The sequence below is a fragment of the Bacillus cereus group sp. BfR-BA-01350 genome, from assembly GCF_022663775.1.
GTDB lineage: Bacteria > Bacillota > Bacilli > Bacillales > Bacillaceae_G > Bacillus_A > Bacillus_A paranthracis.
Genome location: NZ_JAKUGD010000004.1, coordinates 1 through 57,671 on the forward strand (window position 1 = coordinate 1; position 57,671 = coordinate 57,671).

Genomic DNA, 57,671 nt, shown 5'->3' on the forward strand with positions numbered 1-57,671 from the left:
TCATAAAAGAATTAAGGCAAAATTAAAGGGTATGAGCCCAGTACAATACCGGGCTCATACCCTAGAGGCTGCCTAATGAAACGACCTGTCTAACTTTCGGGGGTCACTTCAAATTTGAAGGAGCTTTTTAATATATAGAAATTAGCTTAAAGCAAAGATAACATCTCTTGAAGGGGGCATTTTTTATTATTCATGTTTATTGAGGAGCCTTCGTTTGAAGCAACTTTAACCCCATCCCAATAAAAATCAGTCCTGTTACTTTATTTAGAATCATTCCTACCTTTTGATTTCCTCTTAATTTTTTGGTGACATAGGAAGAGAAATAAGCAACAAATAAACACCACAATAGTCCAGTTACTGTAAAAGTAATTCCTAAAATGATAAAAGGTATAGGACCTGAAGCCTTTGTATCTATAAACTGCGGCAGAAACGCAATAAAGAATAAAGAGACTTTTGGATTCGTAAGACTTGTTAAGAGTCCTTGTAAATATATCTTTCTTTTGATTTACAACCGATAAAACTGATGGGGTGTACCATTCGTATCACGGAGCCAAAACTCACTATTGAATAAATAAAACCCCAGAAATCCAAAGGTCTCTGGGGCTTCCTTATATATTTAGCTCTTTTTGCTTTTTGTTTTGTTTATGTCTATACAGTAATTTTCGACTTATGAGAGAAATCAGTAATAAGATCAATATTAGTACGAAAAGTTGCATAAATGACAAATCAAAATATTTAGCACCAGTAACGATTAAAAGTGTAGAAATTGTGCCTTTTACAACGAAAAAAATAATAACCCATAATCCGCCTTTTTTCCAGTTCATTTTATATTGCCCTTTCCTACGTTTAAATTATTGAAAAATTTAGTGATAGTTTTTGAATGTGATACCTTAATAGAAATCTATTATATGAATATAAGAAATAGACTTTTTCATAAAATTCATGTCCAATTACATACGACGATTCCATAATAAATGAAAATGATATTCAGTGTCAATTTTATTGATTATTTGTACACCTAGTTTTCCATCTCAATCTCTTCCCACTTTGTTTCTTATAAACAATGAACTCTTGCCTTCAAATAAAAACACCTCCATTGCATTTGCACACTTTGTATGCGAATGCAAGAGGTGTTTTTTCATGTACCATCAGGTGCTTTATTTATTCGTTTAAGTTCTTAATACGTACCTATTTTCTAGTACACGATAACTGGATCATACGTGTTCAAACTATCATATACAGTTTTTGCAACGTTAGGGAGAAGATTTACACAACCGCCTGATCCTCCTGTTAAATAAGCATTACTTCCCCAGTCTTTTCGCCAGCCGGCATCGTGGAATCCTTGACCGCTATTTGTGAATGGAACCCAGTAATCTACTTTCACTGCATAATCAGCTTTCCCTACTGCGCTACCTCTTAGCGTATATGGTGTTCGTTTGTATAGAACGTACCACACACCTGGTGATGTATCTTCGCCTGTGCTATGTTTACCCGTTACTACATTTGTTGTGAGGACTAATTTACCATCTTTGTAAATCCAAATTTGTTGATCTGCAATTGAAACTTCTGCATATGTGTCTCCGATACCATTATTCGATGTTGTTTTATAACCGATCCCTTCCTTCTCCCAACCATTTCCGTAAATATTAGAAGCAGAAAGTGATTTTTCGCCTTTCTCAAAGGCTTGCCCAACTTGTTTTGTCTCTTTTTCCACATCTAGTGCCCAGCCGTATCCTTGTCCTTTTACTGATATGACCGAACCAGAATGTGTTTTAAAAGCGAAGTCTTTATGTAATGTAGATTTAGCCTTATTAATTTCAGCAACCTTATTCTTAATATCGCTCGCATCGATTGTCACTTTCATATCCTTTGACATAGAGGCATTTTGAATTAAATCTTTTGCTTTTAATGAATACACTTCATTTTGCACTTTATAATCAACAGACTGCGTAAGAAGATTCTGTAATGCTTTCTCTTCTTTTTTAATAATCGGATCGTTTTCTTTAATAGGCTGTATGTATGCAGACTTTAAATGAATTTCGCTTTTATGCTTCTGCTTATCGTAATCTTTTAGTAAACTCGTAACGTCGTACTGTTTTCCATCAACGCTCTTCGAAATAACAATTTTTCCTTGTTCAAGCTTTGCCATAGCGTCTTGAGGCGCCTTTAATTTTTCATTCATAGACACGAGCTTTTCTTCTACAAGTTTTTTCATCGTTTCACTACGATACTGATCCGCTTCTTTCGATAACAATGAATACTCTTTTTCCTTTGAAGAAGGGAAAAATGTCCACTGACTTTTTAATAGTTTCTTAACTTGCGGCAAATCTTTTTCCGTCAGTTCCGTCTTTGTCTCTTTTTCATCTAAAATTTGTTGTTGATCAATATAAACTTTGTTTGCTAGTCCAGATGTTTTTAATTTCTGTATTGCCTCATCAGCGCTCATACCACCGACTTTTGTATCATTAATCGTAACATTTGAATTGAAGTGAGTTGCCTGATAATAGCTCATTCCTCCAAGGAGAAGTGCAAGTACACCTCCACCTGCTGCGATAAGCTTCCAATTTGTAAAACGTTTTTTGGATCTTACCCGTTTTTTCTCAACTTCTTCAACAGATTCATTTACTGTATTGTTGTTCATCAATCTTTCCCCCGTATACATTAACGTCAATTGATTTTAAACCAAAACCATTGAATAGTGTACCTTATTTTTCCTGAAATTTCATTGTTTTTAACTAGGTTTTATCTCATTTAATCGTTAAAAGTTAGATTTTTTATAGAAAGATATATAAATATGGTAGATAAAGTGAAAAAGGAACCACATCAATCGAGCTATTAAAGGCCCCTAGCATGCCCCGAATTTTGAAGAGTGGTACTCTCCATGAACTTTAACTTAGTGAAATAAATGTTAGAAGGTTCAAGTTAGAGAACAGCACCTTAGAATGTCTTCTACTTATGAAAAATACCCATAAAAAAGGGTCTATATGTAGCCTCCTTTTTGTGAACATTTTAATATCGTACTTTTATAAACATAGCATTCCCCTATGCTTTTCGCTTTTCATTAAGGTTCACAACCTCTACTATCAGGCTAACTCATTTCACCTTATGACCTTTTATCATCAATAATTTAAAAATTCTTTAAACTATTATATATGTTTGTACCACGCTTTATTGATACGTTCAACCTTTACAGGTGTTGAAGTTTTTGACTCATTCTTTGTTATAACCCTATCATTAGAACATCCTGCAATAGTAAGGCAGCATGTAACCAATAAAACCAATAATATAAATTTATTCAAATAGCCACTCCTATATAAGCAAAATATTATATTGAGAAAATTAAACATACCATCGAATCTTTGTAAAAACAATATATTTACTAGTTTTATTTTCATTGGCGGATTAATAGACTCCTTAAGGTACTTTTTTTGCATTTAAAAGGGTAAAACTTCACGTTCATCAAGTCAAGTTTCAATTTCTGTTTAATTCGCTCTCAGAGTTTATTCCCATATAAAAGGTGGCTATTTTTTTCTTACAAACTAAGTATCTCCCAAAATAAAAAACTGTAGACTCCATATATATTTAATCAACTAACTTCTCCCCTGTAACAATCTGAAACAAAGTGTCTGCATTTTTCCCTTCTAATTGAACGTACTGGCTATTCCCCGCTATGATTTCTATTTTATCCTTATTAGGAATTACCCAAATTTGATACAACGTAGCTTTCGCCTCTATTTTCGGATTTTTAAATTGAAAAACAAAATGATAATCAGCTGGACGAGACATTTCCACTTTTTTATTTTCAAAAGTAGTATCCTTTAATATTTTCTTTACTTGCATCACTTCATTATTATCTGTCACTACCTTAAAATCTTCATATTCATTATCACCAATATTTTTTTGCACTTCGATTCTTTGCTCTTCATTTCCTAGTATATTTGAACAGCCAGTTACTATTAATATACAGATAATAATAAAAACTAAAGACACATTTCTATCCTTCATATTCATCTACCTCATTTCATAACAATCCAGATTATTGTAAAATAAAGGTAATTAATTTATGGTTAAAAATATAAATAATATAAGGAAAGGAGTATGATCCATGCAGTTAAAAACATACACTTGGAAAAGTTATACGTTTCTCATTGTAAGCATATTCGTTACGATTAATCTTTTTCTTTTCACACCTATTTTAGACAGAGTTGGGATAGAATAGGTTGTGCCTTTCGCTTACTTCATATTAGCTTCCGCTGTTATAGCAATCCTATTAGCAGTAATATCTTTTTGTAGTCGAAATGAAAGGAAAATTTTAACGATTATCGGTTTATGTTTTACTCTATTTAATACAGCAATTATTTTATTCTTCCTTTGGTTCGGTTACCATTTCACTTAAGTGAAATATAAATAAACTCCATAAGCTACAAATAAAATTAATAAAATAAAAATACCGAGTATCGTGTATATCATCCATTTTAAGTTTGAACTCATATACTCCCCCTTCTGGCCTCCTAACAATTCCAGTATATAACAAAAAGCATTGGATACCCAATGCTTTTTCACACTTACGCGAATAAAGATGTATTCGCATATAAAGCTGGTGAACCACCTGAATGTACGAATAAAATGTTGTCTTCTTTATTAAATGTACCTTTTCTAATTAAGTCGATTAATCCCGCTACTGCTTTACCTGTATACACTGGATCAAGTAAAATACCTTCAGTTTTTGCTAACAGCTGCACTGCTTCCACCATTTCTGGCGTTGGTAACGCGTAACCTGGTCCTACATATTCATCAAAGCATGTAACAGCTTCGCGCGGGATAAAGTTTGGAATACCAACGTGAGCTGAAGTTTCATCTACAAGTTTTGCTACTTTCTCTTCTTGCTCTGCTTTTCCTCTACTTACGTTAATTCCGATTACTGGGATGTGACTTTGTGTTCCAGCAAAACCTGTAATTAAACCAGCGTGCATGCCGCCGCTACCGCTTACGCAAACGACTGAACTGAAATCAATTCCTTGGTCAAATGATTGCGCCATAATTTCTTGCGCACAAGCAACGTATCCCATTGCGCCAGTAGGATTTGATCCACCAACTGGAATGACATATGGTGTATTCCCTTTTTCACTAACTTCTTTCGCTACTTTATGCATCTCTTCCATAAGATCTGCTCCATTTCGTACAACAATTACATTTTCAGCACCTAATAAATGATATAAGAAATAGTTTCCGTTAAAATCTGGCTTCTCTTCTGGCTCAAGCCCTTCTTCTAATACAAGGATACATTTCATTTTTTCTTTTACCGCAGCTGCCAGTGTCAGGCGGCAATGATTGGACTGAATACCACCAGCTGTAATTAACGTATCTGCACCCTTTGCCTGTGCATCCGCAACTAGAAACTCTAACTTTCTCGTCTTATTACCACCAGCTGTTAAACCAAGTAAATCATCTCGTTTAAAATAAATAGTCGGCCCACCAAGTGCTTCAGAAAAATTGTTTAATTTTTCAATTGGTGTATATGACTCTGTATATTTTTTTCTCGGGAATTTAGCTAAATTCATGAATAACGCTCCTTTGTACTTCTTTCACAATGTATGTAACGTTACTATTATTGCATGTAAAAATGATGAAGTCATCTTTCTGGGAGAAAAATGTATTGGACTTCGGTTTTGGTGAATGGAATTGCATTAAAGGTTTTATCTTCAATACGGTACATGAAATTATAATAATGATTTTAACCATATTACGGTACATGAAATTTATATCGACGATTTTTTAATATATCGTTCATAACTTGAAATATATCAACGATTTTTTTAATATATCGACGATTCGACATAAGATATCGACTTACCGACAAAACCTGACAACACAAAAGAACCCACTCGATAAAAAGTAGGCCCTCTTCCAATCATTTATTTGCAGAAAAACGAAGTAGCTGTGTTAATCCTGGTTCTAAATTCATTTCGCCTTTATGGCGTACGTATACGATTTTGTCCCCGTCAAATTTGGGTGGGTTTCCTGGATTATAAGTATGCCACTCGTCCGTTCCTTCTATAGAGTACTTCATGTATTCTGTTGCACCGACGATTACGTTTTTACTATCATCTGCCGTTACATTTGGTGCCATTTGTGCAATTTTCGAATCACTAATTAATAATTTCTTTATTTCCTTATCACGTTTGTAATCGTAAGCTGTCACCATTACATCGCTACCATATGCTTTCACTTGCAACCCTTGTTTGAATGAATAACCATCAGGAGCAGTCTTCTCTCCTCTATTTGGTCCAGCCGACATCCAGCCCGTTTCAATACCACCTGTATTTACAACTGTAAATCCTTTTTTATCTCCGCCTGCAATTTTCTTTTTACCAGCCCAGTCTGGCAAGTTTAAATCCCAGTGCGTGTGACTCGTAAAGAAAACAACTTGTGGATAGTCTTTTAATATATCATACAACTTATCGACATTTAAATAATCTTGTAAGTATGGTGATTGTCTTGATCCAGACACAGTATCAGGTAAAACGTGATGAGAGAAAATGAAAATTGGTTTATTTTTATCTTTTTGGCTGTACTCTTCTAAATTTTGTTTTAACCAACCTAATTGCTCATCACTCATATATACTTCATCCCACATTTTTGAATCGTGGTATTTCATATATTTTTCAGTTCCTAAAAATAGAAGCGGATAACCATCTAATTCTTTTTTATGATATACCTTTTCTTGTCCGCTAAATTTCAGATAGCGGTTAAATAGCGTTTCTTCTGTTACACCATTTGGCCATGTACTTTGAGAGAGCTTCCCATCAGCTGTCCATTTACCAGCATAAAACTCATGATTCCCAACAGCTGACCATACATTCTCGGGATGCTTATTTTTGTTTAACACACGCTTCACATCATCATATTGTGACTGTTGTCCAGTTGGCGTTATATCCCCATTCATAATAAGTGCTCTAGAAAGTGGCGTTACTTTATTCATATCTTTTAATACATGATCAAAATCTCCTAAATCACCTTGAATGTCACTAATAACGTTAAAAGTTGTAGCTGATTTTCGAACTTGCTCTTTCCCTTCCGCATGTGCTGAAAATGTCGGTAATAATGCCGCCATAACTGCTAACGAAGCAACTGTCTTTTTCATACAAATTCTCCCCCTAATAATAGAATGTACAAACTGACATGTTCTGCTTTCTCTTAGGTGCTTGTCCAATTCACATTATAAGGAGGGATTGTAAAGATAGATGGAGTAAAAAATTAAGTGTTTTTTAAAAGATTTTGTTGTTTTTTGCACTCCACAATTAGTGATTCACGCCAATCTAGCTTTCTAGCCTTTAACATTACATACATGTAAATTTTGATGTTAATTTTTTTCGTTTCATACGTTGTTTTTTATTACTTTTAATTTTCGGGAAAAACCCACTAATTAATAGCGTTATAATCCATGCCATTATTAGAATGAAATTTATTGTATTACCGGAATTCAAACTAAAAACTCTCCACAAATAAGCAGCACAAAAAATGAGAACAGCAGTAACAACAAGTAAAAATGTCCTAACTACTAATCCGATGTAAGATTTCTTCTCTTGCTTAAAAATGAAAGTTCTTCTACCTTTGTACAATCTAATCACAAATAGTAGCAAATATATACTAAGTGTGGCGCCAATAACAATTGATGTAATGAAGTTAGTTTTTCTCTGCTCTGCTAGAAAAAAGTAACTTTCAGGTAATTTTCCCGTTTCATATTCAATCCATGCGTGGTAAATATCCTGTCTTAAGTCTATACCACCTTCACCATTTGTAAGGATTACCAATCCATCCTTTGTATTAGGAATAAAACCATAAAAAGAATGCCAGCCTTGATTGTCACCAGAATGATAAAGTAATTTCCATTGATTAGATAGTTTTTTTTCAAATATACCTAAACCGTTCTCCCCTAATACTGGCTTTTGCATTTCCTCAACACGTTCACTTTTGATGACACCATTCCCTTTATTATTTGCATCCATGCTTGCAAGTATCAATGTCATCATATCGGTAACATTTGTCTTAAGACCTGCAGCAGCCCGTTCGGTAAATTGGTAACTAGGGAGCTCCTCTCCAAAATATCCATAAGCTTTTGAAAGGTTATGGTTTTCAGGACGTTGTAAAAATGAACTAGATTTCATTCCTAAAGGTTTCATAATTTGTTCTTCCATATAACGATCAAACGGTATTCCGGTAACTTCTTCAATTACAAGTTGTAAAATTGTATATCCGCCACCAGAGTAAATTGTTTCTGAACCTGGTTTATTGGTAACCTCCACCGGTTCATTAAGCCATCCTTTTCCAGACAGAGACTCCTCAATAGAGTCAAGATGTTTCCCTGGTGCAATCCCGAGGTATCCTTTATGTGCAGATAGCCCTGCAGTATGACTTAACAATCTTCTTATGGTTACTTCATTATTATTAAACTCTGAATTAGGTAATTTCCATTTGGTCAGATATTTTCCAACGGGATCATCTAGTAATAAACGTCCTTCATCTACAAGATGCAAGATTCCCCATGCTGTAAGACTTTTAGATATGGAACCAGCCTGAAACAAAGTATCATCACTCACCGCTTTTTTTGTCTTTTTATCTACATAACCGTAGTTAAGTGTATAAGCAATACGTCCCTCATGCACAATTCCCATTGCAACCCCTGGTACCGCATAATTTTCCTGCCATTTTGGTACCTGTTCATCCAGCTTTTTTTTGAAATCCTCTATACTCCTATCAGTCAGCATGCCCGATTCTGCCCTCGCTACTTTCATAAACCACACTTCATTTGTAATTAGCATACAAATAATTAAACATAAAATACCTTTACATATTATCGACGCTTTTTGTCTATTCTTCATTTGTCCTACCCCCTTTTTCAGAATATTCTTTCCGTCACTCAGAATATCCCATTCATTTATCTAGTTCTATCGATTTTTATTACTTAACCTTACAAAATTGTAATAAAAAGCAAAGAACTAAGGTTTTACTGTTTTTTATTGAATTTAATACGAAAAAAAGACACAGAGATTCCTCCCCATGCCTACTAATTCCTTACTTCTTCACCGCATGCACATAATGCACCGTCTCAAAAGCTTCTAAATAATCATTTCGTCCTTCAAAATATAATTTATTTATGTCCTCTGGTGATAAGTGCTCATAAATGAGTAAGCCCGCCTTCGCTAACAGTGCTTCCATTTCGCGATAAGAATAACACGATTTCATCGGTTCTCCGCCTACTGCAGCCATTTTCACCATGTTTTCCACTCGATTAGACAATCCCTTTTCCGTAAATAAGTTTTCATCTGGATAATCAAAAATGATAGAACTCCCTTCTGGAACCATTTCAAATAGACATTCTATTAAACTAGAAAGTTCCTCTTTCGTTAAATAATACGTAACACCTAATAGGCTAAAGAAGGTCTTTTTATTTTCAAATCCTTCATTCTGTAACTGTTCATAGGAAAATCCTTTGGTAAAATCCATTGAAACAAAATGAAGGTGATTTGGAACTTCAAGTTCTGCTTCTTTTATTCTTTCCTTCTTAAACTGCTGCGTAGAAGGATGATCCACTTCAAATACTTCTATTTTATTTTCTAGTTCTCGGTGTCTAAAGCTGAATGTATCCAATCCCGCACCGAGTATCACGTATTGTTTCGCTCCCAGCGTAATCTCGTGTAGTAATACTCTTTCACAATATGCCGCACGCGCTAAAGGTGTTGGTGATAATTGAACTTGTGTAATCCATTTTAATATTTCTTGTGGATTATCTTGAAACTGCTTTGCAATGTCTGTATTGAAAAAATGTATTCCTTGAACCATGTTCATTTCAATGTCGTTACGTTCTTTTTGAGAAATGAACTCTTTAGCTACATAATCATCAAAGATTTTCGGATTATCAAATTTACTATGATATGCCCTTCCGAAAGCTGATACTAACGACGTTATACTTGCTTCACCTTTTTTCACGCACATACACTCCTTCATTTTCACAACAAAAATAGGGTTCCCCTGGCCAGGAGAACCCTATTATACACTTTATTTTTATATTGGTAAATTATAGCATAAATAAGTTTTTTTGTCAAGTTTCCAGCCTACTATCACTCCGACACTTTGTATATTCTCTAGCAGGAAAATTGTCGATTCACACAGAATATTCCAGACTATAACAATACACATGGAGGCCAATATGAAACGATTCGTCATTATTACAGTAGGAAAAACACACAGCGGAAAAACTACATTTGCAAGAGCATTAGAAAAAGAGTTACCCCACTCTTTCGTTATGGATCAAGATAACCAAGCAGAATTTATTAACACTCATTATGAAAAATTACAACCAGCTGAAGGCCCTAATATATTTAAGCACGGCCTTTCGAAATTCATTGTTGATTATGCAAAAGAACATACAAATTTACACCTTATTATTAGTAACTCCAATCGCAGTAAAAACGGAAGGTTATATTTACTAAACGAATTATTTCCACAAAATGAATATGTACGCATACTCGTTCATTTTGACATTCCAGATGATGTACTTTACGAAAGAGTGGCTCGAAGCACACGTAGTACGAATATTTTTAGAGGTGGTTATTCTAGTTTTAAAGAAGTGCTAGATCGACAACAGGCTGAATCACTTCACAATGATGTGATAGATCCTGTAGAAAACGAGGCTGATTATTTGTTTGTTATTCGCAATAGTAAAGATGTAAGCTTTACTATTGAAGAAATTGTTCATCTTGCTAAAGATTTGTCCCCTACCCCAAAATAAAAGAATTTAAAAATTACATAATGATAGATTATTATGCAAATCCTTCCTCTAAGCGCCTAACATAGTATATAATGATAAGATAATCTACTTCTATATGCTCATTTTTACACAAAACAGTTCATGCATATGAAAGAAAAGAGGTACAAAAATATGAAAACAAAACAAACAATCGCTGCGTCTACACTAGCTTTAGCAATGATTGCTGGCGCAAACTCTGCTCATGCGGAAGTAACTGATGCTACTCCTCAGCAAAGTACGGGAGATCGATTAGCTGAAATTAAGCAACATAAACAAGAGTTAGATGCGAAATTGCAGCAACACAAAGAAAACGTAGATCAAACATTGAATGAACTTAACAAAGTTAAGGAAAATGTTGATACGAAGGTGAATGAACTACACGAGCGTAAACAAGTTGCCGATGAAAAAATTAACGAAATTAAGCAACGTAAAGAAGAGTTCGATGCAAAACTTCAGCAAGACAAGCAAATCGCCGCAGATAAAATCGCTGAAATAAAAGAGCATAAAAAACAAGTAGAAGATAAAGTTGCTGAAGTGAAAGAACATAAGCAAAATATCGATAATAAGGTTAATGAGATTAAAGAACATAAACAAACTGTCGATGAAAAAGTGAATGAAATGAAACAACATAAAGAGAACATCGATCAAAAGGTTAATGAACTTAAGGAAGTTAAAAAACAAGTCGATGAAAAGTTAGCTGAGTTAAAGAAAGCGAAACAAACTGCTGAGGACAAACTTGCTGAGCTAAAAGAAAACAAACCGAATACTGGTAACACGTTAGAGGAACTTAAGAAAATTAAAGGCAATTTAGATAGCCTTTCCGCTAACTTAGAACTAGCGAAACAAGATGTAAAAAACAAACTAGCTGCATTACAAGAAGCTAGACAAGATTTAATCAATAAAATTAACGAAATGAAACAATCGAAACAAACTGTTTCAGACGATTTATCAAAGAAAAAACAAGACTTAGATATTAAAATCAACGACTTTAAACATACTGAGAAAAAAATTGATGACAAATTAGCTGAGATACATACAACGAAGCAAAATGTAGATAACAAGATCAATGAAGTATCTCAATCGAAACAAACAGAAACAAAGACTGGTACTACAAATGCAAACAATAATGCTAGAGAACTTCCTAACGCTGGTAGTGAGCAATCAAATAATATGGCTTTAGGTATGTTATCTGTATTAGGCGGGATTTTATTAGTGACACGAAATAAAATTAAAACGTTATTCTCAAAATAAAGCCATTATACTTATTAGAAATAATTATACAAAGGCCAACCGCATGTACGGTTGGCCCTATTTCTTTATATTAATTGTCCATCTCTTAGCGTCAATATCCGATCACATACATCAAGCATTCTTTCATCATGTGTAATCATAATTGCTGCTTTTTGGCTCTCCTTCACTTCACGTTTCATCATTTCAACAACTTCACGTGCGCGTTTTGAGTCTAAGCTTGCCGTTGGCTCATCCGCTAATATTAAATCTGGGTTATTCATGAACGCACGAGCAATTGCTACCCTTTGTTTTTCCCCACCAGATAGTTGATTTGGATAATGATTTTTTCTTTCTCCTAATCCAAATGCTGCTAATAAATGATCCGCACGCTTTTCTGATTCTTGTTTACTTTCTTTTTTCAGCTTAGCAATGTAAAGTAACTGTTCCTTCACATTTAAATATGGAACAAGGTTTGCAAACTGGAAAATGAAGCCGATTTTTTTCAAACGAATGTCTGTCATTTCCTTTTCTGATAACTTCGTAATATTTTGCTCACGAATGTAAATATCCCCTTTTGACGGTGATAATAGTGCACCCGCGATTGATAATAACGTACTTTTCCCTGATCCAGAAGGACCGACGATTCCGATAAATTCTCCAGCTTTTACATCAAGCGATATCGGATGAAGGGCTGTTACTTCCGTATTCCCTTCCCCATACACTTTACTTACTTTGTCTAGTTTTAATAATGAAGTCATTACATCCCGCCTCCAATTGCTTCTAGCGCATCAACTTTTAATACTTGGTATAACGAAATAAGTGTTCCTAAAATACTAATGACGATAAAGATTGCTGCATATTGTGCAATCATCGATGTTGTTAATAAGAACGGCATACCTGCTGGTAAAATTTGTTCTAATCCTTGTACAAGAACGATACTGATTACCATCGCAACGACTGATAAGAATAACGCCTGCACGACTAAGCTATTTGCTAAATACGAGTTCTTCGTACCGATTGCTTTTAATACACCTAATTGCTGTGTTTTTTGCAGTGTAATGACGTAGAAGAATACACCGATTAATAAAGCAGCGATTACAAGTAAGAATGCAATGATCATCGTTAATGTTCCTTGCTCTTCTTTAAATCCTGGAATACTTTGTAGCACTTCTTTTTTGTCAATTACGTGTGCATTTTTAATCTCTTTATCTGTGTTAAGTGCAATTGCACTATAATCTTTTTGGTTTGGTTGCGAAATAGCGCCCCATACGTCTTCATTTACATAAACGACTGGTGTATGGCTAAACATTTGATCTTTCGTAAATCCAACGATTGTAAATTCTTTCTTTGAAACAGGATCAATAATTGTATCCCCAATATCGATTCCTTTTTCTTTAATTGATTCGTCAGCAACCATTTCGTTATTTGCTGTACTTAATTTCTCACCTTTTACAATGTTCGGTTCTAAAAATGTATCGCGTTCACTTGAGAAAATAGCGATATCAACCTTTTTTGAACTATCTTTCTTTTCATACGTTGAAACTTTCACACGAAACGGAACGGCCTCTTTCTCGCCTACTTGATTGACTACGTTATCTACATCGTCTTTCTTAATTTGTGAACGAAGTAATTTATTTTCCGCATCATCTGCTAAAACGAACTTATTTGCCTCCATATTTTGAATCGATGAAGCATTATCATATGATAATCCATTTGCTAATCCTGAAATCACAAGGACTAAAAATGATAATAAAACCATGATAAGTCCGATTAATCCGTATCTTAATTTTGATTGTTTCAATTCACGCAGAGCTAAAAACATTTCGCTCGCTCCTTCCTCTTTCTTTCTATGCACTTATCATAAAAAAGAAATATGAACGGAATATGAACAGAAGATTACAGAGGAAAGATTAAATTTTCAGAAAGTATTGAAAATAAATAGAATCCTTGATACAATTCAGTCAAATAATATTGACCGAGTAATTTTATTAAAGGAGTTGATCATATTGAAGCCCATGTTCACACTAACTACTTATAGCCAACTAAAAGCAATGAGCGATCCACTACGTGTCGAAATGATGATGCGTCTATGCGAACGTCCTTATACAGGACAACTACTATCTGAGAAATTCGGCATTTCAAGGGCGAAAATTCATTATCATTTAAAAGAATTAGAGAAAAATGGTTTTATAGAAATCGTATATACAGAAGAAAAAAATGGCATCGTTCAAAAGTTTTATCAATCTGTCGCTAGAGGCTTTACCCCTGCTGCCGAACTATTACCTCATTTAGAAATAGTAAGTGAATCAGGTCGCCAAATCTTTTTACAAATGATAGAAAGAACGAAAAGTCATATTCTTGCTGCACCCGAAGAAGCTTTTACATTAAGAAAAGAAAGTGAAGACCCGGCTGAGTGGAATTACGTTTCATCTTGCTGGGAGTTTGATGCTACGCCAGAACAATTTCAAGTGTGGGTGAAAAAATTTCATCAATTGATGGCTGAATTAAATGAAATCGCAAAAGACGCGGATAAAGATCCAAATAGTAAATCTTATTACATTTCTACTACTGCACTTCAAATCGCAGAGAGAACAATGCAGCAATTTGTTAAAGAAGAAGAAAAATCGTAATACGATTTTTTTTACATAAACGGTCAAATTTATTTTACCGAATAAATTTATCCGACATTAACGGGCAGTAAAATTCCAACCTCAAAATTCAACTAAAAAAAGAAGTTAGGTGGGAGATTAACTGCCCGTAAACGTCCGATTGGTGGGGGCTAATAATCAGTGGGGATGAACCTCCCACTGATTAAAGTTTCACTTTATTATAAAGGAGTAGATAAAATGGACATATTAAAAAATCGGAATTTCCTCTTATTATTTTTAGGAAGAATTTTCACCAACATAGGAGATAGCTTATATTACGTAGCAGCAATGTGGCTCGTATATAAGCTAAGTGGTAATCCTTTTTATTCTGGATTGGCTGGTTTCCTTACGTTACTACCTTCTGCATTACAATTTCTTACCGGCCCATTCGTTGATAGATGGCCAATTAAAAACACCCTCGTCATCACACAAGTTTTGCAATGCATTCTTATATTAATCATTCCTATTACACACTACTTCGACCTATTAACAGTCCAACTACTACTCATCATCATGCCCATCGTAGCCTTTATCGAACAATTCGCCTATCCTGCACAGTCAAAAGCTTTACCACTTCTACTGCATAAAACACAATTATTAAAAGGAAACTCTCTCTTCTCATTTGCGTATCAAGGCATTGATTTAATTTGTACGACGCTTTCTGGAATATTAGTAGCACTATTTGGCGCGATCACTTTATATGTAATTGACTCTTTCACATTCGCGATTACTGCTCTTTTGTTCTTTTCATTGAAAATACCAAAGCAAACCGAAACAGGTACAACACTTTCAACTAAACAATATTTCTCTGATTTAAAAGAAGGTTTTTCAATCGTCTTCCGTTCCTTAATGGGCGTATTCTTAATCGGTTCCGTTGTCGCTAATTTTTCAATTGGTATGACGATGGCCATACTCCCTTCTTTCGCTGATTCTTTAGGGGGCGTGAAATCATATGGCTTCTTCTTAGCTGCTATATCAGCAGGTAGTCTCATCGGTGCATTATTCAGTTCATGGGTTGGCAAACGTAACGTTGGCCGCGTCTCCATTATTAGTTTTGCGGCCGGCGCTTTCTTTTGGTTCCTCTCTACAATTGTACCGTTTCAATGGCTATCTATTCTCTTATTTGGTCTAGCTTGGATTCCAATTGGTGCGACCAACATATTATTTGCGACAATTAGCCAAATTGTAATTCCAAATCAATATATTGGACGCATCAATTCAGTCATGCGAAGTATGGGCACAATTGCTATGCCGCTTGGTTCTTTAATTGGTGGATATGCTGCAAATGTATTTAGTAGCCAACTTATTTTTGCGCTCGCTAGCATCGGGATTTTATTTATTTCTCTCGTATGGTTACTTCATCCGAAATTACGGGCATTGCCGAAAGCTGATGAGATTACAGCGGATACTTTTGGGGTTCGGTTTAAGGAAGAGCGCGGGAAAGGTGCGGCTTTATAATAGGAGTTAGGGTACGTGAAATTTATATCGGCGATTTTTCAAATATATCAGCGCAACTCGAATTATATCGGCGATTTTCACAATATATCGGCGTAACTCAAATTATATCAGCGATTTTTCGATTATATCGACTTACCGACAAAAAACGACAAAAAGAAGAGGCCGTTCCCAAACAGCCTCTTCCCTCTATTTTGGAAGCTCCACTCGAACAGTCGTCCCTTCCCCTTTCATGCTATAAACCGAAACAGTTCCGTTATGCAGTTCAACAATCTTCTGCACAATCGATAATCCTAAACCGCTACCTTCTACGTTTCTTGCCCTTGCTGTATCCACCTTATAAAAACGATCAAAAATACGATCCATTTCTTCTTTTTCCATGCCGATTCCGTTATCTGATATAGAGATGATAACGCTAGACTCTAACTCTTCGACAAAAAACTCAATGGTCCCACCATCATTTGAAAACTTGATGCTATTCGTGAAAATGTTACTCCATACTTGATGAAGTAAGTTCTCATCACCTTTTATAGTGATATCTGGCACATCAAATTCAACTGCAATATCTTTCTCGCGCCATTTCCACTCGAGCATAAAAATGACGTCTTTAATTTGCTTCTGCAAATTGAATTCTTTTATTTGTAACACTTTCTCTTCTTTATCTAATGAAGCGAGCGTCAGTAACTGTTTACATAAACTAGACATTCGCTTACTTTCCCCCTCAATAATTTGTAAGTAATGGTTTCTTTCTTCCTCACTCATCTTTTCTGTTTGTAACGTCTTTGAAAAACCTTGTATAGAAGAAAGCGGCGACTGGAATTCATGTGAAACGTTCGAAACAAATTCTTGTCTCATTTCATCTAATTCTTTTATACTTTTCGTCATCTTTTGGAAGCTTGTAGATAACGTTCCTATTTCATCTTTTCGTTTTACATCTAATTCGATTTCATATTCACCACTCGCAATTTTTTGCGTCGCGTTCGTAAATTTACGAATGGGACGAACGATATATCCTGCTGCAATCGCTATAAAGATAATACTTAATAGTACAATAAACCCAAGTAATACCGCTAAGAAAATTCGCATCTCGCCAAATTGGTTTTGAATGTCAGGACGAATAAATAACGCGTACTGTTTATCACCGTGCTTTAGCGGTACACCGACACTATTTATTAATTCATTATCGAAAAAACCGGTAATAAATAGGCGAGTCGGATATGTAGAAACACCATTAAATATTTCGCCATTCAATACTTTATGAACGGCATCGTCACTAATAGACGTCTTACGAAACGCATTGCCGATACGCTTCCCATTCTTTTTATCGTCAACAATATAAATTTCATACCCTAACTTCGCAATAGATTGTAAGTACGTCTCTTGATTTTCTTCACTTTGTTTTTCATATAACGATTTAACTTCTTCCGCATATTTTAAAATCTTTTCACTATTGTACGGTTTTAACTTCACTTGATAATATACGTTCGTTAATAAAAAGCCGATAATACTACTAAGTAGCATAATACCGACTGTCATAAATACAAATCTAGAATATAGTGATTTCATTTTATTTCAGCTCCAACTTATACCCGAGTCCGCGTACTGTCGTAATTTGAAAATCATCCGTTCGTTTTGAGAAACGATCTCGGAGCCTTTTCACATGAACATCAACTGTTCGTTCATCCCCTTCAAAATCCATTCCCCATACTAGCTCAATTAATTCTTCTCTTGAAAATGTTCTTCCAGGATAGCTAGCAAGTTGCGATAATAACTCAAATTCCTTTAATGGAAGCAAAATCGTCTGCCCGTTACACTTCACCTCAACACCTTTACGATCAATTGTTGTCCTGTGAAGTGTAATTATGTCAGCACTTAGCATTTGATAACGGCGTAATAAAGCTTTCATACGGAAAATGACTTCAGCTGGTTCAAATGGTTTTACAATATAATCGTCCGTACCAGAAATGAATCCTTTTTCTTTATCAACTAACTGATCTTTCGCCGTTAATAAAATAACAGGAATATCATGATACTTACGAATTTCTTCACATAACGTATAGCCATCAACGAACGGCATCATAATGTCTACAATCGCAAGATGAATATTTTCCTTCTCTAGTACTTCTTGCGCTACCTTTCCATCTTCCGCTTCAAAAACTTTAAACCCCTCTTTTTGTAAATGATAATGTAATAACTCTCTAATATGTTTATCGTCATCAGCTAATAAAATATGTATCATCTTCATTAAACCCTCTCTTGTTCATCCTTCTACATCCTTACATTAAGAAACAATTAGATTTTTTGCAAGAAAAAGAAAAGGATTCCTTAGAAGATACTTTTGTTATCATTGTGAGCAGCTGCTTTATTTTTCTTATAACTTGGTGATGTTGTACTCTGATGTACGAATAAGTGATCTATTACTTTTTTAGTAAGTGGCATAAAGAAATTCAGTAATAGCCCACCTAAACAAACAGTTAATATAGTCCCAACACCAATTGGTCCATGTAAAATCGTTGCCATTATTAAGAATATAAGGTAAATACATGTTCGTGCTATAAAGATATTCGTTCTAGTTAATTCTTGTATGATTAAAGTTAATCGGTCAATTGGAATGGGAGCAAAATTTGTTTGTAAATATATTGCAGTTCCTAATCCTGTAATAACTAATCCGATTCCAAAATAAATCATTTTACTGTACCATATTTCAGGTGTAATTAAATGGCGTAATAAAAATAGCCACACATCAATACCAATACCCGTTATGAATGCTGTTAACAGCCCTAGTACCTCTGGTCTTTTTCTTTTTAATATCGAATTACAACATATTAATAATAAAGCTATTATTATTTCCCAGCTTCCCACAGTAAGCCCCACATTTAAAGAAAGTCCTACTAAAAGTGCATCAAAAGGTGAAGTGCCAAAATCTGATTGTATTGTGAAAGAAATACCAAGGGTTAATATTAAAATTCCTAATACATAAAAAACATACTTCATTTTAATCAACCTCTTCATCGTTTTTTTGTTGCATTTACAATAAAAATATTTTATATTAAATGTAACTTCAAATTGTTGTATTTGCAACAAAAATAAAAGGTAAGGAGTTCATTATGAAAGAAATTCTTCGTGAAATTGGCATGATTGCAAGGGCGTTAGATTCCATTAGTAATATAGAATTTAAAGAATATGAGCTTACAAAAGGTCAGTATTTGTATCTTGTGCGAATATGTGAAAACCCAGGAATCATTCAAGAAAAGCTATCTGAGATGATAAAAGTAGATCGTACAACTGCAGCCCGGGCTATCAAAAAGCTTGAAATCAATGGATTTATCGAAAAGAAAGAAGATGAATCTAACAAAAAAATTAAAAAACTTTTCCCGACAGAAAAAGGAAAAAATGTTTATCCTTTCATTAAGAGAGAAAATGATTATTCCAATACTGTTGCATTAGAGGGATTTTCGGAAACAGAAGCGGAAACTATTTCTAACCTTCTTCAAAGAGTAAGAAAAAATATAGAAAAAGATTGGGAATTTGTAAAAAAGGGAAATAAGAGAGATTATTGATTATATAAAGGAGCGAACTATTAATATGACTACACATATAGAAAAGTGCACCCTTAAAGATATACACAAACTTCAAGAAATTAGTTATGAAACATTTAATGAAACTTTTAAACATCAAAACTCACCCGAAAATATGCATCATTATTTGGAAAAGGCATTTAACTTAAAGCAATTAGAAAAAGAATTATCCAATAACTCTTCTCAATTCTTTTTTGTCTACTTCAACGATAAAATTGCTGGGTATCTGAAGATCAATACTGATGATGCTCAGTCTGAAGAAATGGGCGATGAATCACTTGAAGTCGAGAGAATTTATATAAAGAGCTCCTTTCAAAAACATGGTCTTGGAAAATATCTACTAAATAACGCTATCGAAATTGCAATAGCAAATAATAAAAAGAATATTTGGCTAGGCGTATGGGAGAAAAATGAAAATGCTATTGCTTTTTATAAAAAATTAGGTTTTGTACAAGCTGGCTCTCACTCCTTTTATATGGGCGATGACGAACAAGTTGACCTTATCATGATCAAAACACTCATATAACTTTTTTGAGAGGTGGGCTATTATGTATATTCCAAAGTATTTTAAAGTCACAAATGTTGATGAAATTTGGGATTTTGTTCAAAAAAACTCTTTTGGAACAATCGTCACAACAAAAAAAGAGAAACCAATCGCAACTCATTTGCCCTTTGGATTAACTAAAAAAGGTGATGACTATTTTATTACCGGACATATGGCTTATGGGAACCCCCAGTGGAGAACATTTGAAACCTGTGAGAATGTTCTTGTAATGTTTCAGGGACCGCACTCTTATATCTCTTCTTCTTGGTATGAAAATGAAGAAGTTCCAACATGGAATTATCAAGCCGTCCATATATATGGTAAAGCAAGTATTTTAGATAAAGAGGAATTAATAGATGAATTAACCACAATGCTGAAAAAATATGAAGAGCATCGTGAAAATCCAGTATTATGGGATAAACTTTCCCCCACTCTCTTAGAAAATGAACTGAAAGGCATAGTTGGGTTTAAAATTAAAGTAGGAGACATTCAGGCTGCATATAAATTAAGTCAAAATCGAAATGAGACGGATTATATTAATATTATTGAAAAATTGTACAATGAAGAAAATCCAGATGCAAAACAAATGGCGGAACTCATGGGGAGTAGATTAAACAATCACATATAATCCATTGTAATTCAACTCTCACATTTCAAAATTAAAGAACAGACTGGAGCGCTTTATCGGCCGTTTCCTTTAGAACGCAAAAGATTGAACTGAAAGTGAATGGCATTTAATTAAAAAAGAATCTATTTTGAAAAAAGACTATTCAAAATAGATTCTCACGTTTCAGTATTAAGATTATTTTAATCAAAAACAACTTTTAAGCCTTAGAAATATCAACAAATCCTTCTCCGAATACGTCACGAACATCGTGTATAGCAATGAACGCAGCTGGATCTGTAGTTTGAACAATCCGCTTTAGCTTGACTACTTCTTGCTTATTAATAACAACATATAGAATGTCCTTCGGCGTTTTCGTGTAATAGCCATGACCTGAATACACGGTAACCCCTCTGCCCATTAAGGTTGTTACCTTCCCGGCAATTTCATCCGGATTATCAGAAATAATTGTAATGGCCTTTTTCGGATTTAAACCTTCAATTACAAATTCCATTACTTTCGTCCCTACATATAACATAATAATTGTCAGCATTAGCTTTTCTGCACCAATGATGAAATAAGATGAAAACGCAACGATTAAATCGAAGAACAGTAGACCATAGCTAATGCTCCAGCCTAAGTATTTATGTGTCATCCTCGCTAAGATGGTAGTTCCTGCTGTCGTTCCACCAACGCGAATGATGAGACCAATCCCGCATCCGATAAATATTCCACCGAAAATGGCATTTACGAGCATTTCATCCGAAGCAATCGTCCATCCTTCTGTTAAATGAAGAAATAGCGAGTTCGTAACTACAGCGATAATCGTATAAATCGTTGTGATCTTATTTAAAAATTTATAGCCGACTATTAGCAAAATCGCATTTAAAATTAAATTGACTAAACCTGGTGACCATTCAAATAAATAGTACGTAATAATCGTGATACCTGTTACCCCGCCCTCACCAAACTCGTTCGGGATAACAAACAAATTGACACCTAACGCAAAAAGAAATGCACCGATAATAATAAAAATAATGTCTGTCGTTCTTTTTTTCATACAGTACCTCACTTCTTATGTAAATATTTATTCTGTCATAAACTCTCACCATTATATCGTGGAATATTCAAATCGAACAGTGGTTTATTTTTATTTTAATATAGGATGATAAATCAACTTTATCCTATATCCACATGTAATTTAAAAAAGATAACAACTGTGTTTATTATGTACTACAAGTAAAGTTTTGATTTCGCATGCTATTCACACTAACAAATGAATAGGAACCACCCTCACTCGCACAAATTTCGAATACAAAACAAATAGGCGAAGCTATAGAATAGGCTTCGCATCAAGCTTTTTCATTACAGAGATTTATATACAATTTTATACTTCTGTATGTTGTTGATTATTTCACTTTATTTCTTTTGGGTAATGAAAAAAACTCCATTAAATTTGCATACTTAGTATGCGAATTCAGGAGTTTTTTCATATACTACCATTCGGTTTCATTTCTAATGCATTCAACTCACTTTTTACATCTTACTTGACTCATTCAAAATTAGCACGAGGTTCCTCTAACCCCTTCTTACTTCTCCAGTTAAATAAGCTTTCCGTCTTCGTTTGCTGCCCTGGTTTCACAAACAACATTGCCCCCATTGCAATAGCGGCCAAAATAGCAGCTACGATAAACATAGAAGGATAGCCATAACTTACAACTAAGTATCCAGTTAAAGTCGGGGCTAAGATTGTCGCGATATTAGCGATGAAATGCATAATTCCACTATATGTTCCTGAGTAAGCAGGAGCTGTATCGACAATGATTGCCCAAAATAAGGAACTTGGTAAAAAAGCAAACGCATTTCCAAGCGACATAAGTGCTAATACAGCTACATAATTGTTCATTGCTGGAATGAAACTAAAACAAATTGCTGTAAGTAATAAAGCAATAATCGGTAACCCGGTTCGAGCTAAACGAAGGTTTCCTGTTTTACGTAAAATACGATCAGATAGCTTCGCCCCTAGTGGCAATGTGATGCAAGCTCCGAGCCAAGGAATCATCCCAAGATACCAAAGGGAAGATAATTGAAAATGGAATACATCTTGCAAGTATTTTGGTGTCCAAGTTAATATTAAAAAATTGATATATTGGAAGCAAAAATATGCTATCGTAACCATAACGAATGTCGGAACTTTAAAAAAGGAGTACCATGACTCTTTTGGAATTTCTTTCTCTACTTTTACTGATTGAAGCACACCTTCCGTACTTCGTATTTCAGCTAGTTCTTCTTTTGTCACTCGTGGATGATCCTCAGGCATATTCGTAAAAGTAAAGTACCAAATAATCGCCCATACAATCCCTATTGTACCGAGGATAAAAAACATGACTTTCCAACTAGTGAAAGATAGCAATAGAACAGCTACAGGTGCTGTTAATACTGCCCCTAACGGAACGCCAACAAAACCAAGGGATGTTAGAAAAGCTCTTTCTTTTGGAGCTGCCCAATTTGCTGCTGTCTTATTCGAAACCGCAAAAGATGGCCCTTCTGTTAATCCAAATAAAACGCGGAAAATAGCAAATCCTATTAAAGCAGACCCTCCAAAAACAGCAATCCCTATTTCTCCAGCAAAAGCGGTCGCAATTTCAAAAATAGACCAAGCCGTTGCTGCTACGATCCATACAAATTTCGGTCCTTTTTTATCTGAAAAAATACCTCCTAATAAAGAACCGATCATGTAACCGTAACCAAAATATCCTAATATTGCTCCCCACTCCTTCGGGTCAAAGCCATACTCTTTTATAATGAAAGACTGTGCATAAGCGATGGCCCCTCGATCAATATAATTCACCATCGTAATAAAAGTGAGCATTGTAAAGACATAATAACGAAATTTATTCTTCATCAAAATTCCTACTCCCCCTCGCATTCTTTTGTTTTTCTTTCTAATTCTTTAATAGAATGACATGGACTTTACCGGGGCCATGAACTCCAAAAGCTAATTCCATCTCAATATCACCTGTCCGGCTAGGCCCAGTGATAAAATTAATACAGGCAGGTAATCCATTCGAAACCTGTTCATGAATTCTAGTTACTCCTTCTGTTAAGCGTCTATAAATTGTATGTTCTGAGAGAATTGCTACATAAACTGCTGGCAAAACGCTAACTAAACGCCCGCGTCCGCCACCATTCCATAAAACAACCGTTCCCGTCTCAGCGAGTCCCATTTCGGCATATGTAATTCCCATATCAACCTGAGCTGCATAATCCCGTAGTTCTCTTTCCCCTTCTTTCCTTTGCCACATTCGATGAGAAACGAAATTTCCTGTTAAATGCTTTCCTATTTCAAGTTGATGTAATCTATCATCATCCCAATACACCGCAGATTGAACATTAAATCTATGTACAACGTACTGAAGTGCACTCCCTATTTCTGAACGGTGTATATGACTTACTTCTGTATGTAACGTATGCAAGTTTGCAATAAACTGCTCTACTAAACTTTCGTGATCTATCTCATTAGAAAAGTGGCTAAGTGGATTGTTTTTCCACCTGGGAGGAGTAACTCCCGAGCGACGTTCTCGATTTAATTTACGTGCGATATTGTTTAAAAAAGACTCTTGTACATCCGTATTCATATTATGAATCCCTCGTTTCTTTTTTCCACCAATCACGGAATGATTGTTTCGCAGGTTTTGGAAAATCTCTACTTTCTGTCCATCCTTTTAATGGACCTGGGCCATTCGCAATATAACCATCTTTTGCAAATATCGATAACCCTGTATGTGCCATTTTAATTGCTTTCTCATAAACGAATGGATGACTCGCCATAAACGTGAAACCTTTAAAGGCAAGTTGCTCAAATTTCGTTATAAACCCTTGTTCCACGACATCTTTACGATGTTCAATGAGAAGGTCATGCAATGGAATTTTCACAGGGCAAACATCTGTACATGCTCCGCACAAACTTGATGCAAAAGGTAATTCTTTTAACTCTTCATATCCTTCTAATAAAGGCGCAAGTACTGCTCCAATTGGCCCGCTATACACACTTCCATAAGCATGGCCTCCAATATTGCGATACACAGGACAAACATTTACACAAGCTCCGCACCTTATACACTTTAATACTTCTTCATAAGCAGTTCCTAAAATATCAGAGCGCCCATTATCTAAAATAATTAAATGAAATTCTTCAGGTCCATCCATATCTTCATGTAAACGCGCCCCATTAATTCCAGTTACATAAGATGTAATCTTTTGGCCTGTAGCACTTCTTGTTAACATCGAAATGACTACATCAAGATCTTTCCATGTCGGAACAAGGCGTTCCATCCCCATAATCGCAATATGAACCTTTGGCAATGTCGTAGTAAGGCGAGCATTTCCTTCATTACTTATAAGCACAACTGATCCAGATTCCGCTACCGCAAAGTTACAACCGGAAATACCAATATCAGCTTCTAAAAACTCTTTACGCAATTTCTCCCTTGCAAATTGTAGTAATTGATTCGTATCAACTGGGATCTTTCTTCCTGCTTCCTTAGAAAAAAGCCCTGCTACTTGTTCCTTCGTCTTATGAATGGCCGGGGCGATTAAATGGGATGGCGTTTCTCCAGCTAATTGAATAATATACTCCCCAAGATCAGACTCTACTACTTTTACCCCCATCTCTTCTAAGTTTTTATTAAGATGTATTTCTTCTGAAACCATGGATTTTGACTTAATTACTGATCTCGCTCCTTTTTTTCTTACGATTTCAGAAACATATGATACAGCATCTTCTGCTTTGAAAGCGAAATGCACATGCCCCCCATTTTTCCGAACATTAGTAGCTAATTGTTCCAAATAACTATCTAAATTTTCGATTGTATGCATCCGAATTTCAGATGCTGCCTCGCGCCATTCTTCCATATTCCCTAATTCATGTGTAGCCTGTTCCCGTCCCATCCGAAGCCGATCTTGCGTAAACGGAACCGCGCTTCTCATCTGCGGATCATGCAACGCTTTATCTACTCTTTTCAAAAAATCTAGTTCTCCCGCCACACTCATTTATTCAGCCCCTTCGCCAGTACTTCTGCTACATGTAACACTTGAATATTTTTATTTTTCCTGCGCAATCTTCCCCCAATATTCATAAGACATCCCATATCTGCTCCAATTAAGAGATTTGCTTCTGTCGCCTCAATATGTTTTATTTTTTCATCAACCATCGTTTCAGAAATCGAGCTCATTTTCACTGCAAAAGTACCACCAAACCCGCAGCAATCTTGGCAATATGGTAACTCTTTTATGTCTAGACCTTCTACTTGCGATAATAACTTCAGTGGTTCCTCTTTGATCCCGAGCGCCCGACTCATATGACAAGATTGATGGAAAACAGCTTTCTCAACCAACTTAGATTTCCAATCATTTTTCCCAAGTACATTCACTAAAAAGTCCGTCAACTCATACGTTCTATTCGCTAAATGAACCGCTTTTTCATACCATTCACTATCACCTTTAAACATCTCTTTATAATAATGATGAACCATGCTAGCGCAAGAACCTGAAGGGGTCACAATATATTCACTATGTTCAAATGCTTTAATCATTTGCTTTGCTGCTAATTTTGCATCTTCTTGATATCCACTATTGTAAGCTGGTTGTCCGCAACAAGTCTGTTCTTCAGGGAAATCTAGTTCCACTCCACATTGATTCATAATTTCTACGACACTCTTACCTACTTGAGGAAAAAACACATCTGATAAACAAGTAATAAATAACGAGACTTTCATCAAAATCCCCCCTCAAAACGATATGATCTATTTCCAAGTTATTACTTTCCTGAAAATTATTTTAAATTTTTAGAATTTTCTATTTTTAAAACTTTTTGTTTATGATATCATGTGGGAGATTATATGAAAACTATCTATAAGGTTGTTTTCCCATACAAAAATGGTATAGAAAGGGACTTTGACATGGATATAAGAAAACTTCGTTACTTTATTGTAATCGCTGAAGAAAAACAGCTTACCCGTGCTGCCCAGCGACTTCATATGGCACAGCCACCTCTAAGTAGACAACTATCGTTACTAGAACAAGAATTATCAGTAAACCTCTTTGAAAGAAATGGCCGAAATATGTATTTGACTGAAGAAGGAAAAATTTTATATACGAAAGCCAAAAACATTATTTATCAATTAGAAGAAACTATTACGGAGATTAAAGATACTGGTGAAGGGCTAAGGGGCAAGCTATCTATTGGAGCATTTCATTCTTGCATTCCTTTTCTCTCTGACAAAATACGCTATTTTCAAGATAGCTATCCAAATGTGAACTTAAAAATATGGGAAGGTGGCCCTTCATACTTAATAGAGAAATTAGAGAACCGGCATATCGAACTTGCTATTTTGCGTACACCTTTTAATAAAGATGTTTTTTCTAGTATTTGTTTATCAAAAGAACCTTTCGTATTAGTCATGCCTGCTAAATGGGAACTATATCATTCTCACCTCCCAATCCCTCTAACCGAATTAAGCCATATTCCCCTTTTACTTTTACATAAAGATAAAGAAAACAGCTATCATCAGCTCGTCATCGATGAATGCAAGCACCTTGATATAACATTAAATATAGCATGTGAATGTCCTGACTCAGCATTTATTCTTATGCTTATTATGACTGGCATCGGTGCCTCTATCTTGCCGAAAAGTGCTATATCTCATATCCCGCAAGAATTTATAAAAATAGTAGATTTAATAGATTTCCCTTATGAGTCTGAATCATCAATTATATGGCTGAAAGATCGGAAGCTTTCTAAAAGAGCGCAACGATTTATAGAATGTACATAAATAAAACTTAGAAGTGTAGCGATAGATCTATTCGCTTCTCCATCGCTATTACCTCGTTTATAAAATTATTTCTTCTATTATTATTGGACATGTTATATTAGTCGCTTATGTGAATAGCTTATTAATCCTTCTAAACAAAAAACAAAGACGCGAAGTCATAGAAGAGACTTCGCATCTTTGTTTTTTAAAGAGATTTATATGAATGGAAATCCTCCGTAAGGTCTTTACCACGAGCGTCACACCTTACTGCTTTATATCCCATTTTTCTAAACAGACGTAGAACAATACCCCATCCTCAGTATTATTTTAAAAATCGAATGATTAAAATAAATTTACTTATCTTTCTCCATATACTCTTTAATCTTTCGTTCTTCCCACTCTTTTCCAAATATCCCGAATGGAAAAGTTGTCAAACCATGTATAACGATACCGATTCCCCAACCTGCAAGTGGATATAAAAACCATAATTTACTTGAATCAGAATTTATATTTATAAAAAAAAGCATTAAGTTAACTAGTATATATAATGCTAAATGAATATAAAACGCTTTTAAATTCTCCACTCTTTTTTTAGCTCGTAAATAATTCTCATCTCGCTCCATATATAAACACCTCTTTCATTATTGTATTTTTTAAATTTACTCCGATTTAAACATCATATTCTAGTCAGGAATACCTTATTCTCAAAAAATACAAAACAAAAAAGTACCTAGCAAATGGTCATGTGTATGACCATTTGCTAGGTACGGAATAATCCATTTATTATTTACAGAAATCTAATTAAGACCAAATCCAAACATCATCATTATTTTCAACGTTGCTCTTTACCTCATGAACTTTTTCAATATGGTCAACTGTGTTCCAGTTAATAGAACTTCCACCCCAGCCTACATAATTCATATCAATTTTCACTTTCTCACCCGCATGAAATACTTGTCCCTTTGTTAAGAAAACATCAATAATCACTTTCTTCCCGCTTAGCGATGGATACTCCACTACGACATATTTAGTAGCACCGTCTCCCTCATCTTCCATCGTTTCTACTTTTGATACTTCACCAATTACATAATCAGGTGAGCCATCTTCTTTCATATGCATCCCTAACTTGTTTGTTGTATTTTCAATTGCAGTTGCAACCATATATTCTGTAAAATTACGCATCATAGATCCAGTAGCTTTTACTTCATCTCCTACTTTCACATTTGAAAATGAATCTATATATACGCTAACAGGTTCCTCATATTGCTTAGATTTAACAACAATTACACCGTTATCTACTTCTACTACTCGTCCTTCTAACGTCGAGAAATTCGATTCAATAGAAGCTGCACTCGCTTTTGTTACTTCTAGTCCTGGTAAATTTGTTCCTGATAATGCTGCAATTCCTAAAGCACCTGCTAAAATAAATTTTTTCATACCCATTATGAAACATCTCCATTCATGATGATTTTATTTTTGATTGGATACGACCAACCTGTAACTATTATAGTTACAGGTTGTAGAAAATAGCAACCCTCTTTCTTATGCAATGTTGCATACTGTAACTTTTAAATATATTCAATACGAATGCTAAATTCTTGAATACCAGCAGGTAAACAGATTGATGGTGAAGAAACTAATGTCATGCATCATATTTTTCAATGCTACAGTTTGTATAATCGTATTTCATTACATTATGTAGGGGCGGAATTCATATGTTAATAAAACCAAAGAAATTACAGCCAGGTGATATCGTGGCAACAGTAAGTCCTTCATGGGGAGGAGCAGGTGATCCTGAAATAAGATGGCGATATGAGCAAGGAGTAAAGAGATTAGAAGAAGTTTTCGGTCTTACGGTTGTTCCCATGCCAAATAGTTTAAAAGGTAGCGAATTCATTTATAACAATCCACAGGCTCGTGCGGAAGATTTAATGACAGCATTTCAAGATACGCGCGTGAAAGCAATTATTGCGAATATCGGCGGTGAAGATAGCATTCGCTTACTTCCCTATATAGATTTTAATGTAATACGTGAAAACCCGAAAATTTTTATGGGATACTCTGACGTTACCGTCTCACATTTATTTTGCCATAAAGCAGGTCTTTCCTCTTTTTACGGTCCAGCAATTTTGACCGACTTTGCTGAAAATGTAGAGATGGATCCATATACGGTTGAAATGGTAAATCGAACTCTCTTTTCCAATGAAATGATTGGCGAAATTCAACCAGCTCCTGAATGGACGAGTGAGCGTTTAGAATGGATAGAAGTAAATAAGGATACAAGACGTACGATGCAGCAAAACAATGGATATGAGGTACTTCAAGGCTCTACTACTGTACAAGGGCGTTTAATTGGTGGATGTATAGAAGTACTGGAATTTGCAAAAGGAACGGAACTTTGGCCTGAGAAAAAACATTGGGAGGATAGTATTCTCTTCTTTGAAACTTCTGAAGATCATCCAGAACCAAGTTATATAAAGTATTGGTTACGAAATTATGCAGCGCAAGGCATTCTGCAAAAAGCAAAAGGTATCATTTTCGGTAAACCGAAAGATGAACAATACTATGAAGAATATAAATATGAAATACTGAAAGTTATGAGGGAATATAACTTAGAAGCTTTACCAGTTCTTTATAATTTAAATTTTGGCCATACTGAACCGAAGTTTATTTTACCTTACGGCGCGATGGCAGAAATTGATTGTGAAAATGGATCTTTCTCTATTTTAGAAAGTGGCGTGGAGTGAATAAAATCACTCCTATGAGATATGAATGTGAATGGATACTTTTTAAAAGTATATAATTGGAGGGAGATTACGTGTATGGAAGTAACATTTACAGTAAGTAAATGGGATGAAAAACCAATCGATGATACTAAAAAAGATTTCCCTATTAATATTGCTCATGTTGAATATGATATTGATGGGGAATTAAAAGGAAAGGCTTTTGTTGAATACTTATTATATTATTTAGACTCAAATATAAATGATGGTCACTTGGCTACTGCTAAAATTTCTGGATTTTTACACTTTGAAGGAATTTATAAGGGGCAACAAGGGACATTTACAGCTATAGAGCAAGGAATATTTGATAAAGGAAATTTAGATTCTCCAGGAACAATTATTAAAGCTGCCGGTAACTTAGCAAGTCTGAGAGGTTCCTATCATTATCAGTTTGCAGGTCAAACTAGTAAACTAATTTTAGAGTTTGAATTTTAGCGAAATATCCTATATTTCAGCGAAAAGGACATTTCTTGTAATAATAGGAATGTCCTTAAAGTTCGTTCAAAGGTGATTTTTTCGCCTACTTGTAATTTAATATCATTGGTCCCCCTCCTCAAAGCTCTTTTAAAATAAGAAAAACCGAAACTAAAATCATTTCGGTTTTTCAAACTAATGAAGTCCATATTTATTTTAAAGAATGTACAAACAACCCACTGCGCAGTTTCGGTTCAAACCACGTTGATTTTGGTGGCATAACTTCTCCAGCGTCTGCGATTGCTAATAAAGATTCCATTGATGTCGGATATAGTGAGAACGCCGCTTTATATTCACCGTTATTTACAAGACGTTCTAATTCTTCTAACCCGCGAATTCCTCCAACAAAATCAATGCGTGAATCAGATCGCGGATCGTGTATTTCAAGTACTTGGCTTAATAAATGGTCTTGCAGAATAGATACGTCTAAACCTTTCACAAGATCATTCGCATCAAACGTTTCCTCTTTCACTATGAGCTTATACCACTTCTCGTTTACATACATACCAAATGTTTTTGGCTCATTTGGTTTATACGGAGAAACAGGTGCTTCTTCTACATAAAAGTATTGCGTGATTTGCTTTAAAAACTGTTCTTCTGATAAGCCGTTTAAATCTTTCACAACTCGGTTATAGTCCCAAATGGATAATTCATCGTGAGGGAATAAAACTGATAGGAAGAAATTAAACTCTTCTTCTCCTGTGTAATTCGGATATTGTTCTCTTCGCATGAGCCCTACTTTTGCAGCTGACGCGGAGCGGTGATGTCCATCTGCAATATAAAGATTAGGAATATCTTCAAATAAGTTTACTAAACTTGCAATTACTTCTTCATCATCTATTTTCCAAGCAACATGCTCTACGCCGTCTTCCGCTGTAAATGTATAGATTGGCGTATGTTCTGCTTTCCAGTTTGCGATGAAACGTTTCACTTCTTCTTTTGTACGATATGTTAAAAAGATAGGACCTGTATTTGCGTCACACACATCTACGTGGCGAATACGATCTAGTTCTTTTTCATGACGCGTTCTTTCATGTTTTTTAATTGTATCATCTTCATACTCATCAATAGATGTACAAACGACAAGACCGGACTGCTTTCTACCTTGCATCGTCAATTCATAAATGTATAACGCTGGCTCTTCATCTTGAATGAACACTTCTTCTCGTATCAATTGATTTAAATTTTCACCCGCTTTTTCATATACGCGATCATCGTACGGTGAAAGCGCTGGGTCTAAATCAATTTCTGCTTTATCAACGTGTAAGAAAGAAAATGGATTTCCTTTTACAACTTCTCTTGCCTCTTCACTATTTAAAACATCATACGGTAAAGCTGCAACTTGTGCTGCTTTTTCTTCTACTGGACGAATGGCCCGAAACGGTCGGATTTTTGCCAATTCCCTCTCTCCTTTACACAATCATTCGAACGGCTACAACACCTGTAATTTTGCTTATATTTTCCACAATGTTCTCTTTTATTATATCATCAATTCCGTTATCGATATCAATCATTGTGTACGCCCAAGAATGTTTACTTCGATTAATCATATCTGCAATATTAATATGATGCTCTGCTAAACACCCTGTAATTTGTCCTACCATGTTCGGAACATTTTGATGCATGATTGTAATACGTTTCTTTCCGATATACGGCAGCTCAACATTCGGATAGTTGACTGAATTACGAATATTTCCTGTCTCTAAATATTCACGTAATTGACGAGCTGCCATGACTGCACAATTTTCTTCTGATTCAGACGTAGATGCGCCAAGGTGAGGCGTCGCTGTTACATTTTTCATCTTTATCACATTTTCATTCGGGAAATCCGTTACGTAATGTGCAATAACCTCTTCTTCTAACGCATTTTGAAGAACTTTTTCATCTACAAGTTCTCCTCTAGAGAAATTGAATAGACGCATACCTTTTTTCATCTTCTCTACAGCGTGTTCTCCAATAATCCCTTTTGTTTGATTCGTAAGAGGAATATGAAGGGTAATATAATCACACGTTGCAAAAATTTCATCTAAACTAAATGCTCTTTGCACATGTGTAGAAAGGCGCCAAGCTGTTTCAACTGAAATGTAAGGGTCATATCCGACAACGTCCATCCCTAAAGCTAACGCATCGTTCGCAACTAAAGCACCAATTGCGCCAAGTCCGATAACACCTAGACGTTTCCCTGCAATTTCTGATCCAACGAATTGTTTTTTTCCTGATTCAACAAGCTGCGGTACTTCTTCACCTTCTAAATTTTTCGTCCAGCTTACTCCGTTAATAATGTTACGTGAAGACATAATAAGACTGGCGATAATGAGTTCCTTTACTGCATTGGCATTTGCCCCTGGCGTATTAAAGACTACAATCCCTTTTTCTGTACATCGCTCGACAGGAATATTATTTACCCCTGCACCAGCTCTCGCAATCGCCTTTAAATTTTTTGAAAATTCTTCTTGATGTAAAGAATAACTGCGAAGTAAAATACCATCTGGATGATTGATTCTCTCCCCTACTTCATAACGCTCTCCGCTAAGCACTTGCAAACCTTTTTCTGCAATTTGATTTAACGTTTGAACACGAAACATATCCCCATCTCCCTATCTATTCTCAAGCTCAAATTCCTTCATATAATTTACTAATTGCTGTACGCCTTGTACTGGCATCGCATTATAAATACTTGCGCGCATACCACCGACTGATCGATGTCCTTTTAGCGTAACAAGTCCTCGTTCTTTCGCTTTTTGTAGAAACTCACTGTTCAGCTCTTCTGACGGTGTTGTAAACGGAATGTTCATAAGTGATCGATACGTAGGATCAACTGGTGAAGTAAACAATTTTGATTCATCTAAGAAATTATAAAGAAGTGAAGATTTCATTCTATTTTGTTCTTCAATCGCAGATACCCCACCTTGCTCTTTCAGCCACTCTAGTACAAGTTTCGTTACGTAAATACTAAAGGACGGCGGTGTATTATATAAGGAGTTATTTTTACTGTAAGTTTCATAGTTTAACATCGTAGGACAAGAGCGATCTGCTCCCCCAATTAAATCTCTTTTTATAATTGCAATCGTTAAGCCTGCTGGCCCTAAATTCTTTTGCGCTCCCGCATATATAAGACCAAACTTTGAAACATCATATCGTTCTGATAAAATATTTGAGGACATATCCGCAACGAGCGGTACTTTATCTACATGTGGAATGTCCACATATTTCGTACCCTCTATTGTATTGTTCGTTGTTATATGTACATAATCTAGTTTTTCATCGCCTAATAAACCATCCAGTTTAGGAATTGTAGTAAACTTCTCATTTTCAGAAGAAGCAATCACTTGTACTTCTCCAACTTTTTCAGCTTCTTGCAGTGCCTTTTTAGACCATGAACCAGTCAATACGTACCCTGCTTTTTTATACGTATTCATTAAATTTAACGGTATCATAGAGAATTGTAATGAAGCACCACCTTGTAAAAACAATACTTCATACTCATCAGGAATGTTCATTAATTCACGAAGTAAGCTACCCGCTTCATCTATAATACTTTGAAAATAAGAAGATCGGTGACTCATTTCCATAATAGACATGCCTGTCCCGTTATAATTTACAAGCTCCTTTTGCACTTTTTCTAAAACTGGCAAAGGGAGTATTGATGGTCCAGCTGAAAAATTATACACTCTCTCCATCACCCTAATAACCTCCCTATTTCTCATCTTTTATTTTTTAAACTTTCTGAATTATACCCTACAATACAAGACACGGTCAATTTGTTTTCTATTATTACGGCGTAAGACGCAATGGAATCGCTTGCAAGTGCCAATGTTTTTATAAACACACAAAAAAGTGTTAAGTACATAATCGTACTTAACACTCTAGTAATAAAAGAATAATAGCTAATTATCCGTAAAGAACCGATCAAAAATTTGATAAATTGCAGAAAGACCAATGAGCCAATAAATAGTGTCCACAAGCGCCGGCATAGAACCAAACCATTTCTCAACTACATTGTAATCTAACGCTACAAATAACCAATTCAAACCGCCAAGAATCACCAAAATTACTGTAAGGTAAGACAAAAATTTCATTATGATTGCCCCCTAGGTGATAAGATGGTGAAAGGCCTTTCACTAGAAATATATGTGGTAAACTTTAAAACTTACCTATTTTATAAAAATTATTTTCGGTACCAGCCGTTAATAACTGATGCCGTTTCTTGACTATGTATTTGATACGCATGCGTACTATTATTAGATCCAATAAACCAAATTGAAAAGCCTTTAAAATATGGCTTCGGTTCTAATACGTCACGGTAAGCGCGCCATCCGTTTAATTGTACGTCTTTTGAAAACACGTTAGAAACATCTGGATTCCACGGATTTTGCAAGCCTAGTTCACGCGCCGGAACGTTAAATCCGCCAAAGTAAACCGGTTTTCCTGTTGCTTTATGTAATTGTTCTAGTTGCTGAACAACATTTTGTCCACGGTTATATACTGTCGTCGCAAATAAACTTTGCTTCACTTCTTCGTATGATGGATTTCTTTTTTCCGAAACTTCAAACCAACTATCGATACTAACAATGTCTACCTTCTTTAAATACGGACGATTTATTTTCTCAACAAACTTCGCTTCATATGAAGGATCCCAGCTTGCTGTTAACCACCAATTCATTTGATACAAAACATTTCCTTTATACTGCTGGCGAACAAAATCAATCGTATCGCTCCAATATCCTTCTGCATACTCCATATTCACGAAATTAGAAGCAATCTTGAGCCCGTACACATTGTATTTACTTGTAATCGAGTTAAAGATGTCTTGCAAAATAACCGTTTTCCAATTCCAGAAGAAATCATTAATATTACTTGGATTCCATTCCGTTTCTCCAACATTTCCTTGCTGAATATATGGGAACGGTTCTACTATAACTTGAATATTACGCTTTAATAATTCTTGAATTAAAATAATAGCCTGTTGCTTTTGCGCTTGATTAATTACCATGTTCGTAGAAGTCACATTCGGAATATCTACCTGAATTGGTACATTTACTGTATTTAAATTTAAGCGCTCTACATCAGCTAACACTTTCGCTACATTTCCAACTTCCCATACCGTTACATTTCCTGATTTAATTTTTCCAGATTGAACAGTATTTACATCTGCCTGTACATTTCCTTGAAAACAAAAAGAAAACAGCATAATAAACACTCCTAAAAAACTTATTAAACTCTTATTTTTCTTCACAACTTTCCCCCTATAATTTTTGGCTTTCTTGATTATTTTATACAACGTTTCATATATATTCCACAAAAAATCCAATAAATTTTTTATTGATAAAAATGCTATTCATACTAACCTCCTAAAAATAGTAAGATAAATAAAAAAAGGAACGGGTTTCCGCTCCTTTTTTATCTTTTTACGATTATCAATCCATTTCCCTTTTAGGCTCTACCAACATAATGTGAGATTCCTTTTCAGTGAAAGGTTTATGCTCGACGCCTCTTGGGACAATATACATCTCGCCCTTAGAAATTTTCACCTGTCCATCACGAAAATCGATGAACATCTCCCCTTCAAGCACAATAAATAGCTTATCTGTATTAGGATGCTCATGCCATATAAAATCTCCATTAGCTTTAAAAAGCTGAATTTGATCGTCATTCATTTCACTAATCACTTGTGGATACCAATAATCATTAATTTTAGATAACTCGTCATTTAGTTTAATAGGTTGGTAATGGATAATGATCCCTCCTCATTTTCAACTTCCACTATATTACAGTAATCTAAGTAAAAAAGTCGTTATTACGCTTAAAAAGAAAATGCTCAGGCCAGAACTTTTCATTCAAATAGTACAAAGGAGTGATTTCAATGAAAGTACTTTCAATCCAATGTTTCCTTTAACTCTCCATAAGTATAGAACAGTGATTTTCAAATAAGAATGGACCCCTGTTGACATTAGTATGGATTATTGATGAACTTCTCGCGATATTTAGTAGGCGAAATGCCAACTCGCTTCTTGAAAACTCTACTAAAATAAAAAGGGTCTGCGATTCCAACAGCCTGCGCAATTTGTTGTACAGGCACACCACTTGTACATAACATTTTTTGAGCCATCTTTATACGATAGTTCAATAAATATTCTGCTGGCCCCATACCTGCATGCTTTCTAAACACGTAAGAAAGACGATTTCGATTAACATTATTTTGTTCTGTAAGCACATGTATTGTAATATCTTTATAATAGTATTTATGAACGTAACTAGATATTCGTTCGAATAAAGTATACGATTCATAGTTGTTTTCTCTATTGACAACACTTAATAAAGCTTCATTCAACGCTTCGCGAAACAGCATTTCAGTCTGAAACATCGAAATGCCTCCTCGCTGATTATACACATCCCAAAGACGCATAAGTAATTCGACAAGACGAGGAGATTGTCCTGTTAACAATTCAAAATGCTGATGAGTAAAGCCAGAGTCTTCTCGTTCTGAATTGCTTATCCGATATAAAACAAGAATATATTCCCAGTTTATTTCACCAAGCATTTTATGGGCTAATGTCATTTTTGCACCCCCATGTATAACTTTTCCTGGGGAAAGGATATACGGCGTACCATTAAATTGAAATTGCGTCTTCCCTGTAAGTGGAAATACAAATCCTGGGAAAGAATCTGTAGACTCAGCACAAGGCACACCTGGATTTTTAGCATAACGATATACTCCTTCTACTCGGAAAGGAGTATTGGCAAGATACTCTGCTAACTCATTCACGTCCAACTTCACAATGCAAGCCTCATTTCAATTATAGTTTTCTTGTAATTCGTGAGATTAATTGGTGTACATTCTGGGCAACGCTAAACTAAAAATAGTACATACGACTTAACAACATCTAGTTATTAACCTATAAATATATTGTTTTTCATTTATTGACAAAAGTATCCTCCCTATATTATTGATAATGATTTTCATTGTAGTTTGATAAAAAAACATTTGTCAAGTTGGATGGCCTAGAAAAATGATGAAACAAGGGGTACAGAGGAACAGTTCTGTTGCAAATAATATCTGGTCTTTGTTAACTAATTCCCCTTAAAACTGGAATGATCATGTTAATAGTTGTAATGGCTTTATTAGTTACAGCACTTGCAGCATGTAGAAATAATCGTAATCCTGAAGAGGTTGCTACAGCGTATTTCGAATATGGAAACAGCCTACTATCCAATTAAACGATAGTAGGCTGGCTGTTAAAATGATTTAAGAACTGGGTTATGTTCTAAATGATAAGATTTCATTATCAAAAAGATTATTACTAGTCCTCTCCACAAACAAAAACACTCTATCACTTCGGCTCCAAATTTAACACCTTCCCTTCTATCCCCTCCGTATTCAATGTAGTCGTATGATACGTGCCATTTACCCAATCATCTATTTGATCATGATACCAATCACTTCTAAAATGTCCTGATTGTCCTGGTCCTACGATATGATAACCGTTTGACATATCTTTCGTATCAATAACGAATCGCCAAGAAGCTCCGTGATTGACAATACCGTTATCTCCGTAACTCGCCGCTTGAACGGTAACTTGACTTCCGCCAATTGGAACTGGTTTCTCACGATTAAATGCTAGTAACGCTAACATACTAGATGATTTTGAGATTGGATGTGTAAAAGCAAGTTGATGGTAATCGCCCCACTTCCACTCTGTAACATCGGGTCCATATTCCTTCTGTAATTTCTTCATTACATTCTCGTACGATGTATGCACAACTTTTGTGAAGCCCCCGTATTTCTTAAACCAAGCGCTATTTTCTCCTGCTACTTCTTTTCGAATCAATTCATCCACAACTTGTGACTTCCCTTCAAATAACTCCATCACATCTTTCGGTATTTCTTTTGAAAATAACGTATTTGAAATCTCTTTCATTAACAAATGGAATAGTAACGGTGCCGCCTCATCTTTACTATCGTAAAAATTCCACTTCGTTAATTGTTTTACACCTTCTTTCTCTACTTCATTTAAAGATACTTTATTTAACTCTTTTAAAAATATAGGAGTAAACTCTTTCCCGTATAAATTTTTTTGATCCATCTGTAATTTTTCTAAATCTTTCACTGTATATTTTTCCTTCTCTTGTAAAAACTCTTGAATACGCATTTGCCTATATGGCTGCGCCCACGTATTACTAATATGATACGGATAATTATCATCTACAATTTTATTATTCGCAGTTGAAATAAACCCTTGTTTTGGATTGATTACTTTTGGAAGCTGATCATACGGAATATACCCTTCCCATTCATATTCATCTGTCCATCCTGGAACAGGTAAACTACCATCACCTTTTTTACGCACTGGTATATTTCCATTTGCTTTATAAGCAATTGTGCCGTCGTTTGATGCAAATACAAAGTTTTGAGTTGGGGTATGGAAATCTTGAAGAGCCGTTTCAAACTCATTCCAGTCTTTCGCCTTATTCATATTTAATACAGCCTTTAATTCAGCGGAAGGCTCCAAAGCAGTCCATTTCAAAGCGAATACTGTTTTCGTTTTCTTCTTCCCCTTATCCGCAAACTCTGAAATAACTGGACCATGCCTCGTAACGGTAACGTTATACGGTATTGTCTTTCCGCCTTTTACTTTAATAGATTCATCAACCACTGTAGCTTTTTCCCACTTATCGTTATACAGAAATTCATTTTCATTATTAGGATTTCTCTTCTCAATATATAAATCTTGCACATCAGGACCTGTATTCGTAACGCCCCATGCTATTTTGTCATTGTGTCCTAATATAACCCCGGGTACGCCAGCGAAAATAACGCCACTCACATGTAAATCTTTCATCTCAAGTTTCGATTGATACCAAATAGAAGGTGTCGCAAGTGATAAATGAGGATCATCCGCTAAAATTGGCTTACCAGACGCACTCTTCTCACCGCTTATAACCCAGTTATTACTACCATTAAACTCTGGTGGAATGATTGCTTTTGCAAAACTTTGTGCTACGTTTACATTTGTATTTTTCAGTTCAGCTAGCAATCTAGGCGCATCTTTCGGATATGTAGGAAATAACTCATTTACTTGCTCTTTCGGCAAATTTTTCAGCGCCCAATATCGAAATGCCTGTCCGTGCCAATGTCCGCCTAAATCAAACGCCATATACTTTCCAATTGTTAACGTATCAACAATAGACCATTCAGCAGGTTCGTAGCCTAATATAGTAAACTCGACCGGCAATTTCTTTTCCTCTTTTGCCTCACGTATAAAAGCGTTCACCCCATCAGCAAATGACTGCAGAGCAAATTTCGCTTCTCCATCATATTGGCTAACAGACGCTTCGGCTGCTCGCCGTAAACCGAGCGTTCGAAACAACTTATCTCGATCAACAGCTGCTTCCCCCACAACTTCACTTAACATCCCAGAAGCCTGCCTTCTACTTAAATCCATTTGAAATAATCGATCTTGCGCTTGTACATACCCTTGCGAAAAATATAAATCATGTGCATTTTCCGCTTTAATATGTGGTACTCCTTTACTATCTCGCTTTACCGTAACAGCACGTTGTAAATCCTCTAGTTTTATCGTTCCATCTATCTTTGGCACAGATTTCAGCGTATATATGTTTAAAAAAATCGCTGTACAAATAACTAATAAAAGAACGATACTACTAGACCAAATGAAAATTTTCTTACCCCTAGTTCGTTTCTTCTTTATAACAACTTCCATATAACCCCTCCTTTCTCAAACTATTCGCTTCTATTTTGAAAGAACCTTTTTGAAAAGTTGAAAACCCCCTTCATTTTCCTACAAATGAAGGGGGAATTTTTATCGTTTATTACGCCAGCTTTCATTATGACCAAGATTTGAATCGGTCGCTAATTGTACATCATATAATATTTCACTAAAGAAATACTTATCTACTTCTTTTGGCACAATGCGTCTTTCATCATCAATTTCATCGTATTCATATGAACCACGATTCACTGTACCTGCTTTATAAAATTCAATATCATACACACATATATCTTCTTCATCTTCATAGCCAATCGGCGCTCCGCTAAATGACAGTTGTGCCCCTAATCCAGTGCGAGTATCTTCTTTATAAAACGTATAATACACACCGCCATCTTGAACTGATCCGCGAATCCATCCAAGTTTCGTCATCTTACCGAATAACGAGCGACCATTTAATAAAATACCACCAAACCTCTCAACAGTAACCTTATCATTTTCCTCTACTACAAACACTGGACGTTCCATTTGTAAGAACGGCTGGACAATCTTAGAATGTTCCAGTTGCTCTTTCCACAATTCCTTTTCCGTTTCGGATAATTCTAACGGATGAATGAAACCAATCACGGTTCCAGACGAAAATTCATGATTCTCTCCTATCACCGAATAAAACGTACCATCCTCCGCATAACGGAACATTTCCAGTAACTTTCCTTCCGTATATTCACCCCAAATAAGTGAAGTTGCAAATTGCTTCATAATTGGATTCTCCAGAAATAGCGCCTTCCACGAATCGTATGACCAATAGCGCTTTCTTGATAGAGCAGCTTCCAAACGTTGTTTCTGCATGGAAAGAGCACTTCGAAGCTCTTTCTTTAAAGTGGATACCTCTCTCTTAGCTAATTCAGCTTTTTCTATATCATCTTTTGCATTCGGCTTTGGAAGTGACTTCATACGTTTCCCTTCTTCTGTCTCTAATTCAATTTTTGACTCTGCAGTTAATATGGCCGTAAAACACCTATTCCCAAAATCAATCTCCTTCTCACCACGTATATTGAAACCAAGATTTGGTACCAGTTGATCTTCCAGCTCCTCTTCCGTTATACTACGTGTTTTTGCAGCGAGACTTAGTGCTTCTTTTGCCGCATTACGCACTTGTTTATGTTTATATTTAAAGGCCATTGCATGAATAGACATAAGTGCAAGCTTAGATGAGGACAAGCCTAAAGCCCGAACAGCATCAGCTGCAATTTTCCCTCGCATATCGAGCACCCATTCATCGATTTGCTTTTTCAGTATGCCGACCATTTTGTCATCACTATATATTCCATATAACGAAAGAATACCGCGTTTCTTCACATCTGCATCTTGAGAAATCCATGTTTGATATATTTCTTGCACACATTCTTTCAAGTCCTGTTCATTTAAAGTACTCCCAATCGCTTCAACTTCTTCTTTCTTCTCGATAACAGAATCTGAAATGTACTGCCGCAAATAAGCTAATGGAATTGTAGCATCGGCAATTTCATTAGAATGACGAAGACGGATTTGTGGTTCATCCCCAATCAATTGCAGAAGTGAATTTCTTTTTTGTTCCGTTACGATACGGCCACAAAGTTCTTCTATATTTTCTGCGCTTCTCCCCACTTCAAGTAATGGAGCAAATTTCTCGGCCAAAGAGACATTCTTCTTATCTTGCAAAGCTTCCTGTACAAGTTCTGTATATTTTTCGATCTTATACTCTATAAGCAGTTTCATCACATTTTCACGAACAATTTTCTTTTTATTATGAAGTTCAACCGCTACATATTCTGCCGCTTCTATGTCTTTTGAAAGCAGCTCAACTATAGACTTACGTAATTTTTTAGATGAATCACCTAAGTTTTTAATTAAAACTGGACGTATTTCAACCTTGTTATCTCTTGCTAATTCATTCAAAATATACGCTTTTGCCTCAGCAGAATACGTATCAAATCGTTCTATTATGTATGCCTGTTCTTTTACAATGATTGTAACGAGCGCTTCCTTCGCTTTATTTCTCTCTTCTACATAATGTGAGACTTGTTCAACTGAATAATCGATCAGCTTTTCCTTACTTAGCCCGTAAGAAAGTAGATCTTCTATTATTTGTTCTGGTTCTATTCCTCTAATTGAACACTCATACAGAAGTTCATATAAATTAAAACTATATACATCTCCAAATTGCAAGGTAAGTGCCGCTTCTCTTTTTGCTACATCATCTATATCCCAAAGAAGTACAACTTCTAAAACTGGCATATCCCAATACATATTTCTATATTTCGGGTTTGTAAGTATTTGCTTCATTTCATCAAATGACAATTTCCCGAGTAAATAATCACGATACGTATCCCGCACCGTAGACAACTTAAGTTGCAAAGCAGCGATAAAAAATTCTTCTCGCATTCTCCCTCTATTTAACTCATGTCCTTTTTCAGCTAACGTTCGTGCGATTATGAGGTAATTACTTTTACTTACATACTGCAAAGTACGTTGAACAAATTCAGGATTTTCTTCCGCCACGGAGCATAACATTTCATATTCATACGCTTTACAAAATTCTTCATTATTTAAATCATGTTGCCTCAGGCGGTGCGCAAAGAATCTTTCCTCAGAAATCCAAAACTGTTTACAAAAGCTTTGAATTTCATTATAGGTTTTCTTATTTACACTCCCTGTTCGTTTATAGTTTTGAGGCTGATTGAGAGTTTGACACACGTAACGCGTAGCATGATTTATAAACCCCCACACGTTTTTCTTTGCTAATATTTCCACATATCGCCTCGCAACGTTTGAATACTTATGAACATGAAATAATAGTCGCCAAATATAGTCTGGTAAATTTCCACCTAAAAATAATTCCCTATCACTTTCATCTTTTATATATCTTTCAGTTGCTTCAATCTTTTCCTTTTCCCCATTCAAATTCAAAATAAATTCAGCATGTTCTTTTAATCTCTCTTCCAATAAAGAGCTATACGTATGGAACCTCTCATAATCTACTTCAAACATTACGAGAAGTAGTGATAGTTGCTGTTGATTTGATAATTTTAATAGCTGCTCTTCTATATAATTCGGATTCTCATCTATTAATTCTCGAAGAAAAACATATGCCTCATTTACATAACTCGAAATATTAGCTAAATATTTACAAGAAATTACTACAAGTTTATCCAATGGAAGTGCACTTTTCTCTAAATAAACCTTCATATTAGCAAAATCCACATATTTAAACCTTATTATAAGAACATTTAACAACTGTTCTCCTAATAAATAATAGAATAATCGTAAGAAAGCTGGATCTTGCTTATATACCTTCCTAAAATCATTTATAAACTGATTTGCAAAATCACTTCTTTTTTGATCTCTAATTGTCGTTAGTTGTATATTATTTAAAATCTCTTCTTCTCTCGTTTTTAAATAACGTAATGATAATTGTTCCTGCTCTTCTGTCATATGAATATATTGAAATAAACGAGCTGTATTTATAGTCAAACTTTGTTCCCCCGCATCTGTTGATCCATTATAAAAATACCCTTATTTACTTGTATGTAGTATAGCATAAAACTCGCAATAACGAACATACATTCTACATTAAGTTAATGTAAATTAAAACACACTACTCAAAACACTTCTCCTTCTCTCTAAACTACCCATTACACACTTCTCTCCACCATATTCGATACACCAATTCCTCAAAATCCCCTTCACATAAGCGAGCGTTCTCTTATTATGTTCAAACGCAATTTTAAGCGCCTCTAATACTCTCTCTCCTGAAACTTTTCGTATCCATTCTTTCAATTCCTTCACGATATATGGGGATAGACTACTTATATGTTGCTCGTAAAACTTATAAACTTCACTATGTAGAGTGTCCTCTTCCACTTCCACATCTTTTATTTCTTCAACAACTTCTTGTAAACTACTAGTATCCTCTTCCTCTGGCATACCAAAATACTGCAATAACAATGGGATCTTCCATTTTTCTTCCAGACATGTACGTAAAAACATATGTATGAATTCTTTATTTTTTACAGTCTTTAACTCACGTAACACACATTTTTCTACATTCGTATTTAAAATAGGATTATAGTGTAGCCAATTTATTATATATAACTCTTTCGTTTCCGCATCGTATAAAATTTTTCCGTATTCTACAAACCTATTTAATAACTTCTCAACAGTCTCCATATTGTAACCTGTTTCAAGTTCTGCCACACGCTTCGGTAATACGTAAACTCCACATTGCTTCGTTTTCGTACCAGTTAACAAATATATGTAAAAATAACGCTCCTCTGGCGTTAAATCTAATATGAATTCATCTTGCCAAAAGTTCACTTGCACATTACGGTACACCGCCATATGTTTACCTCCCCCTCGCACTTATAAAAAGGCAGATTTCAATCCTTCAATATACATATAGGAGTGAGGGATTGGTTTTTGCAGTTGAATTCCAAATTTTTTTAACTACTACAACGACGGTTTTATTTTTTCGCGCTTTTTTGTTCTTGTAGTTGTTTTTGTTTTGTTTTGTTTTTTCTTTTCTTAGTGATTTATTACTTGGTAGGTGCTTATAAGGGGCTTGGAAGGGGCTTAATAAGGGCTTATATAAAAAGGAGCTGTTCCAAATTCTCATTTTGGATAGCTCCTTTATGATTCTTTCTATTTTTGACTTGCATCTAACATCTTCACTAAAAAGGAAGCTGCTTCACCACGAGTTGCTGTCCCTTTAGGATTAAACTCATTATTTCCAACACCAGTAACTACTTTTAAGCTATATAATCGTTGAACAGGCTGTTTATATGTGATCAAATGTTTATCCCTAAATGGCAATGCAACTAATTCACCTGTAACACCGTTATACTGTAATGCGTTGTCAATCATGATCGATGCTTCTTCACGTGTGATAGATGCGTTAGGATCAAAAATCCCGCCACCACGACCGTTAATAATTCCCGCACTTGCACTACGTTTAATACCGCTATGAAGTGATGGATGCGCTTTATTAATGTCTACAAATGACTTATTTCCTTCCGGTAGCTTGAGAGCATTTGAGATTAATGTTGCAAACTCAGCTCTCGTAACATTACGATAAGGCGCAAATACACCATTTCCTTCACCGTTCATAATTCCTAGGCTGTTCAGCTTACGAATGTTCCCTTCAAACCATCCACCTGTAATATCATCTTTTGGTTTTTGTACTTCTTTATGTGGCATATTATAGTTTATTTTAATCCAACTTGGGTTATAGAAAATCCACTCATCGTTACCTACTTTATACCAACCATTTTTAACTGCTAACACTTTGTAACGATCTCCGTTTGAAGCTTTACGAACGATATGATGTTCAAGTCCCGAACCACTACGTACGTTTATACCATCACCATTCACTACAAGCTCCATATTAGGTTCAGCTGGATTATATTCATTGGAATCAAATAACTCATTTCTTTCTTGTAAAGGCGAATCAATTTGTGCGTTAACATTTGCATACCATTGAATACCTTGTACGAAGCCAGTCCAATTCCCACGGGAAATTAAAATATCAGGACAGTTTTTCCCGCTCCATTGTTGATGCCTATAAATGTGGTCCGCACTAATACCTTCTTTGTTCATTAAATAACCTGCAAGTCTCTTTGCATTCTCTAACGCTTTATTGTAATCTCCATCTTGGTTAACTGAAATTTCAATCCCGATAGATTCTCTATTTCCTAATCCATCCCCATCTCCTGCATGCCAACCGTTTTCATTTGTTGGTAAGTGCTGATAAATTTGTTTATCGTCTACAGTAAAATGCCATGAAGCTGTTCGGAACGTACCTTCCGTTGCTTGTTTATACAAATACTTCGCATGGTTTTCAGCATTTGCACCGCGGGCAGTGTTTGCAGTTTCGTGAATTGTAATATAACGTGCTTTCATCGGATTAGCTGGGCGAATATCAGGGTTTCCTGCTGGAACAATCCACTCTACAAATGGAGTACCTGCAAGCGTTCCATATTTCTTCGTAGTCATCGATGCGCTATACTGAATAGCTCTCCGTTTTTCAACCGGCTTCATTTCGCGAGTAGAACCATCATTTCGACCATCTACATGTTCAAAAGCTTTTTCAATGTTTGAAATAGCTTCTTCTTCCGCTACTTGGCCTTTTTTCGCTTCTTTCATTTTATGTAATTCTTCTGATTCAGAATATTTATGCTTATATTCTTCTAAAAGAATTTTCTCATTTCCTGATACTTCCGCTTCATTAATTTGCATGTGATCAGGAGTTTCTAGATTGAAATCAGAATAACGTAACCCGCTCGTTCCACGTTCCCCTTGTGCAATACTAAGCTGGTCAGTATGAGATTTGTTTATCTCTTCTGCTGATAGTGATAAAGGTGCACTCCCTAAAATCACTAAACTTGTTGATAGTGCGATTACTCGTTTTTTTATATTCATTGCTGTAATCGATATCTACACTGTTCGTGTAAATATCTCAACCTCCCTTTATTTTCTCAATCGTGAAAGACTATGAATCTACTATGTATGAAAATATGTTTATTCCACCTTTTCATTTTATCCCCAGAAGGCGAATTATATTTTCTAAAAAATCCCTTAACAGACATTATTTTATAACCAATTGCTATTGCCGTCAAAAGAACTTGTCCCCTTTTGCACACTACTACTTCTCAAAAAATAGATTAGGATACCTTTTACTGTTTTGCTTCAACAAGAAGGATGTTTATAATTTTTCATAACTATCAAGTCTCTATTAAATAAATGCTGTTTCCTTTTACTTTTCTCTTTGAAAATATTAACATTTTTACATTCTTACGATAATATAGATGTAACCTTTTACATTGAAAAGAGTTTTATTTTGCAAAAATCCCTCATATTGATACCTGAAATGAAGAAGACCAAAAAATGATAAAAAAACGAGAGTACATACGATATTCAGCAGATGGGATATATTTTGAAGGGCTTGAAAACATAGTTAAACTATTAAAACAAAAAGTACAAGTTTAATAGTAGTTAAAGGGGATGAACTGATTGTTACATACGATTGTTTCCGATAAAGCGAAGTACCATTATGAAGGTGATTTTTCTGAAGACTTACCAATTGATCAAGCTTTTGTACATACTGGTATGTTTTTAGGATGGATACTTGAACATAATTTATTTAGTGAAGAATTTGAAGAAGAGTCCCTAGACGAAATTAAACAGTTTAAACTTAGACAAATGACTGGCACAGAAATTTATATGAACTGGGATGGCGTTTTGGCAGACGACATGTTAAATGACGAAGGCAATCAATTCGCGATGTATTACTTTAATAATGATGAGGAATGGAAGTATATAAGTGATTACTCAGACGTTTTTATAGACGAAGAAACTCTCTACCACGTAAAAGATACTTGGAAAAACTATTTCAAATTAAAAGAAGTTATTGATAATAGCTATAATTTTTGGAAAGACAACTTACAAAAAAGATAATTAATAAAGTCGATTTCTTATCTCCATAAGGAATCGACTTTATTAATATGTAATTTGCTGATTAACAGCTTACCCAAAGATCATTATCATTTTACTAACGATACTATTACTGATACCGAATTATCTATAACAGAACGTTCTGGACGTGATTTCATTAACACTGTTAATCCAATTAAAAAAGTGACTAATGTTTGCGCTACTGCTTTAGCGTTCAAATCACTTTGTAATTCTCCTGATTGAATTCCCTTCGTAATTAATTCTTGAAAAACAACCGTAAGATACATTTGATGTTCTCTAGTCAGTACTTCAAATTTTTCATTATGAGGAGCAAGTTCGACCATTGTGTTAATGCAAAAACAGCCTTTACTGAACTCTTTTTTATATTCCTCTTCCACCATATTTTCAAAAAACGTCCGAATCGCTTCTTTTACAGATTGTTCTTTTTGAAGTTTTGTTCGTATATTAGCCGCATGTAAATTTGTATATCTCCTTAATGCTGCTTCAAATAACCCCTCTTTATCACCAAATGCTGAATATAAACTCGGCTTTTGTATTTCCATTTTAGCAGTTAAATCGCTTAATGAAGTAGCTGCGTATCCCTTCTCCCAAAAGAGTTGCATAGCAGCATCCAAAGCTTTTTCTTCATCAAATTCGCGTAGTCGTGCCATTTAAAACCATCTCCTTTCTACATCTAATTATTAAGGTTACACATCACTATTTATGTACCAATCAGTATATTATATATCGTATTAGATTATAAACGGTGTGTCAAAAAATCTTATCAAATTCAAAAAAACTTGACATATAGGTTTCTCCAATATTATATTTTACTTACAAAATAACATACCGTTCGGTACGTTATTTTTAACAATACAAAAAGGAGCTGATTTTATGAATAGTAAAGAAAAAATGCTGACTATTCTAAAACATACTCATATACATTCATCTGTTCATGCACCCATGTCTCGTTATATGACTCTATTATTCGCAATAGCTTGCGGGATGGCTGTGGCAAACATATACTTCGCTCATCCACTACTTGATTCATTGTCAAATGAATTTAAGATTAGTCATTCAACTATCGGTATCGTAATTACTATTACTCAAGTTTGTTATGCACTCGGTTTACTTTTATTAGTTCCACTCGGTGATTTATTAAATCAAAAGAAAATAATCATTGTCCAAATGCTTTTATCTGTTTTCGCTTTAATTATAATTGGGTGTGCTCCCTCAAGCACCGTACTTTTTACAGGTATGGCCTTAGTAGGAATGCTTGCAACTGTTACGCAAACACTTGTCGCATATGCATCAATTTTAGCTAATCCAGCCGAACGTGGGCGCATAGTAGGTTTCGTTACAAGTGGCGTTGTAATAGGTATTCTCCTTGCTCGTACATTTGCAGGCACATTAACAGATTTAGCTGGATGGCGATCTGTTTATCTCACCTCCGCTATTCTTTTACTCTTCGTAACTGTTTTGTTACACAAAAATTTACCTACTCTTGGACATAAACAAGTGACAACTATGTCTTACCGAAAATTAATACACTCTGTTCTCTTATTGTTTTTAGAAGAACGACTTTTACGCGTTCGCGGAATATTAGCATTGCTTATTTTCACTTCATTCAGTATTTTATGGACTTCTTTAGTATTGCCGCTAAGTGTTACACCACATAATCTTTCGCATACAGCTATTGGTGCATTCGGCCTTGCTGGAGTTGCAGGTGCATTAGCTGCTACTAAAGCTGGACAATTAGCTGATAAAGGATTCGGACAAAGAACAACTGGCATAGCCTTATCATTATTAGTACTTTCATGGCTCCTAATTAAATCTATTAACCATTCTCTATTATTACTAATTTTCGGCATTATCCTTTTAGATTTAGCGGTGCAAGCTGTACATGTCACCAATCAAAGTATGCTTTTCACAGTGCGTCCTGAAGCGAGAAGTCGACTCACTGCCAGTTACATGATTTTTTATTCTATCGGTAGCGCAACAGGCGCCATTCTTTCAACAAATATATATGCAAAATATGGTTGGGATGGAGTATGTATATTAGGTATGTCTGTTAGTGCTTGTGCTCTTTTATTTTGGACAATGACTTTAAGACAATCATCAAAACTAAAAGAAGAATAATTCATTTGTGTATTTATTAATACGTGTTTTGTTACAAGACTATAGAATAGCATTTACTTTTTAACACAAATCAACGGCATTTTCATATGAAAAATGCCGTTGATTCACAATTTCATGATAAGAAATCCTATACTAGCGAAATACATCTATTGCAAATTCCCTTTAACATTTTCGACAATCTCGTTTATCGTATTTCGATCAAACTTATCACTAATTTCGTATGGCTCACGATCTCCTACTAATTGTACACCTACAATATCATTGCGGTCCTTACCATATTGCACTTCAATAATCGATCCACGCTCTATTTGCTTCCAAACAAGACCCGCTTCATCTTTATTATCTAACACAATACAGTCCTCAATATTTTCGTCAATCCCAATTAACTTGTTATCATCCATATATCCCACCTCGTATTGTTGACGTTCTTTCGCTTTTCCGCTTACTACTATACCTTTGCTTCCATATGAGTAATCCGTATAATCCTTTTTCTCCGATTGTATCGCTTTCGGCTCTTTTGCTTCAGTTTTTTCAGTATTTCCACAACCCACAATCATACTAATTGGCATCACTGCAGTTAATACTATTCTCGTAAATTTCTTTATCATTTATAACCAACCTCACATGTTTAACTTTACATTCCATTTATCCCCTTACCAAATAATAACATGATAATACCGAGAAAGAGTCAAAGTTAAAGTGAAATTTTAATCATTAGTTTTTTTATGCTAAAACTCTATGTAAAAAGCTAAATTTTCAAAATCACTAACTGAATTATCAACAAATGATAGAAAGTAGACATCCTATTCACATAAGATTTAAAATTAGGAAGTATGGAAAACATGATAAAAAATATAGGTTAGTTGTTCTCAATTAAAATGGTTTTTACATGAAGAAAGGAAGTGCACAGCTTTGGATTTTAAAACAGTTATGCAAGAGCTTGAAGCTCTAGGCAAGGAACGAACGAAAAAAATATACATATCTAACGGTGCGCAGGAACCAGTTTTCGGCGTAGCTACAGGTGCTATGAAACCAATCGCAAAAAAAATAAAAATAAACCAAGAGTTAGCAGAAGAACTTTATGCCACAGGCAACTACGATGCTATGTATTTTGCAGGCATTATTGCGGACCCGAAAGCTATGAGGGAGTCTGATTTTGATCGATGGATAGACGGAGCGTATTTTTATATGTTGTCTGATTATGTGGTGGCAGTTACTTTATCCGAATCAAATATCGCTCAAGAAGTTGCTGATAAATGGATTGCAAGTGGTGAAGAGCTTAAAATGTCTGCAGGCTGGAGTTGCTACTGCTGGCTTTTAGGAAATCGCAAAGACGATGAATTTTCTGAAAGCCAACTTTCCGATATGCTTGAAATGGTGAAAAAGACAATCCATGATTCGCCAGAACGAACTAAATCCGCTATGAATAATTTTCTAAACACTGTAGCAATTTCCTATGTACCACTACACGAAAAAGCAGTCGAGATTGCAAAAGAAGTTGGTATAGTTGAAATAAAACGTGATAATAAAAAAAGTAGTTTGCTAAATGCTGCAGAGAGTATTCAAAAAGAACTTGATAGAGGAAGACTTGGGTTCAAGCGTAAACATGTAAGGTGTTAGATGATTAAAAGGGTGTCAATCTAAGTAAGATTGACACCCTTTTTTAATGAGAAAAATGAATGAATTCCCCCTGCACACCTTATCCGTTAAACATTTCTACATTCAATTTATAAACTCTATCTCTTTTCTCATCGTCTTTAATAAAAATAAGCTTTCCTTCTTTAACAAATCCTTCTAATAGTAAGCATACTTCTCCATATGCTTTCGGCTTATTCGTTGTGAATCTTTCATCTGATATTTTTCCAGCTCGTATTAATTGTTCACACAGCTCAAGTGCACTTATTTCTTCAGAATCCATTAATTCCAATATATCTCTTTGCAATGGTGATAAAGGTACTGGTATTTCAGCTACCTCCACCTTTTCTTTCGCGTTTTCTTCTTCAAATAAATCTTCAAATGAAATTTGATTCATTACTTCTTTTCCTTTCTAACGATTGATTTGTATAAAGCGTAGTTATTGTTATGTAGTACGTACCTTAATACATACATGTCAAACTCATGTACATCGTTTCATATAGTATATTTCGATTATACCAAATATACGTTCTGTTTTCTATCGTAGAATGGAAAACAAAACATTTTACTGTATGTATCATCATTAAATAACGCTGAATATCAATTATCCACATGTTTGGTTATATTATCAAAATTCCATCCATATTACGGAAATAAATGACAAATAATTATAACTTACATGTTACAATTACGATGCATGCATTTAGTTGTATTAAATGCATGCATCGTAATGAGTATATTTAATAAAGTTAAATGAAACTGGGGAGGCTTGCGCAAATGGGGAAGAAAACAAGCAAAGCTAAAAATTTTTTCGGATTCGTAATCACCGCAGCACTAGTAACTACAACGATGATAGGTACAGCTAATGCACAAACAACTACGAATAGCTATAAGGTAGCTAGCAATACGAACACTGTATTTACAGATGTACCAAAGGACCACTGGTCAAAAGATGCTATTGATTACTTAGCAGCAGCAGGGATTTATAAGGGGTATGGAAATGGGAAATTTGGTTTTGGCGACAATGTTACTAGAGGACAGGTAGCTTCTTTAGTCAATCGACATTTAGGTTTAAAAGTAGACGATAAACAAGGAAATATGTTTAGTGACATTACAAATCATATGTTTGAAAAAGATATTAAAGCCATTGCGCAAGCTGGAATTATGACAGGTGATGGAACAGGTACATTCCGTCCAGATGATGTATTAACTCGATATGAGATGGCAGTAATATTACAAAAAGCATTTCATTTAGAATCAAAAGAACAAGGGAAATTTAAAGACGTACCAAAAGGTCATTGGGCTTATGAAGCTGTAAATACACTGCGTAGTAACCGTATAGCACAAGGTGACGGGTCAGGTAATTTTAACGGAAACACATTTGTGAAGCGTGAGCAGTATGCACAATTTTTCTATAATGCAATAGCAAAAAACAGAAATTATAATTTCAACATCAATTCAAAAGAAGAACTGAAACAAATGTTAACAACCGCTTTACAGAATGGAACGTTTGGTCCATTTACATTAAATTCATTGCGTAAAGATATATCTGAAGTAAAAAAAGAATATGGAGTGCCTGATGTTTTGAAAAAAGCACCATGTACAGAATGTGATGCACCTAATATAGCGGTATACGGCGATTATAATATTGATATGTACCCTTGGGACGCTAGATATATATGGGTGAAAATGGATATTTCTATCGATGAATTAAAAGAGTGGTTTGGTGAGCCCGATTTAATCGGAGAGGATATGACTAGCGAAGGCTTTATATATAATCGAGGAAGCTATTCTCTTTATTTCAGCTTCTCTGATGGTTATATTCAACGCGCTGAAATATCTAAACGTGAAGATCGTTAATAAGTTACAAACAATAAAAAAATCCTTCCATTTACTTTTACATGTAGTTAATCCCTCTCCATACTACCTTTACAAATGAAGATCATTTAGCCTAGTCTTTCATTGGTCAGTATAAAAAAATCCACCCAACTCAAATGAATTGGGTGGCGCTATACTATAAAGAGAATTTGCTATTTGTATTACTTCAATTTCCCTTCAAAAACAATTTTTCTACCGCACGGTTCTACTACTGTTTTGCCGTCTTTCTTCACCTCATGAAAGATTGGCTCTTCCATGCGGCGAGACGGTGCGTAACCTTCTTGTTCCATACGTGCTAAGCAGTCTGTAATTGTTTCATTTTCGAGTACTTCAAATTTCTTTTTATTAGGTTGTTTTGTCATGCCCTAACCTACTTTCTATTTTTCTTGATGCGAATTGATTCTTCATGTAAATCATATATAACATTGCGAGAATTCCCATTATAATCATAACCGCAATAAAAAAGCTTGTATACTGTATTTTTTCTATAAATACGCCTCCTAATACAGGCCCCAGTATACTTCCTAAACTAAAGGCGATTCCAGATAATATATTACCTGCTGGCAATAAGTGTCTCGGTAATAAATCTGTCATAAATCCAAGTCCTAACGAGAAGCACGATCCAATGACCATACCCGCTAACAACATGCAGGCAAAGACGATCCAATAATATTGATCAAATACGGCTGCAAGCAAGAAAATGCCCGTACTTATGCAGAACGTCCACGTTAAAATACGATCCCTTCCGTATTTGTCACTTAATATACCGAGCGGAATTTGTGTAATAATGCCCCCAACTGCAAATGCTGGTAATAAGAAGGATACTTCTGAAACGGACCATCCTTTTCGAAGCGCGTATACTGGTAAGTTACTGTTTAACATTGCTTCCAGTACGCCATATGCAAGTGGTCCCAGCAGTGCAATCCATCCTAATCCAACAACTTGTTTATAACGAGAAAATGATGATTCACTCTTCACTTCTCTTTCATCTTGCGCCGGGAATGCATTTTTTGTTGGAAGTAATAGGAGCCAACCTATTAGACAAAGTATAGTAGATATAATAAATGGCGTTGCAAGACCGTACTGAACTGTGCTTGCTAAATACGGACCGACGGCAAAACCAATTCCGAAGAATACACCGTATATCGATACTTGTCTACCTATTTTACTCGGATCCGATGTTGTCGTAATCCATGTTTGTGTTCCGACATGTAGCATATGATCTCCCACGCCAACTAGAAATCTAAGGATAAACCATACCCAAAATGAAAATGTTTGTGTAAAAAAGAATAATGAAATAATAACGAGAAACCCACCACTGACAATAATTGGCTTCATTCCAAACTTTTGCATCGGTTTTTCAAGAAACGGTGAGATCACTAATATCCCAATGTATAGTGCTGTCGCATGAATACCGTTAATACTTGAACTAACCCCTTCTTGTTCAAAAATCATTGCAATGGCCGGTAAAAGCATTCCTTGTGACAAACCCGAGATTGCTACAATCCCAACCATAATCCAAAAAGTAAAACGCATTGACATTCCCTTTCCCTCTCCTTCTCACGCTTTCCACTTTTCATTATAAACTGTTTCTGCAAATGCGTGTACGAATATTCGCAATAAAAAAGAAGCTAAAAGAATGAATCTTTTAGCTTTTTATCCTTCCCAAACTTGTGCTTTCACATTGTTATGGAATTGCTTGAAATACGGATGTTTATAAAAAGCAGTTTCATACAAATAATGATGCGAATGAACAATTGGTGTCTGTTGTATTTGTAACGGAACTACAACTGGTGAAACTTGCATATACAGCGGAGCTATCATCATTTTTGTATACACATGATGATTATATGGAGAATGCGCAATTAAGAACGGATGGTGCATAGATAATCTCCCCTTTTACTTACAATGTTATAGTATATGCAATATCTTTCATTTCGGGGATTATTTCTGTTCTAACCAATCCTCTACATGCTTTATAAATACATCTAAACAATCAATAAACGGCGAATGACCGCAATCTTCTAATACCTTCAACTCTGCATTTGGCAAATGTTTTGCTAACTCCTCACCGACTACTTGCGGTACGACATAATCTCTGTCACCTTGTATGACGAGTGTTGGTGCTTTAATATGATGAATTTGCTTACTTCCCTCTACAACCCCATTATGTTCATCTGAAATATTAAATGTAATGAGCGCATAATTCACATCTACGAAATTACGTTGCGTTAACATATCGTCTAAATACTTTTCATAACGGTCTGGTTCAGGTTGATTATGTGTATATATTAATAAATTCCATACTGTACGGTAATATAATTTATTCATATTTTTTATCGCATCTAACACTGGTGCAATCTGTACGGGATCTTGTGCAATTTCTTCTTTCGTCTTTACTAAGCTTGATACGATTGGTTGCCCGTTTATATCCTTTTTAAAAATCGGATACCCTTTCATGCCCACTGATTCTACTAAAATTAACTTTTCTACAAAAGTTGGGTGATTCGCTGTAAATTGCATTGCAACACCACCGCCCATTGACCAGCCCATTAATGAAAATTTCTTTAGTTTTAACCCGTCGATAAATAATTTTACATCTTCTGCAAAGTCTTGTATTGAATCTATCGCTTTATTATACGTTGATTGACCAAATCCCCTTAAATCGAGAGCGTAAATATGGTATTGATCTTGCAGCTTTTCAATAACTAAATCAAAGTGTTGTGACGATGTCATGTTCCCGTGAATAAGTACAAGAATATCTGTATTTTGCCTTCCAACTTCCTGATACGCAATCGTTTCTCCGTTCGATAGTGAAACAAACTTCATTGTTGCAGGCTTAATCATCACAAGTTCCCCCATTCTATTTAAATAGAAAGAAAATTCTTTACTTACTTAAAGAATAGCACGTAGAATATACGTTCGCAACATAAAACCTATAAGAATTTTTTACATAAATCAACATGTCTATTACTAGACAATTATAATAAAAAAGTATATAGTTAGCTAGGTAACTAATTTGAAAGGATCAACATACATGGACGAAAAACAACATTTTTTTCACATTGTCAGCCAGACTTCTCGCAAGTTTACGAAGAAATTTAATGAACGCGTATCTCCCACTGGGTTATTTAGTGCGCAATGGGCTGTAATTTTCCGTATTAATCAAACTGGTTCTTGTACGCAAACAGAATTATGTCAGTATTTAAATGTTGAATCACCAACGATGACTCGTACGTTAACACGTATGGAAACGATGGGATGGATTATTCGTACTGAAGGAAAAGATCGCCGTGAGAAGCTCATTTCGTTATCAGAAACAGCGATAAAAATGATTCCGGTATGGCAAGAAGAAGTTGATACTTTTGAAGAAAAGACGCTAGAAGGTATTAACGAAGATGATTTACATCAAGCATTTCAAGTGTTACAACAAATTATTAAAAACTTAGATTAACTTGGAGGGATGACCATGCAAAGTGAGAAACTTTGGACGAAGGATTTCCTCGGAACTTGTTTTAGTAGTCTATTTCTCTTCTTAACATTTTATATGCTTATGACTACTTTACCCGTCTATGTAATAGACGGCCTAAAAGGAAAACCTGAGGAAATTGGTTTAGTTGCAACTGTTTTTCTTATTTCATCTGTTTTATGTCGACCATTCACAGGAAAATGGCTCGATGATTTAGGAAGAAAGAAAATATTATTTATTTCACTTTCACTATTTTTAGCCGCTACCGTTATGTATTTCGGTGCACAAAGTTTATTTTTATTACTAGCCCTTCGCTTCTTACATGGTATTGGGTTCGGTATGGCAACAACTGCAACTGGTACGATTGTCACAGATGTTGCGCCAGCTCATAGACGA

General features: G+C 35.2%; 54 protein-coding genes and 1 pseudogene (1 of these 55 running past the window's edge). 16 read left to right on the forward strand and 39 right to left on the reverse strand.

Translation table 11 applies throughout. The features are described from left to right. Positions 1-196: 196 nt before the first annotated feature. The 8 genes and pseudogenes from MR147_RS10585 to MR147_RS10625 form a co-directional block, all read right to left on the reverse strand. A pseudogene (locus MR147_RS10585) lies at positions 197-499 on the reverse strand (LysE family translocator); the annotation flags it as partial. A gap of 109 nt (positions 500-608) precedes the next feature. Further along, entirely contained in the window at positions 609-824 is a 216-nt protein-coding gene (locus tag MR147_RS10590) for a hypothetical protein (RefSeq protein WP_001104100.1), read from the reverse strand. A 371-nt stretch (positions 825-1,195) separates the two neighbouring features. Beyond that, positions 1,196-2,641, reverse strand: coding sequence for a L,D-transpeptidase family protein (locus tag MR147_RS10595; RefSeq protein ID WP_242304102.1), 1,446 nt, complete (start codon positions 2,639-2,641; stop codon positions 1,196-1,198). Positions 2,642-3,582: 941 nt separating this feature from the next. Beyond that, positions 3,583-4,005 (reverse strand): YhfM domain-containing protein, encoded by a 423-nt coding sequence (locus tag MR147_RS10600; protein ID WP_242304104.1) that lies wholly within the window; start codon positions 4,003-4,005, stop codon positions 3,583-3,585. Between the two features lie 560 nt (positions 4,006-4,565). Next, complete coding sequence (gene cuyA, locus MR147_RS10610) at positions 4,566-5,561, reverse strand: D-cysteate sulfo-lyase (protein ID WP_242304105.1); 996 nt, start codon at positions 5,559-5,561, stop codon at positions 4,566-4,568. A 350-nt stretch (positions 5,562-5,911) separates the two neighbouring features. Beyond that, positions 5,912-7,144, reverse strand: a complete 1,233-nt coding sequence (locus tag MR147_RS10615) for a DUF4073 domain-containing protein (protein WP_242304106.1) — start codon at positions 7,142-7,144, stop codon at positions 5,912-5,914. Between the two features lie 196 nt (positions 7,145-7,340). After that, positions 7,341-8,882: a serine hydrolase domain-containing protein gene (locus MR147_RS10620; protein WP_074609334.1), complete on the reverse strand. Its 1,542-nt coding sequence runs from the start codon at positions 8,880-8,882 to the stop codon at positions 7,341-7,343. A gap of 193 nt (positions 8,883-9,075) precedes the next feature. Next, complete coding sequence (locus MR147_RS10625) at positions 9,076-9,996, reverse strand: class I SAM-dependent methyltransferase (protein WP_074609332.1); 921 nt, start codon at positions 9,994-9,996, stop codon at positions 9,076-9,078. A 214-nt stretch (positions 9,997-10,210) separates the two neighbouring features. Here MR147_RS10625 and MR147_RS10630 point away from each other — a divergent pair, with 214 nt between their 5' ends. Further along, positions 10,211-10,792 carry an ATP-binding protein gene (locus tag MR147_RS10630; protein WP_074609331.1) on the forward strand — a complete coding sequence of 194 codons (582 nt, stop codon included), beginning with the start codon at positions 10,211-10,213 and terminating at the stop codon, positions 10,790-10,792. Between the two features lie 150 nt (positions 10,793-10,942). After that, the gene (locus MR147_RS10635; RefSeq protein WP_242304108.1) at positions 10,943-12,061 is read left to right on the forward strand and encodes an LPXTG cell wall anchor domain-containing protein; all 1,119 of its coding nucleotides are present in this window, start codon (positions 10,943-10,945) and stop codon (positions 12,059-12,061) included. Between the two features lie 65 nt (positions 12,062-12,126). Here the strand turns inward: MR147_RS10635 and MR147_RS10640 are convergent, their stop codons facing one another. Next, a complete protein-coding gene (locus MR147_RS10640) occupies positions 12,127-12,798 on the reverse strand; it encodes an ABC transporter ATP-binding protein (protein WP_000202587.1) in 672 nt (223 codons plus the stop codon). Further along, on the reverse strand, positions 12,798-13,862 hold the full coding sequence (locus tag MR147_RS10645; protein WP_242304110.1) for an ABC transporter permease: 1,065 nt from the start codon (positions 13,860-13,862) through the stop codon (positions 12,798-12,800). Before MR147_RS10645 ends, MR147_RS10640 begins: the two co-directional genes overlap by 1 nt. A gap of 184 nt (positions 13,863-14,046) precedes the next feature. Here MR147_RS10645 and MR147_RS10650 point away from each other — a divergent pair, with 184 nt between their 5' ends. Both MR147_RS10650 and MR147_RS10655 read left to right on the forward strand, forming a co-directional pair. Further along, positions 14,047-14,670, forward strand: coding sequence for an ArsR/SmtB family transcription factor (locus MR147_RS10650; protein WP_242304111.1), 624 nt, complete (start codon positions 14,047-14,049; stop codon positions 14,668-14,670). A 216-nt stretch (positions 14,671-14,886) separates the two neighbouring features. Continuing rightward, positions 14,887-16,146 (forward strand): MFS transporter, encoded by a 1,260-nt coding sequence (locus MR147_RS10655; protein ID WP_074609356.1) that lies wholly within the window; start codon positions 14,887-14,889, stop codon positions 16,144-16,146. A 186-nt stretch (positions 16,147-16,332) separates the two neighbouring features. Here MR147_RS10655 and MR147_RS10660 read toward each other — a convergent pair whose 3' ends face one another. The 3 genes from MR147_RS10660 to MR147_RS10670 form a co-directional block, all read right to left on the reverse strand. After that, positions 16,333-17,709, reverse strand: a complete 1,377-nt coding sequence (locus tag MR147_RS10660) for a sensor histidine kinase (protein ID WP_242304113.1) — start codon at positions 17,707-17,709, stop codon at positions 16,333-16,335. A gap of 1 nt (position 17,710) precedes the next feature. Continuing rightward, the gene (locus MR147_RS10665) at positions 17,711-18,388 is read right to left on the reverse strand and encodes a response regulator transcription factor (RefSeq protein ID WP_242304114.1); all 678 of its coding nucleotides are present in this window, start codon (positions 18,386-18,388) and stop codon (positions 17,711-17,713) included. Between the two features lie 80 nt (positions 18,389-18,468). Beyond that, positions 18,469-19,137, reverse strand: coding sequence for a YczE/YyaS/YitT family protein (locus MR147_RS10670; RefSeq protein WP_242304115.1), 669 nt, complete (start codon positions 19,135-19,137; stop codon positions 18,469-18,471). A gap of 113 nt (positions 19,138-19,250) precedes the next feature. Between MR147_RS10670 and MR147_RS10675 the strand changes: the two genes are divergently transcribed. From MR147_RS10675 to paiB, 3 genes are read left to right on the forward strand one after another with little or no spacing between them, the layout of a single operon-like run. Continuing rightward, positions 19,251-19,703 (forward strand): MarR family winged helix-turn-helix transcriptional regulator, encoded by a 453-nt coding sequence (locus MR147_RS10675; protein WP_000658984.1) that lies wholly within the window; start codon positions 19,251-19,253, stop codon positions 19,701-19,703. A 25-nt stretch (positions 19,704-19,728) separates the two neighbouring features. Further along, positions 19,729-20,247 (forward strand): spermidine/spermine N(1)-acetyltransferase, encoded by a 519-nt coding sequence (gene paiA, locus MR147_RS10680; RefSeq protein WP_000207065.1) that lies wholly within the window; start codon positions 19,729-19,731, stop codon positions 20,245-20,247. A 22-nt stretch (positions 20,248-20,269) separates the two neighbouring features. Next, entirely contained in the window at positions 20,270-20,893 is a 624-nt protein-coding gene (gene paiB, locus MR147_RS10685; protein ID WP_074609321.1) for a protease synthase/sporulation negative transcriptional regulator PaiB, read from the forward strand. A gap of 196 nt (positions 20,894-21,089) precedes the next feature. On the opposite strand, the gene MR147_RS10690 is transcribed toward paiB, so the two are convergent. From MR147_RS10690 to MR147_RS10710, 5 genes are all read right to left on the reverse strand, one after another. Continuing rightward, positions 21,090-21,929 carry a YitT family protein gene (locus MR147_RS10690; protein WP_000747499.1) on the reverse strand — a complete coding sequence of 280 codons (840 nt, stop codon included), beginning with the start codon at positions 21,927-21,929 and terminating at the stop codon, positions 21,090-21,092. Positions 21,930-22,421: 492 nt separating this feature from the next. Then, complete coding sequence (locus MR147_RS10695) at positions 22,422-23,774, reverse strand: MFS transporter (protein ID WP_242304117.1); 1,353 nt, start codon at positions 23,772-23,774, stop codon at positions 22,422-22,424. Positions 23,775-23,814: 40 nt separating this feature from the next. After that, positions 23,815-24,507 (reverse strand): LutC/YkgG family protein, encoded by a 693-nt coding sequence (locus MR147_RS10700; protein ID WP_242304118.1) that lies wholly within the window; start codon positions 24,505-24,507, stop codon positions 23,815-23,817. Position 24,508: 1 nt separating this feature from the next. Then, the gene (locus MR147_RS10705) at positions 24,509-25,921 is read right to left on the reverse strand and encodes a LutB/LldF family L-lactate oxidation iron-sulfur protein (protein WP_074609315.1); all 1,413 of its coding nucleotides are present in this window, start codon (positions 25,919-25,921) and stop codon (positions 24,509-24,511) included. Beyond that, a complete protein-coding gene (locus MR147_RS10710; protein ID WP_242304120.1) occupies positions 25,918-26,646 on the reverse strand; it encodes a (Fe-S)-binding protein in 729 nt (242 codons plus the stop codon). Before MR147_RS10710 ends, MR147_RS10705 begins: the two co-directional genes overlap by 4 nt. Before the next feature lie 183 nt (positions 26,647-26,829). On the opposite strand from MR147_RS10710, the gene MR147_RS10715 reads away from it, so the two are divergent. Continuing rightward, the gene (locus tag MR147_RS10715) at positions 26,830-27,702 is read left to right on the forward strand and encodes a LysR family transcriptional regulator (RefSeq protein WP_242304121.1); all 873 of its coding nucleotides are present in this window, start codon (positions 26,830-26,832) and stop codon (positions 27,700-27,702) included. Between the two features lie 332 nt (positions 27,703-28,034). Here MR147_RS10715 and MR147_RS10720 read toward each other — a convergent pair whose 3' ends face one another. Both MR147_RS10720 and MR147_RS10725 read right to left on the reverse strand, forming a co-directional pair. Continuing rightward, entirely contained in the window at positions 28,035-28,304 is a 270-nt protein-coding gene (locus MR147_RS10720; protein ID WP_242304123.1) for a 2TM domain-containing protein, read from the reverse strand. Positions 28,305-28,482: 178 nt separating this feature from the next. Then, the gene (locus MR147_RS10725; protein WP_074609307.1) at positions 28,483-29,124 is read right to left on the reverse strand and encodes an ATP F0F1 synthase subunit alpha; all 642 of its coding nucleotides are present in this window, start codon (positions 29,122-29,124) and stop codon (positions 28,483-28,485) included. 272 nt (positions 29,125-29,396) lie between these two features. On the opposite strand from MR147_RS10725, the gene MR147_RS10730 reads away from it, so the two are divergent. Then, on the forward strand, positions 29,397-30,428 hold the full coding sequence (locus tag MR147_RS10730; protein ID WP_242304134.1) for a S66 family peptidase: 1,032 nt from the start codon (positions 29,397-29,399) through the stop codon (positions 30,426-30,428). A gap of 75 nt (positions 30,429-30,503) precedes the next feature. After that, the gene (locus MR147_RS10735; protein ID WP_074609303.1) at positions 30,504-30,899 is read left to right on the forward strand and encodes a DUF3224 domain-containing protein; all 396 of its coding nucleotides are present in this window, start codon (positions 30,504-30,506) and stop codon (positions 30,897-30,899) included. Between the two features lie 190 nt (positions 30,900-31,089). Here MR147_RS10735 and MR147_RS10740 read toward each other — a convergent pair whose 3' ends face one another. From MR147_RS10740 to MR147_RS10795, 12 genes are all read right to left on the reverse strand, one after another. Next, positions 31,090-32,337 carry a DUF1015 domain-containing protein gene (locus tag MR147_RS10740; RefSeq protein ID WP_242304136.1) on the reverse strand — a complete coding sequence of 416 codons (1,248 nt, stop codon included), beginning with the start codon at positions 32,335-32,337 and terminating at the stop codon, positions 31,090-31,092. Between the two features lie 13 nt (positions 32,338-32,350). Then, positions 32,351-33,523: a 3-phosphoglycerate dehydrogenase family protein gene (locus MR147_RS10745; protein ID WP_242304138.1), complete on the reverse strand. Its 1,173-nt coding sequence runs from the start codon at positions 33,521-33,523 to the stop codon at positions 32,351-32,353. A 12-nt stretch (positions 33,524-33,535) separates the two neighbouring features. Next, on the reverse strand, positions 33,536-34,618 hold the full coding sequence (serC, locus tag MR147_RS10750; protein WP_074609351.1) for a 3-phosphoserine/phosphohydroxythreonine transaminase: 1,083 nt from the start codon (positions 34,616-34,618) through the stop codon (positions 33,536-33,538). A 207-nt stretch (positions 34,619-34,825) separates the two neighbouring features. Beyond that, positions 34,826-35,017 carry a DUF378 domain-containing protein gene (locus MR147_RS10755; RefSeq protein ID WP_000670803.1) on the reverse strand — a complete coding sequence of 64 codons (192 nt, stop codon included), beginning with the start codon at positions 35,015-35,017 and terminating at the stop codon, positions 34,826-34,828. 89 nt (positions 35,018-35,106) lie between these two features. Beyond that, positions 35,107-36,174 carry a glycoside hydrolase family 113 gene (locus MR147_RS10760; RefSeq protein ID WP_242304140.1) on the reverse strand — a complete coding sequence of 356 codons (1,068 nt, stop codon included), beginning with the start codon at positions 36,172-36,174 and terminating at the stop codon, positions 35,107-35,109. A 181-nt stretch (positions 36,175-36,355) separates the two neighbouring features. Then, positions 36,356-36,595 carry a cupin domain-containing protein gene (locus MR147_RS10765; protein WP_242304141.1) on the reverse strand — a complete coding sequence of 80 codons (240 nt, stop codon included), beginning with the start codon at positions 36,593-36,595 and terminating at the stop codon, positions 36,356-36,358. Positions 36,596-36,888: 293 nt separating this feature from the next. Next, positions 36,889-37,716, reverse strand: coding sequence for a helix-turn-helix transcriptional regulator (locus MR147_RS10770; protein WP_242304142.1), 828 nt, complete (start codon positions 37,714-37,716; stop codon positions 36,889-36,891). Positions 37,717-38,269: 553 nt separating this feature from the next. Then, positions 38,270-40,660 carry a penicillin acylase family protein gene (locus tag MR147_RS10775; protein ID WP_074609291.1) on the reverse strand — a complete coding sequence of 797 codons (2,391 nt, stop codon included), beginning with the start codon at positions 40,658-40,660 and terminating at the stop codon, positions 38,270-38,272. Between the two features lie 99 nt (positions 40,661-40,759). Beyond that, positions 40,760-44,179, reverse strand: coding sequence for a DUF4132 domain-containing protein (locus tag MR147_RS10780; RefSeq protein WP_242304143.1), 3,420 nt, complete (start codon positions 44,177-44,179; stop codon positions 40,760-40,762). Between the two features lie 114 nt (positions 44,180-44,293). After that, on the reverse strand, positions 44,294-45,046 hold the full coding sequence (locus MR147_RS10785; RefSeq protein ID WP_074609287.1) for a DnaD domain-containing protein: 753 nt from the start codon (positions 45,044-45,046) through the stop codon (positions 44,294-44,296). A 46-nt stretch (positions 45,047-45,092) separates the two neighbouring features. Then, positions 45,093-45,320 carry a hypothetical protein gene (locus MR147_RS10790; protein ID WP_242304144.1) on the reverse strand — a complete coding sequence of 76 codons (228 nt, stop codon included), beginning with the start codon at positions 45,318-45,320 and terminating at the stop codon, positions 45,093-45,095. Positions 45,321-45,346: 26 nt separating this feature from the next. Continuing rightward, the gene (locus MR147_RS10795) at positions 45,347-47,122 is read right to left on the reverse strand and encodes an S-layer homology domain-containing protein (RefSeq protein WP_242304145.1); all 1,776 of its coding nucleotides are present in this window, start codon (positions 47,120-47,122) and stop codon (positions 45,347-45,349) included. Positions 47,123-47,713: 591 nt separating this feature from the next. On the opposite strand from MR147_RS10795, the gene MR147_RS10800 reads away from it, so the two are divergent. Continuing rightward, a complete protein-coding gene (locus MR147_RS10800) occupies positions 47,714-48,157 on the forward strand; it encodes a DUF7832 domain-containing protein (RefSeq protein WP_242304146.1) in 444 nt (147 codons plus the stop codon). A gap of 86 nt (positions 48,158-48,243) precedes the next feature. On the opposite strand, the gene MR147_RS10805 is transcribed toward MR147_RS10800, so the two are convergent. Beyond that, on the reverse strand, positions 48,244-48,825 hold the full coding sequence (locus MR147_RS10805) for a TetR/AcrR family transcriptional regulator (RefSeq protein WP_242304147.1): 582 nt from the start codon (positions 48,823-48,825) through the stop codon (positions 48,244-48,246). A gap of 223 nt (positions 48,826-49,048) precedes the next feature. Between MR147_RS10805 and MR147_RS10810 the strand changes: the two genes are divergently transcribed. Continuing rightward, positions 49,049-50,293, forward strand: coding sequence for an MFS transporter (locus MR147_RS10810; RefSeq protein WP_242304149.1), 1,245 nt, complete (start codon positions 49,049-49,051; stop codon positions 50,291-50,293). Positions 50,294-50,439: 146 nt separating this feature from the next. Here the strand turns inward: MR147_RS10810 and MR147_RS10815 are convergent, their stop codons facing one another. Beyond that, complete coding sequence (locus MR147_RS10815; RefSeq protein WP_242304150.1) at positions 50,440-50,901, reverse strand: hypothetical protein; 462 nt, start codon at positions 50,899-50,901, stop codon at positions 50,440-50,442. A gap of 304 nt (positions 50,902-51,205) precedes the next feature. Here MR147_RS10815 and MR147_RS10820 point away from each other — a divergent pair, with 304 nt between their 5' ends. Beyond that, positions 51,206-51,913 (forward strand): DNA alkylation repair protein, encoded by a 708-nt coding sequence (locus MR147_RS10820; RefSeq protein ID WP_242304151.1) that lies wholly within the window; start codon positions 51,206-51,208, stop codon positions 51,911-51,913. Positions 51,914-51,992: 79 nt separating this feature from the next. Here MR147_RS10820 and MR147_RS10825 read toward each other — a convergent pair whose 3' ends face one another. Continuing rightward, positions 51,993-52,325, reverse strand: coding sequence for a DUF3895 domain-containing protein (locus MR147_RS10825; RefSeq protein ID WP_242304152.1), 333 nt, complete (start codon positions 52,323-52,325; stop codon positions 51,993-51,995). 380 nt (positions 52,326-52,705) lie between these two features. On the opposite strand from MR147_RS10825, the gene MR147_RS10830 reads away from it, so the two are divergent. Beyond that, entirely contained in the window at positions 52,706-53,788 is a 1,083-nt protein-coding gene (locus tag MR147_RS10830; RefSeq protein ID WP_242304153.1) for an S-layer homology domain-containing protein, read from the forward strand. 179 nt (positions 53,789-53,967) lie between these two features. Here the strand turns inward: MR147_RS10830 and MR147_RS10835 are convergent, their stop codons facing one another. The 4 genes from MR147_RS10835 to phaZ all read right to left on the reverse strand — a co-directional run bounded on the left by MR147_RS10835 (position 53,968) and on the right by phaZ (position 56,668). Beyond that, on the reverse strand, positions 53,968-54,168 hold the full coding sequence (locus MR147_RS10835) for an NETI motif-containing protein (RefSeq protein ID WP_000166303.1): 201 nt from the start codon (positions 54,166-54,168) through the stop codon (positions 53,968-53,970). After that, positions 54,152-55,348: an MFS transporter gene (locus MR147_RS10840; protein ID WP_074609275.1), complete on the reverse strand. Its 1,197-nt coding sequence runs from the start codon at positions 55,346-55,348 to the stop codon at positions 54,152-54,154. The genes MR147_RS10835 and MR147_RS10840 overlap by 17 nt, the downstream gene beginning before the upstream one ends. Before the next feature lie 114 nt (positions 55,349-55,462). Next, complete coding sequence (locus MR147_RS10845; protein WP_074609273.1) at positions 55,463-55,690, reverse strand: hypothetical protein; 228 nt, start codon at positions 55,688-55,690, stop codon at positions 55,463-55,465. A 60-nt stretch (positions 55,691-55,750) separates the two neighbouring features. Beyond that, on the reverse strand, positions 55,751-56,668 hold the full coding sequence (gene phaZ / locus MR147_RS10850; RefSeq protein ID WP_001997860.1) for an intracellular short-chain-length polyhydroxyalkanoate depolymerase: 918 nt from the start codon (positions 56,666-56,668) through the stop codon (positions 55,751-55,753). 175 nt (positions 56,669-56,843) lie between these two features. Between phaZ and MR147_RS10855 the strand changes: the two genes are divergently transcribed. Both MR147_RS10855 and MR147_RS10860 read left to right on the forward strand, forming a co-directional pair. Then, the gene (locus MR147_RS10855) at positions 56,844-57,260 is read left to right on the forward strand and encodes a MarR family winged helix-turn-helix transcriptional regulator (RefSeq protein WP_000343680.1); all 417 of its coding nucleotides are present in this window, start codon (positions 56,844-56,846) and stop codon (positions 57,258-57,260) included. 15 nt (positions 57,261-57,275) lie between these two features. Further along, positions 57,276-57,671: the 5' end (the start) of an MFS transporter gene (locus MR147_RS10860; RefSeq protein ID WP_001190334.1), read on the forward strand. Its footprint extends 804 nt past the window's final position; the window shows 396 of its 1,200 coding nt (coding positions 1-396); the start codon lies at positions 57,276-57,278; its stop codon lies beyond the right edge, outside the window.

Excerpts from the sequence above, each read along its gene's own strand:
- MR147_RS10720 (WP_242304123.1), bottom strand. The coding sequence starts at position 28,304 with ATGGAGCGAGATGAGAATTATTTACGAGCTAAAAAAAGAGTGGAGAAT.
- MR147_RS10735 (WP_074609303.1), top strand. The coding sequence starts at position 30,504 with ATGGAAGTAACATTTACAGTAAGTAAATGGGATGAAAAACCAATCGAT.
- MR147_RS10845 (WP_074609273.1), bottom strand. The coding sequence starts at position 55,690 with ATGCACCATCCGTTCTTAATTGCGCATTCTCCATATAATCATCATGTG.
- paiB (WP_074609321.1), top strand. The coding sequence starts at position 20,270 with ATGTATATTCCAAAGTATTTTAAAGTCACAAATGTTGATGAAATTTGG.
- MR147_RS10620 (WP_074609334.1), bottom strand. The coding sequence starts at position 8,882 with ATGAAGAATAGACAAAAAGCGTCGATAATATGTAAAGGTATTTTATGT.
- MR147_RS10790 (WP_242304144.1), bottom strand. The coding sequence starts at position 45,320 with ATGAGAATTTGGAACAGCTCCTTTTTATATAAGCCCTTATTAAGCCCC.
- MR147_RS10670 (WP_242304115.1), bottom strand. The coding sequence starts at position 19,137 with ATGAAGTATGTTTTTTATGTATTAGGAATTTTAATATTAACCCTTGGT.
- MR147_RS10625 (WP_074609332.1), bottom strand. The coding sequence starts at position 9,996 with ATGTGCGTGAAAAAAGGTGAAGCAAGTATAACGTCGTTAGTATCAGCT.
- MR147_RS10590 (WP_001104100.1), bottom strand. The coding sequence starts at position 824 with ATGAACTGGAAAAAAGGCGGATTATGGGTTATTATTTTTTTCGTTGTA.
- MR147_RS10815 (WP_242304150.1), bottom strand. The coding sequence starts at position 50,901 with ATGATAAAGAAATTTACGAGAATAGTATTAACTGCAGTGATGCCAATT.
- MR147_RS10805 (WP_242304147.1), bottom strand. The coding sequence starts at position 48,825 with ATGGCACGACTACGCGAATTTGATGAAGAAAAAGCTTTGGATGCTGCT.
- MR147_RS10665 (WP_242304114.1), bottom strand. The coding sequence starts at position 18,388 with ATGAAGATGATACATATTTTATTAGCTGATGACGATAAACATATTAGA.
- MR147_RS10615 (WP_242304106.1), bottom strand. The coding sequence starts at position 7,144 with ATGAAAAAGACAGTTGCTTCGTTAGCAGTTATGGCGGCATTATTACCG.
- MR147_RS10635 (WP_242304108.1), top strand. The coding sequence starts at position 10,943 with ATGAAAACAAAACAAACAATCGCTGCGTCTACACTAGCTTTAGCAATG.
- MR147_RS10855 (WP_000343680.1), top strand. The coding sequence starts at position 56,844 with ATGGACGAAAAACAACATTTTTTTCACATTGTCAGCCAGACTTCTCGC.
- MR147_RS10785 (WP_074609287.1), bottom strand. The coding sequence starts at position 45,046 with ATGGCGGTGTACCGTAATGTGCAAGTGAACTTTTGGCAAGATGAATTC.
- phaZ (WP_001997860.1), bottom strand. The coding sequence starts at position 56,668 with ATGGGGGAACTTGTGATGATTAAGCCTGCAACAATGAAGTTTGTTTCA.
- cuyA (WP_242304105.1), bottom strand. The coding sequence starts at position 5,561 with ATGAATTTAGCTAAATTCCCGAGAAAAAAATATACAGAGTCATATACA.
- MR147_RS10825 (WP_242304152.1), bottom strand. The coding sequence starts at position 52,325 with ATGAATCAAATTTCATTTGAAGATTTATTTGAAGAAGAAAACGCGAAA.
- MR147_RS10660 (WP_242304113.1), bottom strand. The coding sequence starts at position 17,709 with ATGAAATCACTATATTCTAGATTTGTATTTATGACAGTCGGTATTATG.
- MR147_RS10715 (WP_242304121.1), top strand. The coding sequence starts at position 26,830 with ATGGATATAAGAAAACTTCGTTACTTTATTGTAATCGCTGAAGAAAAA.
- serC (WP_074609351.1), bottom strand. The coding sequence starts at position 34,618 with ATGGAGAGAGTGTATAATTTTTCAGCTGGACCATCAATACTCCCTTTG.
- MR147_RS10725 (WP_074609307.1), bottom strand. The coding sequence starts at position 29,124 with ATGGGTATGAAAAAATTTATTTTAGCAGGTGCTTTAGGAATTGCAGCA.
- MR147_RS10630 (WP_074609331.1), top strand. The coding sequence starts at position 10,211 with ATGAAACGATTCGTCATTATTACAGTAGGAAAAACACACAGCGGAAAA.
- MR147_RS10765 (WP_242304141.1), bottom strand. The coding sequence starts at position 36,595 with ATGAATGACGATCAAATTCAGCTTTTTAAAGCTAATGGAGATTTTATA.
- MR147_RS10730 (WP_242304134.1), top strand. The coding sequence starts at position 29,397 with ATGTTAATAAAACCAAAGAAATTACAGCCAGGTGATATCGTGGCAACA.
- MR147_RS10710 (WP_242304120.1), bottom strand. The coding sequence starts at position 26,646 with ATGAAAGTCTCGTTATTTATTACTTGTTTATCAGATGTGTTTTTTCCT.
- MR147_RS10690 (WP_000747499.1), bottom strand. The coding sequence starts at position 21,929 with ATGAAAAAAAGAACGACAGACATTATTTTTATTATTATCGGTGCATTT.
- MR147_RS10835 (WP_000166303.1), bottom strand. The coding sequence starts at position 54,168 with ATGACAAAACAACCTAATAAAAAGAAATTTGAAGTACTCGAAAATGAA.
- MR147_RS10700 (WP_242304118.1), bottom strand. The coding sequence starts at position 24,507 with ATGAATACGGATGTACAAGAGTCTTTTTTAAACAATATCGCACGTAAA.
- MR147_RS10745 (WP_242304138.1), bottom strand. The coding sequence starts at position 33,523 with ATGTTTCGTGTTCAAACGTTAAATCAAATTGCAGAAAAAGGTTTGCAA.
- MR147_RS10600 (WP_242304104.1), bottom strand. The coding sequence starts at position 4,005 with ATGAAGGATAGAAATGTGTCTTTAGTTTTTATTATTATCTGTATATTA.
- MR147_RS10645 (WP_242304110.1), bottom strand. The coding sequence starts at position 13,862 with ATGTTTTTAGCTCTGCGTGAATTGAAACAATCAAAATTAAGATACGGA.
- MR147_RS10830 (WP_242304153.1), top strand. The coding sequence starts at position 52,706 with ATGGGGAAGAAAACAAGCAAAGCTAAAAATTTTTTCGGATTCGTAATC.
- MR147_RS10655 (WP_074609356.1), top strand. The coding sequence starts at position 14,887 with ATGGACATATTAAAAAATCGGAATTTCCTCTTATTATTTTTAGGAAGA.
- MR147_RS10775 (WP_074609291.1), bottom strand. The coding sequence starts at position 40,660 with ATGGAAGTTGTTATAAAGAAGAAACGAACTAGGGGTAAGAAAATTTTC.
- paiA (WP_000207065.1), top strand. The coding sequence starts at position 19,729 with ATGACTACACATATAGAAAAGTGCACCCTTAAAGATATACACAAACTT.
- MR147_RS10675 (WP_000658984.1), top strand. The coding sequence starts at position 19,251 with ATGAAAGAAATTCTTCGTGAAATTGGCATGATTGCAAGGGCGTTAGAT.
- MR147_RS10705 (WP_074609315.1), bottom strand. The coding sequence starts at position 25,921 with ATGAGTGTGGCGGGAGAACTAGATTTTTTGAAAAGAGTAGATAAAGCG.
- MR147_RS10810 (WP_242304149.1), top strand. The coding sequence starts at position 49,049 with ATGAATAGTAAAGAAAAAATGCTGACTATTCTAAAACATACTCATATA.
- MR147_RS10640 (WP_000202587.1), bottom strand. The coding sequence starts at position 12,798 with ATGACTTCATTATTAAAACTAGACAAAGTAAGTAAAGTGTATGGGGAA.
- MR147_RS10840 (WP_074609275.1), bottom strand. The coding sequence starts at position 55,348 with ATGTCAATGCGTTTTACTTTTTGGATTATGGTTGGGATTGTAGCAATC.
- MR147_RS10755 (WP_000670803.1), bottom strand. The coding sequence starts at position 35,017 with ATGAAATTTTTGTCTTACCTTACAGTAATTTTGGTGATTCTTGGCGGT.
- MR147_RS10695 (WP_242304117.1), bottom strand. The coding sequence starts at position 23,774 with ATGAAGAATAAATTTCGTTATTATGTCTTTACAATGCTCACTTTTATT.
- MR147_RS10595 (WP_242304102.1), bottom strand. The coding sequence starts at position 2,641 with ATGAACAACAATACAGTAAATGAATCTGTTGAAGAAGTTGAGAAAAAA.
- MR147_RS10795 (WP_242304145.1), bottom strand. The coding sequence starts at position 47,122 with ATGAATATAAAAAAACGAGTAATCGCACTATCAACAAGTTTAGTGATT.